Source organism: Kitasatospora sp. NPDC088346 (genome assembly GCF_044740765.1).
GTDB lineage: Bacteria > Actinomycetota > Actinomycetes > Streptomycetales > Streptomycetaceae > Kitasatospora.
In genome coordinates, this window is the sequence record NZ_JBIURH010000011.1 from 170,989 (window position 1) to 226,767 (window position 55,779).

A 55,779-nucleotide genomic window follows, 5' to 3' on the forward strand; every position below is an offset into this window, starting at 1 on the left:
CACCGCCCTCCCCCTGAGGACGCCCGGCACCGGCCGGAGCCTTCGCTGCGGTACGGTAACGTCTCCGATCAGGCGTGTCCCTAGCACGCCGGTTCGAGACGTCTGCGGCCCGCCGCAGGCCCAGGGACGCTCTTAAGGGGACCGATGACTGATCTGGGCGGGGGCTACGGCCCCCAGGGCGACCAGCGGTGGTACCCGGGAACCCCGGGCACCGGCGGCCAGCAGCCCCAGTCCGGCGGCCAGCCGGGCACCTGGCAGCAGCAGAACCCGCAGGGCGGTCCGTACGGGCAGCAGGGACAGGCCCAGCAGCAGGGATGGCCGCAGCAGCAGGGCGGCGGCCAGGGCTACGGCCAGCAGCAGGCGCCGCAGCAGGGGTGGCCCCAGCAGGGACAGCCCCAGCAGCAGGGGTGGCCGCAGCAGGACGGCTCGTACGGGCAGCAGCAGGGCTACGCCCAGCCGCAGTACGGGCAGCAGCCCGGCTACCAGCAGCCGCAGCCCGGATACCAGCAGCAGCCGCAGCAGCACCAGCAGGCGTACCAGCAGCAGCCGCAGCCGCAGCAGGTCGCGCAGCAGCAGCGGCCGATGCCGCAGCAGGCCCAGCAGGCCCAACAGCAGCGGCCCGCGCAGCCGCAGCCCGCCGGCCCCGGTCCCGACGGCATCGACTGGGAGGCCGAGGCGGCCGCCCTGGAATCCCCGCAGGCCGAGCCGGCGCTCGACGAGTGGGACGAGGACGACGCCGTCGAGCCGGGCTACCAGGAGGAGACGGCGGACGAGCCGGACTCCTTCTTCGGCGACGCCGAGCAGGACAACTCCCGGGACGCCGAGCGCAAGCGCAAGGAGAAGGGCAAGAAGGCCGGCCGCCGCAACCGCGGCGCCTGCCTGGTGGTCGCCCTGGTCCTGCTGGGCGGTGTCGCCGGTGCCGGGTGGTGGGGCTACGGCTTCTACCAGAACCACTTCGGCCCGCCGCCGGACTACACCGGCGACGGCGGCGGCTCGGTCACCATCGAGATCAAGCCGGGCACCGGCACCGCGATGGGCCAGACGCTCAAGGAAGCCGACGTGGTGAAGAGCACCGAGGCCTTCGTCGTCGCGTTCAACAAGAACCCCAAGGCCGGCACCATCCAGCCCGGCTTCTTCACCCTGCACCACCAGATGTCCGGTGAGGCGGCCGTGAAGTACCTGGTGGACTCGGCCGGCGGCAACGTGCTGGTCGTCCCCGAGGGCAAGAAGGCCGTCGACATCTACACGCAGATCGACACCAAGCTCAAGCTGGAGAAGGGCACCACGGCCAACGTCGCCAGGACCCAGGTGGCCTCGCTCGGCCTGCCGCCGTACGCGCAGGGCAACCCGGAGGGCTTCCTCTACCCGGCCCGGTACTCGATCGCCGACGGGATGAAGCCCGAGGACCTGCTCAAGCAGATGGTCTCCACGGCCGTCCAGCACTTCCAGGACCTCAAGCTGGACGAGGGCGCGCAGAAGATCGGCCTCAAGAGCGGTTACGACGTCCTCGTCGAGGCGAGCATCCTCCAGGCCGAGGGCAACAACGACGCGGACTTCGGCAAGATCGCCCGGGTGCTGTCCAACCGCCTGAACACCAACGCGACGCAGGGCAAGCTGCAGCTGGACACCACGCTCCAGTACAAGCTCGGCCGCACCAACTTCACCATCGCGGAGAAGGACGGGGACAAGAGCCCGTACAACACGTACGTGACCAAGGGTCTGCCGCCCACCCCGATCTCCAACCCGGGCGACGAGGCCATCAAGGCCGTGCTCAACCCGACGCCGGGCGACTGGGTGTACTTCGTGGCGCTGTCCGCCAAGGAGACCCGCTTCGCGGTGACCTTCGACGACTTCAAGAAGGACGTCAAGGACTACTGCACCGCGCACAACCAGGGCTTCGACGAGGCCGCCGGTATGTGCAAGTAGCCCGTCGCGGCCGCCCGCCCGCCTGGTGAACGGGCGGGCGGGAGGCCGCCCGGGGCTGTTACCGTGCCGCCCGGAGGTGGTGCGGATGGTGCACGCAGGAGACGGCCCCGGCCCGGCCGGGCCGGACGGTCCGCTGCTGGACGCCGAGCACGTGGACGTCGTCCGGGACGGCCGGTACCTGCTGCGCGACGTGTCGCTGGCGGTGCTGCCCGGCGAGCACTGGGCCGTCCTCGGGGCCAACGGCGCGGGGAAGACCACCCTGCTCGCCCTGCTCGGCGCGGTCAGCCATCCCACCCACGGCCAGGTGCGCGTGCTGGGCCGGCAGCTGGGCCGGGTGGACGTCCGCGAGCTGCGCTCCTACCTCGGGCACGTCAACCCCCGGCACCCGCTGCGCTCTCCGCTGACGGTCCGTCAGGTGGTGCTCACCGGGGTCACCAACAGCATCGAGCCCGACCGGTACCGGCGGCCGACCGCCGGTCAACTCGCCCACGCCGAGGCCCTGATCGACACCCTCGGCATCGCGCACCGGGCCGACACCCCCTGGCCGGTGCTGTCCCAGGGCGAGCGCGGACGGACCCTGATCGCCCGCGCGCTGATGCCCGAACCGCGGCTGCTGCTGCTGGACGAACCCGCCACCGGGCTGGATCTGACCGCCCGCGAGCAACTCCTCGACAGCCTGGACGACCTGCGGCAGCGCCACCCCGAGCTGGCGAGCGTGCTGGTCACCCACCACCTGGAGGAGCTGCCCGCCAGCACCACGCACGCGCTGCTGCTGCGCGACGGAGAGTGCGTGGCCCGCGGGCCGGTCGACGAGGTGCTGACCACCGGGCCGGTCAGCGAGTGCTTCCGGCACCCGATCCGGATCACCAGGACCGACGGGCGCTGGACGGCCCGGGCGGCCGCCAAGGACCCGGCCCGCTGACGGCCGCTATCGTGGCATGATCCACACGAGAGGTGACGAGGTTCGTGACGACGCACCACAGGGCCGCCGTACTCGGCTCGCCGATCGCGCACTCGCTGTCCCCGGTGCTGCACCGGGCCGGGTACGCCGCGCTGGGCCTGGCCGACTGGCGGTACGACCGCTTCGAGGTGGACGAGGCGGGGCTGCCCGCCTTCGTCGAGGGCCTCGGCCCGGAGTGGGGCGGCCTGTCGCTGACCATGCCGCTGAAGCGGGCGATCATGCCGCTGCTGGACGAGGTGAGCGCCACCGCCCGGTCCGTCGACGCGGTGAACACCGTGGTGTTCGGCCCGGACGGCCGGCTGAGCGGCGACAACACCGACATCCCCGGCCTGGTCAACGCGCTGGCCGAGCGCGGGATCGGACGGATCGGGTCGGCCGCCGTGCTGGGCGCCGGGGCGACCGCCTCCTCCGCGCTGGCGGCGCTCGCCCAGATCTGCGACGGCGAGGTGACGGCGTACGTCCGCAGTCCCGAGCGGGCGGCGGAGATGCGCGCGCTCGGCGAGCGGCTCGGCCTCGACCTGCGCACCGCCGGCTGGGACCGGGCCGCCGAGGCGCTGGCCACCCCGCTGACCATCTCCACCACGCCGGCCGGCGCCACCGACGCGTTCGCGACCGCGGTGCCGGAGCGGCCCGGCGCGCTGTTCGACGTGCTCTACCACCCGTGGCCGACCGCGCTGGCGGCCGCGTGCGCCGCGCGCGGGGCGACCGTCCTGGGCGGGCTCGACCTGCTGGTGCACCAGGCGGTCCTGCAGTTCGAACGGTTCACCGGGGTGGCCGCCGGTCCGCTGGCGGCGATGCGGACGGCCGGAGAGGCCGCGCTCGGGTAGGGGCGGCTCCGGCGACCTGACTGACATCCGGCCCCGTCCCGGGCCGGCGCCGGCGGGCGATCCCGCAGGTCAGCCGCGGTCCGGAGCGACGAGGGGCGGACGCTCGATGTCCGCAACGCGGACCGTGCGCCCGGTCGGCCGCCGGACGTGAAAAGATCGGAGACGGACAGCGGCCCGGGCACTCGGGACCGCCGATGAGACGCCCGGCCCGGCCCGCAGCTGCGGTCCGGGCCGCTGACGAAGGAGCTCCGTTGGGTAGGTTGCGCTGGCTGACGGCGGGGGAGTCGCACGGTCCCGCTCTGGTCGCGACGCTGGAGGGCCTGCCGGCCGGTGTGCCGGTCACCACCGCGCTGGTGGCCGACGCGCTGGCCCGCCGCCGGCTGGGTTACGGCCGCGGTGCGCGGATGAAGTTCGAGCAGGACGAGGTCACCTTCCTCGGCGGGGTCCGGCACGGCCTCACCATGGGCAGCCCGGTCGCCGTCATGGTCGGCAACACCGAGTGGCCCAAGTGGGACCAGGTGATGTCCGCCGACCCGATCGACCCCGAGGTGCTCGCGGGCCTGGCCCGCAACGAGGCACTGACCCGGCCGCGTCCGGGCCACGCCGACCTCGCCGGCATGCAGAAGTACTCGATCGAGGAGGCCCGCCCGATCCTGGAGCGCGCCTCCGCCCGTGAGACCGCCGCCCGGGTCGCACTCGGCGCCGTCGCCCGCTCCTACCTCAAGGAGACCTGCGGCATCGAGATCGTCTCGCACGTGGTCGAGCTGGCCGCCGCCAAGGCCCCGGCCGGCGTCTACCCGCTGCCCTCCGACGAGGCCCGCCTCGACGAGGACCCGGTGCGCTGCCTGGACGCGGACGCCTCCAAGCGGATGGTCGCCGAGATCGACCAGGCTCACAAGGACGGCGACACCCTGGGCGGCGTCGTCGAGGTCCTGGCGTACGGCGTGCCGGTGGGCCTCGGCTCGCACGTGCACTGGGACCGCCGCCTGGACGCCCGCCTGGCCGCCGCGCTGATGGGCATCCAGGCCATCAAGGGCGTCGAGGTCGGCGACGGCTTCGACCTGGCCCGGGTGCCGGGCTCGCAGGCGCACGACGAGATCGTCCCCACCCCCGAGGGCGTACGGCGCACCTCCGGCCGCTCCGGCGGCACCGAGGGCGGCCTGACCACCGGCGAGCTGCTGCGGGTGCGGGCCGCGATGAAGCCCATCGCGACCGTGCCGCGCGCGCTGCAGACCATCGACGTGCGCACCGGTGAGCCCGCCAAGGCCCACCACCAGCGCTCGGACGTCTGTGCCGTGCCGGCGGCCGGGATCGTCGCGGAGGCGATGGTCGCGCTGGTGCTCGCCGACGCGGTGGCGGAGAAGTTCGGCGGCGACAACGTCTCCGAGACCCGCCGCAACGTGCAGGGCTACCTCGACAACCTGATCGTCCGATGACCGCTCCGGTGGTCGTGCTGGTCGGCCCCCCGGGCGCCGGCAAGAGCACGGTCGGGCGGCTGCTCGCCGCCCGGCTCGGCGTCGCCTTCCGCGACACCGATGCCGACATCGAGGAGCTGGCGGGCAAGCCGATCCCCGAGATCTTCGTGGACGAGGGCGAGCCGCACTTCCGCGAGCTGGAGGTGCGGGCCGTCCGGGACGCCGTGCAGGGCCACCCCGGCGTACTGGCCCTGGGCGGCGGCGCGGTGATGGCCGAGGCCACCCGCGCCGTGCTGGCCGGGCTGCCGGTGGTCTTCCTGGAGGTGGCCCTCGGCGACGCCGTCAAGCGGGTCGGCCTGGACGCGCCGCGCCCGCTGCTCGCGATCAACCCGCGGGCCCGCTGGCGCGAGCTGATGGACGTCCGCCGCCCGGTCTACCGCGCGGTGGCCACCGCCGTGGTCGACACCGAGGGCCGGACGGCCGAACAGGTCGCCGACGCCGTACTGGAAGCACTGGAGCTGAAGATCCATGAGTGACACCGTCACGATCCGCGTCGGCGGCAGCGCCGGCCACGACCCGTACGAGGTGCTGATCGGGCACCAGCTGCTGGGCGAGCTGGCCCCGCTGATCGGCAACCGGGCCAAGCGGGTCGCGATCATCCACCCGGAGGCGCTGGAGGCCACCGCCGAGGCGATCCGCGAGGACCTGGCCGCCGAGGGCTACGAGGCCATCGCGCTCCAGGTGCCGAACGCCGAGGAGGCCAAGAGCGCCGAGGTCGCCGCGTACTGCTGGTCGGTGCTCGGCCAGACCGGCTTCACCCGCAGCGACGTCATCGTGGGCCTGGGCGGCGGTGCCACCACCGACCTGGCCGGCTTCGTCGCGGCGACCTGGCTGCGCGGGGTGCGCTGGATCGCCATGCCCACCACGCTGCTGGGCATGGTCGACGCGGCGGTCGGCGGCAAGACCGGGATCAACATCGCCGAGGGCAAGAACATGGTCGGGGCCTTCCACCCGCCCGCGGGCGTGCTGGCCGACCTCGGCACCCTGGAGACCGTGCCCCGGCACGACTACGTCTCCGGCCTGGCCGAGGTGATCAAGTGCGGCTTCATCGCCGACCCGGAGATCCTCGACCTGATCGAGGCCGACCCGCAGGGCGCCACCAGCCCGGCCGGCCCGCACACCGTGGAGCTGATCCGCCGGGCCATCCAGGTCAAGGCCGACGTGGTCACCGGCGACCTCAAGGAGGCCGGCCGCCGCGAGATCCTCAACTACGGCCACACCCTCGGCCACGCCATCGAGCGCAACGAGCGCTACAAGTGGCGGCACGGCGCCGCGATCTCGATCGGCATGGTCTTCGCCGCCGAACTCGGTCGCCTCGCCGGCCGGCTGGACGACGAGACCGCCGACCGGCACCGCGCGGTGCTCGGCTCGGTCGGCCTGCCGCTCAGCTACCGCGGCGACGCCTGGCCGAAGCTGCTGGACGCCATGAAGATCGACAAGAAGTCCCGCGGCGACCTGCTGCGCTTCGTCGTGCTGGACGGCCTCGGCAAGACCTCCATCCTGGAGGGCCCCGACCCGTCCCTGCTGGTCGGCGCGTACGCGGAGGTGTCCGGGTGAGCCGGGTCCTGGTGCTCAACGGGCCCAACCTCGGCCGCCTCGGCAGCCGGGAGCCGGACGTCTACGGCGCCACCTCCTACGCCGGCCTGGTCGAGCGCTGCACCGCGCTCGGCAGGGAGCTCGGCTTCGAGGTCGAGGTCAAGGAGACCAATTCCGAGCAGCAGATGATCGAGTGGCTGCACTGGGCCGCCGACCGCAGAACCCCCGTGGTGATCAACCCCGGGGCGTTCACCCACTACTCGTACGCCATGCGGGACGCCGCCGCCCAGCGGACCGCCCCGCTGATCGAGGTGCACATCTCCAACCCGTACGCCCGCGAGGAGTTCCGCCACAACTCGGTCATCGCCGCGGTCGCCTCCGGCACCATCGCCGGCTTCGGCCTCGGCTCGTACGAGCTGGCGCTGCGCGCCCTCGCGGAGCAGCTCACCCCGCGCTGACGTGCGATCATCGGCCCGGTGGCGGACTGTGCCCGCCACCGGGCCGACGTGTAGTGTCCCCGTCGGGAGGTGACCGTGACGCAGTACGCAGGGGGAGGACAAGTGCCTCCGCGACCACTGGCGCCGCCGTACCCCGGCCGACCGGTGGGCCCGCAGGCGGGCCCGCCACCGCCGTACACCCCGGCCCGGCCGCCGCAGCTCGGCGCGCCGCACGCCGCCGCACCGCCCGGCGCGACCGGGCACTTCGTGCTGCCGACCGGAGCCCCCGTGCAGCTACCCGCGCAGCCGCCGCAGCAGCAACTGCCCACCGGCCCGCTCGCGGTGCTGCTGATCGGCCCGGCCGGCGCGGGCAAGACCACCGTCGCCCGGCACTGGGCCGAGCGCCGGCCGACCGCGACCGCGCACATCAGCCTGGACGACGTCCGCGAGTGGGTGCAGGCCGGTTTCGCCAACCCGCAGTCGGGCTGGAACACCGCCTCCGAGGCGCAGTACCGCCTCGCCCGCCGGACCTGTGGCTTCGCCTGCCGCAACTACCTGGCCAACGGGATCTCCTGCATCATCGACGACGCGGTCTTCCCGGACCGGCCGGCGATCGGCCTGGGCGGCTGGAAGCGCCACATCGGCCCGGGCATGATCCCGGTCGTGCTGCTGCCGGGCCTGGACTCGGTGCTCGCCCGCAACGCCCGGCGCAGCGGCAACCGGCGGCTCAGCGACGAGGAGGTCGCCCGCATCCACGGCCGGATGGCCGGGTGGCGCACCTCGGGGCTGCCGATCATCGACAACTCCCAGCTGGACGTCGGGGCGACCGCGGCCGCGCTGGACCGTGCGATCTTCTCCCGGCTGGCCGGCCGGCCGCTCTGACCGGGGCCGGTCGGTCGGGCCTCGTCGAGCGGGCCTCGTCGAGCGGGGCCGGTCGGTCGGGCCCCGTGGGCCGGGGTCGGGTTGACCCGGGTCTTCGCAGGCCGCCAGGGTCCGTGGGCTCCCCGCGGCTGAAACGGTTTCATCCGATCGGGTGAAGTGACGTGTGCTTCCCGGGCATTCGGGCACCGGTCGGCGATGGTGGGCGGAAACCGTGTTCGGGTACCGAAGGAGAATGCGATGACGGCGACCGCCGACCAGGCCGAGGGGCGGACCAACCCGGCCGCCAGACTGGGCTTCCAGCCCGGCCAGGTGGTCCAGGAGATCGGCTACGACGACGACTGCGACCTGGAGCTGCGCGAGGCGATCGAGGAGATCACCGGCCAGGACCTGGTCGACGAGGACTACGACGACGTCGCGGACGCCGTCCTGCTGTGGTTCCGCGAGGGGGACGGCGACTGCACCGACGCCCTGGTCGACGCGATCGGGCTGATCGAGGACGGCGGGGCGATCTGGCTGTTCACCCCCAAGTCCGGGCGCGACGGCTACGTCGAGCCGAGCGAGATCAGCGAGGCCGCGCAGACGGCCGGGCTGACGCAGACCAAGTCGGTCAGCGCCGCCGCCAACTGGAGCGCCGCCCGGATGGTCACCCCCAGGGCCGCCCGGAGGTAGTCCGGGCCGGGCTCCGGCTGTCGTACCCCGCTGCGATGATGGAGGCGTCGCACAAGGACCTGCCGAGGAGCTGACGCCCGTGCCCGAGGGCCACATCATCCACCGCCTGGCCGCCGAGAACCTCCGGACCTTCGGTGACCGCCCGGTCCGCGTCTCCAGCCCGCAGGGCCGGTTCGCCGACGGCGCGGCGCTGCTCGACGGCCGTCGCCTGGACGAGGCAGAGGCCCACGGCAAGCACCTGTTCCTCGGCTTCGGCCCGGACTGGCTGCACATCCACCTCGGCCTCTACGGCGGCTTCACCTTCGGTGCCGGCCCGGCGCCGGAGCCGGTCGGCCTGATCCGGCTGCGGATGGAGTCCGACGAGGCGTACGCCGACCTGCGCGGGCCCAACACCTGTGAGCTGCTGACGGCCGCCGGGAAAGCCGCCGTGCACCGCCGCCTCGGCCCCGACCCGCTGCGCGCGGGGACGGACCCGGCGGCGGCCTGGCAGCGGATCTCCCGCAGCGCCACCACGGTGGCGGCGCTGCTGATGGACCAGAAGGTGCTGGCCGGCGTGGGCAACGTGTACCGCGCGGAGGTGCTGTTCCGGCTGGGCATCAGCCCGCACCGGGCCGGCCGCGACCTGGCCGAGGCCGAGTGGGACGCGATCTGGGCCGACCTGGTGGCGCTGATGCAGGAGGGCGCGGGCATCGGCCGGATCGACACCGTCCGCCCCGAGCACACCCCCGAGGCGATGGGCCGCCCGCCGCGGGTGGACGACCACGGCGGCGAGGTCTACGTCTACCGCCGCACCGACCAGCCCTGCCTGATCTGCGGCACCCCGGTACGGACGGAGGAGCACGCCGCCCGGAACCTCTTCTGGTGCCCGGCCTGCCAGCAGCGCTGACGGGCCGGGTGGGGGCGGGTGTGACCGGGGGTCAGAGCCGGCCGGCGACCAGCCGTTCCAGCAGCTCCCCGAGCAGACGCCGTTCCTCGGGCCCGAGCGGGGCGAGCAGTTCGGCGTTGGCCGCCAGGGCGAGCCGCTCGCCCCGGCGGACCAGCTCCCGTCCGGCGGGGGAGAGGGCGAGGGTGTTCTTCCGGGCGTCCTTCGGGTCCCGCTCGCGGGTGATCAGTTCCCGCCCCTGGAGGTCGTTGAGGACGCCGACCATGTCCTTCGGGTCGAGCCGGACGATCCGGGCCAGTTCGGCCTGGGCGAGGGGCCCGTGCTCGGCGATCCCGCAGAGGACGGCGTGGTGCGTCATCCGCAGGCCGGCCTCGGCGAGGTGCTCGCCGACCAGGCGGTGGCCGACGGCGGCGGCGCGGCCGAGGAGCCAGCTCGGAAGGGTCTGGAGGCGGCTGAGGGCGGGGTCTGCCATGGCCGGAGTCTAGGCCAGGCCCCGGCCCTGAACCGTTGGACACCCCATGGATCTGCGGATACCGTTGGAACTCCCAACGAGTTCGTTGGGAGTTCCAATGGATGGGGGAGCCATGCGCAAGGTCAGCCTGCACACCTACCAGGGCCCGGCCGGGCTGCGCCTCGGTGAGGCCCCGGAGCCGGTGGCCGGCCCGGGCGAGCTCGTCGTACGGACCGAGGCGGCCGGGGTGACGCTCCCGGTGCTCAAGGTGCTGCGCGGCCACGGTGAGGTGCCGCTGCCGCACACGCCGGGCGGTGACCTGGTCGGCCGGGTGACGGCCGTCGGCGCGGGCGTCGAGGGGTACCGGGTCGGTGACCGGGTCGGGGGCGTGGCGTTCGAGGGCCTGTACGCCGACCTGGTCGCCGTGCCGGCCGCGCTGGTCGCGCCCGTTCCCGAGCAGGTGCCGGCGCCCGAGGCGCTCGCGACGGTCCGCGGCGGGGTGGTGGCCCTCGCCGCCCTGCGGGCCGGGCACCTGGCGCCCGGGGAGTCGGTGCTTGTCACCGCCGCCGCGGGCGGCGTCGGGCACCTCGCCGTCCAGGTGGCGAAGGCCCTGGGGGCGGGCCGGGTGGTCGCTGCCGCGGGATCGCCCGACAAGGCGGACTTCCTGCGCGAGCTGGGTGCGGACGAGGTGGTCGGCTACGACGCCCTGGACCGGGCCGGACCGGTCGACCTGGCGGTGGACGGGGTGGGCGGCGAGGTCGCGCAGCGGGCGGTCGGCGCGCTCGTACCGTTCGGGCGGCTGGTGGTCAACAGCGGTGCGGGCGGCACGCTCGACGCGGGTGCACTGCTGCGCGGGATGCACACCGCCGTCGGGCTCTCGATGGCGCAACTGGCCCGGCTGCGGCCGGAGCTGATCGAGCGGTACCGCGCCGAGCTCTGGGAGATGCTCGACGCGGGCCGGCTCCGGCCGCGGTGCGTGGTGTTGCCGCTGGCGCGGACCGACCGTGCGGTCGCGCTGCTGGAGGACCGTGCCAACCGGGGCAAGGTGGTGCTGGTGCCGTGAGGGGCGGGACCTTGCCGACGCGTCCTAGCGGAAGGTCTCCGGCCGGGCCGCGGTGCCGGCCGGACCGGTGGTCAGGACGGGCAGCTCGGCGCCGGTCGGGGGAGCGGCCTGCTGCGGCAGCGGGCCCGGGCCGCCCACCAGGGGGAGGCGGAGCGAGGAGCGGGCCAGGTCCAGGCGGACGGCCGGCCGGGTGGAGGGCGGGTCGATCAGCCCGTGATCGGTGCCGGCGACGATCAGGGCGAGCCGGTGTCCGGCCGGCACCACGTGGTCCGTCCCGGCCAGGTCGAAGGTGATCGGGTAGGCCGTGCCCGGGGTGAGCGCGAGGGACCTGTCCAGGCCCGCGTAGTGCCCGAGGTCCGCCCAGCCGCGGCTGAACACGGTGGCGCCGACCTGGGCGGTGTCGGCGGCGGTGTCCAGGTAGCAGGCGCTGTCGCCGGCGGTGCTGTCGCCCCAGCAGGAGCGGCCGGCGAGGGTGGTGATGCCTTCGCCGGCGGCCTGGTAGTCGCGGACGGTCGCCGGTCCGAGGTCGACCAGGACGGCGCTCAGGCGGGCGCTGCGGGTGGACGGGGTGGCGGTCAGGGTGATGGAGCCGCCGCCCGAGACGCGCAGCGGTGCGGTGAGCGGGCCGGTGCCGAAGACGGTCTTGTCCGGGGTGCTGCGGTCGGCGTCGGCCGCCCAGGCGTTCTCGTCCCGGGCCGGGTCGTCGGTGAAACCGGCGGTGCCGCTGCCGGCGGCCGTGGTGAGGGCGCCGGGCCGCAGGCCGAGCGTGCTGGTCACGGTGCCGGGCGCGGGCCAGGTCCGGTCCTGGGTCCACTGGTCGGGCGTCCGTTCGACGTCGGCGACCGGGCCGTTCTGGACCCCGTTGTCGACCCCGAGCAGGTAGTGGTCGAACCAGGCGTGCAGGGTGTCCACCCATGCGCCGCGCCGGAAGTCGAACGGGTCGACGTGGCCGGTCTGGGAGAGCCAGATCCGGCGCTCCACCCCGGCCTGCGCGAGCGCGGACCACCACTGGGAGAACTGGACGTCCCGGACGTTGAGGTCCTGCATCCCGTGCACCAGGAACACGCTGGCGCGGACCGAGGCCGCCGAGGCGACGTAGTCCCGCTGCTGCCACATCGCCGTCCAGTTGCCGTTGGCCGGCGATCCGGCGGCGAGCCGCTTCTGCACGGCGGTGCAGCGCGCGCGGGTGGCGGAGCTCTCCACGGCGCCGGCCAGGTTGGCGGGGGTGCCGCTGTAGAGCGGGGCGCCGTCCGAGCGGTAGTAGTCGTACCAGGAGCTGATCGCGGAGATCGGCACCACGGTCTTCAGGCCGGGTACGCCGGTGGCGGCGACGCCGTTGGCGATGGTGCCGTCCCAGGACTTGCCGATCATGCCGACCGAGCCGTCGGCCCACCCGGGTGCGACGGCGCTGCCGCCGGTGCGGGCGCTGTAGCCGGTGGCGCGGCCGTTCAGCCAGTCGACGACGGCCCTCGCGGAGGTGATGTCGGCGGGGCCGCCGACGTCCACGCAGCCGTCGGAGCGGTTGGTGCCCGAGAGGTCCACCAGCACGACGGCGTAGCCGCGCGGGACGAAGTAGTTGTCGTAGAAGAGCGGGAACCCGGCCGGCCGGCCCTGGGCGTCGTAGGTCTTGAGCTGGCTCTCGTTCCCGCGGCCGCAGCAGGAGTAGTAGGGACTGGCGTCCATGATGACCGGGATCCGCCGGCCGGTGGTGGCGGGCTCGCGCGGGCGGACGATGTCGGCGGCGACCCGGTCGGTGCGGCCGTTGCCGTCGCCGTCCAGGCCGGTGTCGACCCAGACCGTCTCCCGGACGGCGTCGGCGTAGGAGTAGACGGGTTGGCTGGCGCCGTCGCGGACGGTGCCGGTGGCGCCGACGGCGCCCGCGTGAGCGGCGGCGGGGCCGAGCAGGGTCGCGGCGAGGGCGGCGAGAAGGGCCGTGACGATGGCGAGCAGGCGGGTTCGGCTGGCTATCACAGGGTCTGACGGTAGTTCTGACGGCCGTGCACCAGAAGGGTTCTGACGTGTAGCGGTCAAGATTTTGCCGAGCGGGCGCGGCGCGGCCGGGAGGCCTACTTGACCCATGCATGTCATCGTCGGGAGGATGCCTCGACCGTGCCCGGCAGTGCAGAGAGGCTCCCGCGATGGCCGACCGACCCCTGTTCCGCCGCGCGGCACGGCTGCTCGCCGCCGTCCTGACCCTGGCCGCCACCCTGCTGTGGGCCGGCCCCGCGCACGCGGACTTCGGTACCGACTACCACGACCCGTTCAGCGTCGCCCAGCCCCTGGCCCGGCCGGACACCCCGTCCTGCACCGTCGAGCTGATGCACGACCAGCCGTTCAGCAACGGGTACGGCAATCCGCCGGACACCCCGTACGCCACCACCCTCACCCCGCCGGCCGGCTGCCGGGGGCCCTGGGCGGCCGTGGTGCTCGACCTGCACGGGCAGGTGAAGGGGCGCCAGTTCGACCGGCTGTTCACCGTCCGGATCGGCGGGGTCGAGGTGCTGCTCTCCTCCACCCCCGAGCCCTCCGCCGACGGCATCGAGTGGACCCTCGAACGGGACGTCACCCGCTACGCCCCGATCCTCGACCGCCCGCAGCCGTTCGCCTTCGACCTGGCCAACGTCACCGACGCCACCTACACCGGCGTGTTCCGGATCACCGCGACGCTCACCTACTACACCGCCTCGGCCCGCCGGCCCGCGCCGGACAGCGCCGACCGGCTGCTCACCACCGGGCCGTTCGGCCTGACCGCCGCCGCGCCGTCCGCCGCCGTGCCGCTGACCTTCCCGCGGAACCTGGAACGGCTGACCGCCGAGGTCTACACCCGCGGCGGCGGCGCCTGCGAGGAGTTCGCCTACGCCTCCGCCCCGGACGACTTCGTCCGCGCCAACCCGGGCCTCGGGCTGTGCGGGAAGGGGCCGTTCCGCGAGCTGCGGCTGACCGTGGACGGCCGGCCGGCGGGCGCGGTCTGGCCGTACCCGGTGATCTACACCGGCGGCTGGGACCCCCTGCTGTGGCGGCCGACCCCGGGCATCGCGGCCTTCGACCTGCCCGCCTACCGGCTCGACCTGACGCCGTACGTCGGGCTGCTGCTGGACGGGCGCCCGCACAGCGTCGGGATCGCCGTGAACGCCGCCGAGAGCCAGGGCAACGACCTCTGGACCGGCCAGGTCAACCTGTTCGCCTTCACCGACCGCGGACGGGCCCGCACCGAGGGCGCCCTCACCGACCACCGGGTGGCCGCGGAGGCCGCCGTCACGACCGCCCTGACCGACCAGGGCGGCGGCAGCGGCCACTGGACGGTCACCGCCACCCGCCACGACACCGCGCGGGGCTGGGTGCAGACCTCCCACGGCCGGATCACCACCGAGGTCCGGGACGACCTCGCCTTCACCTCCGGGCAGCAGGTCGCGTCCGGCGGGAACGAGTTGACCCTGCACAACACGACCGAGCTGACGCGGTCCACCGACACCCGCGGCGGCGGCCTCCCGCGCACCCGGACCACGTACGAGAGCGACCCGCTGGACGTGGACTACCGCTCCACCCGCGACGCGGCCGGTACCACCGACCAGCGGACGGCCATGGCGCTCGGCCGGCACCAGCGGGAGACCCTGAGCCTCGGCCCGCTGGTGCTGGCCCGCAGCACCGTCGACCACAGCTACCGCCCCACCGCCCACCGCCACGACGGCGACACCACCGTCCGGACGGCCGAGGCGGTCGAGGACTACCGCTCCAGCGGCCCGGCCGGCCGCTACCACCGGACGGTCTCCACCCGGGACGGCTGGCCGGTCGATCCGTCCTAGGGTCGGACGGGGACCGGCCCCGGCCGCCGCTGTCCGGGGCGGCGGGTCCGGGCGTCGACGGGGCGGGGAATCCGAGGGCGGCTCGGATTCCCCGCATGCGGAGTGGTTACCCCCGACGCCTCCGCCGGGCTGCGGTGCGCGGGGGCCTGTGTTTCGCTGGGAGCGACCCACCAGGCTGAATCGACCATTCGTGTGCGATCGTCAAGGAGTTCCGAGTATGACGGACAGTTCGGTGACCCAGCGCTGCAACTTCACCATCGCCCGGCCGACACTGGAGCAGGGCTCGTCGGGGGACGCGGTCAAGCAGGCCCAGTGCCTCCTCAATTTCTCGCTGACCGGGGACGGGCTCGCCCTGGACGGCGTATTCGGTCCCGTGACGGATGCCGCGACGAGACGGTTCCAGAAATGCGCCGACATCACGGTCGACGGTGTCATCGGATCCCAGACCTGGTCGTTCCTGACCTTCTGGGCCAACTCGGAGGGCTTCGCCTGCTGAGTGCCGGCCCTTCCGTCAGGCGGCCATCGGCACCGACTTGGCGACGACGAGCCGCTGGCCGACCCTGATGAGGTCGGGATCGGGTATGCCGTTCCACTCGACCAGCTGCTCGACCGTCGTGCCGAACACGGCCGCGATCGAGGTGAGCGTGTCACCGGACCTGACAATGTAATAGGACTCGTGGGAGGAGCTCGCCCGTGAGACGATCAGTCGCTGACCGACTTTGATGAAGTCGGGATTCGGAATGCCGTTCCATTCGACGAGCTGCTCGACCGTCGTGCCGAAGATGGCCGCGATGGCGGTCAGGGTGTCGCCCGACCGGACGGTGTAGTACGTGATGTTCGCAGTGTTTGTCGTCATGCATCCGAGCCTAGGCCTGCTGTATCCCGCCCGCTCGGGGAAATATCGCCCGGATCTCCGAGAATGCCACGGACCGTCACCGCCGGCGGAATCCCCGGGAATTCCGGGAAGGGTGTCCCGCGACACGCTGTCATGGCGGTGCGGGCCGATTCCGCGGGAATGCGGGGAGGCCGTGGCCTCCCCGCCGCGCGCCGGTGACCGCCGGCGACCGCCCGCCGCTTCCCGGCGGGCCGTCCTTCACCCAGCGTCGCCGCCGGCGGTCCGGAAACCGGCGGCGACGAATCGGTGCCGGCCGTCCTATCCGCGCGGCACGGCCAGGGACTGGATCTCCGGCAGGTGGCGCCAGTCGCTGGAGACGATCGAGGCGTGGGCGGCCGCCAGCTGGGCGACCCGGGCGCGGGCCTGGTCGGCGGTCGGGTCGGTGCCGCTGATCGCCGGGGCCACGTTGTGGGCGTCCGTCATCACCAGCAGGTAGTGCTGGCTGTCGTACCACGCGGTGTCGATGCCGTTGACGTACGCGGCGGCATCGCCGTCGAAGAGGACGAACCACGGCCGGACCGCCGTCTCGTACCGGCTGCGCGGGTCGGCCGCGGCGGCGCCGTGCACGGCGGGGAAGATCTGGGCCTGGCCGATCCTGCCGGCGGCCGAGAGGTCGCGCAGGTACCGGCCGTACTCGACGTCGGTGTGCAGGGTGTCGAAGGGGTTGCTCTCCTCGACCGTGCCGGGGATCACCTCGACCATCGCCCGGCCCGCCAGGGCGGCCCTGGTCGGCCAGTTGTCGGCCCGGGCGGCGTCGTCCAGGGTGGCGTACGAGCCGCCGCCGGGCTTGGCGAGCAGGTCGGCGGGGCGGAAGGCGGCGGCGCCCAGGTGGGCGGCGATCAGCGCGTCCAGCTCCTTGGGACCCATGCCGCGGTTGGCGGCGAACCCGCCCTTGAGCTCCAGCTTGACCACCAGGGGCCCGGCGGAGGGGTGGGCGCCGAGCCAGACCCGCAGGTCGTCGAAGCAGGCCTCCAGGTTCTTGTTGGCGCCGCCGGTGTAGAGCTGGGCGGCGGTGGAGGCGTTGACGCAGTTGTTGCTGTTGCCCAGCGGGTTGGAGTGGCTGACCTTCCACTCCTTGGTGATGGTGTCCGTCCAGGCGTCCAGCTCGATCATGCCGGTGCCGGTGTCGAGCGCCTGGGCCAGGTAGGAGAAGGCGGCGGGGTCGTAGGTGTTGTGGAGTCCGACGGTGGTGGCGGAACCGAACGGCAGCTCACCGGCGCCGGTGGCGGCCGCCTGCTGGCCGGGTATCAGGGCGGCGGCGGCGAGCGCGAGGGCGCCGGCGGTGAGAAGGCGACGGACGGTCAAGGTTCCTCCTGCGCGGGGGGATCGGGGTGCTGGGACAGAGCGTCGACCATTCGAGCGCACGGAAGGTGACATGACAAGGAAGGGCGGGATTCCGGGGGGCGAGTTTCCGGCGGTCCGGGTTGTGCGGGCTTCCGGGAGAATCCGCCGATTGGTCTGGACCACAACCTGACGGACGGTTAGGGTGCCTGCTGGGACGCGGCGTTGAACGGCGCACCTGTGCGTCCGATCCAGCTGCCGACCAATCCGACGGGACCCGTCTGTGATCGACATCGTGGTGGTGCTCCGGGCCGAGGACGCGGTCCTCGACTTCCTCTCCGTGCTCGCCGACCCGCGCAGAGCCGAGACCGGGGTGGTGATCGCCGGATCGGGCACCCTGCTCACCCTGCCCGCCGGCACCGAAGTCGCCGAACGGCTCGACCTCCTCGGCCCCCTGATCGGCCCGCCGCCCGCCCCGCCGGACCGCCGCCCGACCCCGACGCCCTGGCCGGCCTGATCTCCCGTGCCCGCGCCGCCCGGCCCGCCCGACTGTGGACCCACTCGCCGGCCGACAACCGCCGCAGCCGCGGCGCCCTCGGCCGGGAGGTCGCCCGGGCCGCCGCCCGCCTCGACGCCCCGCCGCCGGTGCGGCACGCCGTCGGCTACTCGCCGTTCCTCCAGTTCGTCAGCGACCTCGACCGCCCGCTCGGCCGCGAACTCGTCGCCGCCAAGCTGGCGTTCGTCAACGGCCGATGCGCCCACCTGCTCGCCTCCGACCACCCCCAGCACGGGGTGTACACCGCGCGGGTGCCCGCCGCCGAACGCTACTTCGAGGCCACCGAGGAGGAACGCGACCGCCTCTTCGCGCTGCTGGCCAGCCTCGACGAGGAGGCCGCCTCGGTCGCCGACCCCTGGGAGTTCGGCACCTCCGGCTACGAGGCGGACCGGCTGGACGCCACCGCCGCCTGGATCTCCCGCCACTGCCCACCCGGCACCGGCCGCCTGGTCGAGGTCGGCGCCTGCGAGGGCGCGCTCACCCGCCGGCTGGCCTTCGCCGGTCACCGGGTGCTGGCCACCGAACCGAACCCGCAGTTCCGCGAGCGCCTCGCCGCCGCCCTCGCCACCACCCCGGAGGCCGAGGTCGACGACGCCGAACTCGCCGCCCTGGCCAAGGCGGACGGCCCGGCCGCACCCGCCTACCTGCTGATCGAGATGCTCTACTACGGCCAGGACCTCCAGCTGATCGACCGGCTCCCCACCGACCTGGTCCTCGTCGCCCTGGAACCCGAGGCCCTGCGCACCCGCCTGCACCCCTGGCTCGCCGCCTCGCCGCACTGGCGGGCCGTCGAGGAGGCCGAACTGGTCGGCCCGCGCCTGGAGATGGTCGGCGGCGGCCGCGCGTACCTCAGCAAGCGCGGCAGCGTCGGCGTCGTGCTGCGCCGCACCGCCTGAGCGGCGGCCCGCCGGCCCGCAGCGCCCCACAGACCCCCACGGTCACCCCGGCGACCCCGCAGCCGTCCCCGACCGGCCCCAGGAAGGCACCAGCCCGCCATGCTCCGCAGCACCACCGCCACCCTCGTCAACTCCTGCCTGCTGCCCGCGTACGCGGGCCGGACCCCCGCCGACTGGATCCTGCGCGCCGCGGACGAGGGACTCGCCGGCGTCGCCCTGTTCGGCACCAACCTGCTCGACGCCCGCGGTCCGCTGCGCGCCGACATCACCGACCGGCTGAGAGCCGTCCGCCCCGACCTGCTGATCGCCCTGGACGAGGAGGGCGGGGACGTCACCCGCCTGGACTACCTCACCGGGAGCGCCTACCCCGGCAACCACGCGCTGGGCGCGGTCGACGACCCGGAGCTGACCCGCCGGGTCGCCGCCGCCATCGCCGCCGACCTGGCCGAGGCCGGCGTCAACCTCTGCCTCGCGCCCTGCGCGGACGTCAACTCCCGCCCGGACAACCCGATCATCGGGGTCCGCTCCTTCGGCGCCGACCCCGAGCTGGTCGCCCGGCACACCGCCGCCTTCGTCACCGGGCTCCAGCGGGACGGCGTCGCCGCCACCCTCAAGCACTTCCCCGGCCACGGCGACACCCGCACCGACTCGCACTCCGCGCTGCCCGACGTCGACCGCGACCCCGACGCGCTGGCCGCCCTCGACCTGCCCCCGTTCGCCGCGGGCATCGCCGCCGGCGCCCGGCTGGTGATGACCGGCCACATCCGGCTGCCCGCCCTCGACGCGCTGCCCGCCACCCTCAGCCCGGCCATCCTCACCGGCCTGCTGCGCGAACGGCTCGGCTTCCGCGGCGTGATCGTCACCGATGCCCTGGACATGGCCCCGATCGCGGGCCGCTGGGGCTTCGGCGGCGCCGCCGTGGCCGCCCTGGCCGCCGGCTGCGACCTCGTGCTGCTCGGCTCGCCGGACGCGGAGAAACTCCTCCCGGAGATCCACGCCGCCGTCGACCGGGCGCTGCGCGACGGCAGTCTGACGGAACAGCGGCTCACCGAGGCCGCCGCGGCCGTCGCGGACCTGCGGGCCTGGGCCCACCCCCGGCCCGGCACGCCCGCACGGGACCGGGCCGTCGGCCTGGAGGCCGCCCGCCGCGCCCTCGGCGCGTACGGGCTGACACCGCCGGACCGGCCGCGGGCGGTCCACACCGTCCGGCTCGGCGCCACCGCCAACCTCGCCGTCGGCGAGGCGCCCTGGGGCCTCGCCGGGCCGCTGGCCGCACTCGCCGGCGGCACCGAGGCCGACCCGGGCAGCGACCCGGCACTGATCCCGCTCCCCGCCGGGGGCACCCTGGCGGTCGCCGTCCGCGACGCCCACCGCGACCCGTGGCAGCAGGACGCCCTGCGCGCCCTGCGGGCCCGCCGCCCCGACCTGGTCACCGTGGAGTTCGGCCTCCCGCCGCACACCGTGACCGGCCCGACCCTGCTCGCCGGGGGCGCGGGCCTGGCCAACGCCGCGGCCGCGGCCGAGTACCTCAGCGGCCGCACCTGGAGCGGTCCGCTGCGCCCGGGCCGGGTGTGAGCGGTGTACGACCACTGCGTCGGACTCGGCTACCACTGCGAGTCCACCCACCAGCTGCGCCGGATCACCGGCAGCGACCGCGCCCACTTCTTCGACTGGCTCGACCTCGACATCGAGTCGGTGACCGAGACCGTCGCCGGGGGCTTCCGGAACGTGCTGCGCCCCGGCCTGGTCGAGCCCTTCGACGAGGGCCGCTGCGCGCTCGACCGGGGCAGCGACATCCGGTTCTTCCACGCGTTCCACCCGGCCGCCCCCGGCCCGCTCACCCAGGCCGACATCGACGGTCAACTCGGCTCGGTACGGGCGAAGTTCGAAGCCCTCGCCGACCGCTGGCACGCCCTCGCCGGGTCCACCGCCCGGGTCCTGTACGTCCGCCACGACCCTTCCGACGAGGAGTCCGCCGACGACCTGCGCCGGCTGCGCGCGACCATCGCCGCCGAACACCCCGGCCACCGCTTCGACCTGCTGTGGCTGCGCCGCACCCCGCCCGGTGACGGCGACCGGCTCCCGCCCGGCATCGCCTGGGGCACGGTCGCCGCCGCCCCCGGCCGCTGGCAGGGCGACGACGCCCAGTGGGACGCGGCCCTCGCCGCCGCGCGCCGAGGCCGACCGTCCGAGCCGCGGCCACCGCACCGACCGACCCCCGGGGAGCACCACCGATGAACCACCCGACCTGGCGTACCGTCATCCTCTCCCCGCACTTCGACGACGCCGCGCTCTCGCTGGCCGGCCTGATCCCCGAACTCCCGGACCCGATCGCGGTGGTCACCGTCTTCGGCGGCGCCCCCGCCGCCCACCACCCGGTCTCCTGGTGGGACAGCATCTGCGGCTTCTCCACCCCGCAGGAGGCCCACCGGGCGCGCCTCGCGGAGGACGCCCGCGCCTGCCGGCTCCTCGGCGTCCACCCGCTGGTCCTCGACCACCCGGACGGCCCGTACGGCGACGGCGGCGAACTCCTCGGCATCGACCGGCTGCTGGCGTCCATGCCGGCGGACGCGCTGGTGCTCGTCCCGGTCGGCTCCAACCAGCCCGACCACCAGCGCGTCCGCGACCGGGCCCTGGCCGTCCGGGCGGCCCTCGGCGCGCCCCCGCCACTGCTCTACGCGGACCTGCCGTACACCGGCCACCTCCCCGAGTGGGCCACCGACGAGGCCGACCGGGCACTCGCCCGCAGCCCCCGGTGCGGTCTCGCCTACCAGGACCTGCTGCGTACCCACCGCACCACCGTCCGCCACGACCTGCGGCTGGACGACGAGCAGTGGGCCGCCAAACGCGAGGCCGTGCTGTGCCACGCCTCCCAGCTCGCCCCGCTCGCGGCCGACCACGGCAGCCTGCTGGCCCGCGGCGGCCCGCTGCGCGCCGAACTGGTCTGGTCGCTGGAGGTGCGCCGATGAGCCGGGCCGAGCCGGTCCTCACCGCCCGCGGCCTGGTGAAGGAGTACCGCCGCGGCCGGGCCGTCGACGGCGTCGACCTGACCGTGCACGCGGGGGAGCGGGTCGGCCTGCTCGGGCCGAACGGCGCCGGCAGGACCACCACCCCACCCGGTGGCCACCCTCCCGGCGCTGCTGCGCCCGGTCGCCGAGGCCCTGCCCACCACCCACGTCTTCGCGGTCGGCCGCGCCCTCGCCGCGGGCCACGGCATGCCGTGCCGGGAGCTCGCCCTCGCCACCGGCGGCACCGCCCTCCTGCTCGCCGCCGGCATGCTCGGCCTCGCCCGGATGCTCCGGACCTTCCGTCGCCGCGGCCTGATCACCCGCTACTCCTGGCGGGGATCTCGGCCCACACCGTCTTCCCGGACGGCGGCCGTGGCACCGTGCCCCACTGGCTGGTGAGCGCCCGGACCAGGACCAGGCCGCGGCCGGACTCCGCACCCTCCGGCCCGACCGCGGGCCGGGGCAGCCGTTCGCCCCGGGAGTCCGACACCTCGACACGGAGCGTGGCGGCCCCGGCCCCGTCGGACCGCAGGGCCAGCCGCAGCAGGAAGTCCCGCCCGGGGACGTGCCCATGGGTGACGGCGTTGGCCGCGAGCTCGATGACGACCAGCGAGGCCGCCTGGAAGGCATCGGTCGTCCGAGGCCAGCCCCACTCGGTGAGGCACTGTTCGGCGGCCCGCCGGGCCAGACTCGCGCCGCGCCGGGACGAGGCGAACAGACCGGCCAGCTGAGGGGTGATTTCTGAGTTCACGTCACCGAGCGTGCCCGGCCGGTCGTACGCTTGCCAGGAGTCGGACCGGTACGCACAGCAGCTGTACCGGAGCGCACTGTTGCATGTCCGGCTCGGCGGTCGTATCGGCGAAGTGCGGGGTGGAACGATGTCCGACCGGACGGTTGACCGGGAGCCGGCCGTGGGTGAGCCCCGCCGCCCCGAGCCCCAGCAGGACGAGGACGGCGCGGCGGACCTCTTCCGCGCGGTCGGGCGGCAGGTCAGGCTGCTGCGAGAACGGGCCGGCCTGACCCAGAAGGAGCTGGGCGACCGTCTGGGCTACGGCGAGGACCAGATCTCCTCGCTGGAACGCGGACGCCGCACCCCACAGCCCGAGTTCCTGGACGCGGCCGACGAGATGCTCGGAGCGGGGGCCTCCTGAAGGCCACGGCGGAGGACGTCGCGCGGGCCAAGGCGCGGGCCCGGGTGCGGCATCCGGCGTGGTTCCGGGACTACGCCCGGCTGGAGGCGGAGGCGGTCGAGCTGTCCTACTTCAGCGCGTTGGCCATTCCGGGTCTGTTCCGGACCGAGGGATACGCGAGGGCGATCTTCGCCGGTCGACGCCCGCTGCTTGACGAGGAGACGGTGGAGCAGCGGGTGACCGCGCGGCTGGCTCGGCAGGACATCCTGTCGGGGTGGCCTGTCCCCATGGTCAGTTCGATCATCCAGGAGTCCGTGCTCCAGCAGCCGTTCGGCGGCCGGGAGATCTGGCAGACGCAACTGGTGCGACTGGTGAGTCTGGGGCGGCTGCGGAACATCGAGCTCCAGGTGATGCCGACCGACCGGGTCGAGCACGCCGGTATGGGCGGTCCGTTCACCCTTCTCACGCCGCGCGGGAGATCCCAGCTCGGCTACGTGGAGGTGCAGCACATCAGTCGGCTGATCACGAGTCCGGACGAGGTACGTGTGCTGGCGGCCAAATACGGCAGCATGCGGGGACAGGCGCTCACCCCGTGGGAGTCGCTCAATCTGATCGAGAAGCTGCTGGGGGCACTATGACCGTCCAGGCGGACAACAGCGTTTGGTTCAAGTCGAGTTACAGCGGCGACGAGGGCGGCGAGTGCGTCGAGGTGGCCGCCGCCCCCGGCGTCGTCCGGGTCCGTGACTCGAAGGACCGTCAGGGTCCGGAGCTCGCCGTGACGCCGCAGGCGTGGGCCGCCTTCGTCCGGTTCGCCGCCGCCCGTTGAGCGGGCGCGCGGGCTGCGCCGGGCCGATGGCCCGTGGCGCAGCCCGGCGTCGGGGTCAGCCCTGGCCGTAGCGGCGGTGGTACTGCTCGATGCGGCCGGCGGTGTCGAGGATGCGGGCCTTGCCGGTGTAGACCGGGTGGCTGGCCGAGGAGGTCTCGACGTCGATCACCGGGTAGCTGTGACCGTCGGTCCACTCCACCGTCCGGCTGCTGGAGAGCGTCGAGCGGGTGAGGAAGGCGAACTCGGCGGAGCGGTCGCGGAAGACCACCGGACGGTACGCGGGGTGGATGCCGTGGTTCATGTCGTTGCTCCTTCGGCTGGGTCGTGCGGGGTGGGGAGCCGGGTCAGCGTTGCTCGCGGAAGAGCACGTGTGCTCCGGCGACCGGATCGAACTTGCGGATCTCCAGGCGGTCGGGGTCGTTGCGGCGGCTCTTGCGGGTGACGTAGGTGTAGCCGGTGCCGGCCGTCGAGCGCAGGGTGACGATCGGGCGCAGGTCGCTGCGGGCCATCATGTCTCCTTCTGTTAGCAATGGAAGTCATTGTCATAGGGTCACAACCGGCCGGGCCGGCGAATCATTCCCGGGTCGACGCGCCATCGCCGCAGGGGTGTATGCACCCGGTGTATACCTCGGGGGTATAGTCGCTGGCATGTCACTCGGACACACCATCCTCGGGCTCCTGGAGTCCCACCCGCGCCACGGCTACGACCTGAAACGCGCCTACGACGAGCAGTTCGGCCGGACCCGTTCCCTCGCCTACGGTCAGGTCTACTCGACCCTCTCCCGGCTGCTGAAGAACGGCCTGGTCGAGGTCGAGGGCGTCGAGCCGGGCGACGGGCCCGAGCGCAAGCGCTACGCGATCACCGAGGCGGGCGTCACGGACGTCGCCGACTGGCTGGCCCGTCCGGAGAGCCCGGAGCCCTACCTGCAGAACACCCTCTACACCAAGGTCGTGCTGGCCGTGCTGACCGGCCGCCGGCCGTACGAGGTGCTCGACGTCCAGCGCACCGAGCACCTGCGGCAGATGCGCGAACTGACCCGCCGCAAGGACGACGGCGACCTGGCCGACCAGCTGATCTGCGACCACGCGCTGTTCCACCTGGAGGCTGACCTGCGCTGGCTGGAACTGACCAGCGCCCGCCTGGACGAGCTCGCCCGGGAGGTGCGGCCGGCATGAGGATCTCCCCCGTCGAGTCGGCCGACGAGCTCGCCGACCACCGCGCCCGGCCCGCGGAGCAGCCCCCGGCCCGGCCCGGCGCGCTGCTCACCGCCACCGGCCTGGTCAAGAACTACGGTCCGACCGGCGCGCTGGACGGCGCCTCGCTCGCCGTCATGCCGGGCGAGCTGCTCGCGGTGATGGGCGCCTCGGGATCCGGCAAGTCCACCCTGCTGCACTGTCTGGCCGGGATCGTCCGCCCGGACGCCGGGACGGTGACCTACCGCGGCCAGGACCTGGCCGACCTCTCGGACTCCCGGCTGAGCGCGCTGCGCCGTACCGACTTCGGCTTCCTGTTCCAGTTCGGACAGCTCGTCCCCGAGCTGTCGTGCCTGGAGAACGTCGCGCTGCCGCTGCGGCTGAACGGCGTGCGCCGCCGGGCGGCGGAGGCCCATGCCCGCACCTGGCTCGACCAGTTGGAGGTCGGCGACAGCGCCGCCCAGCGACCCGGCGAGATATCCGGTGGCCAGGGCCAGCGGGTGGCGGTCGCCCGGGCGCTGGTCACCGGCCCGCGGGTGGTCTTCGCCGACGAGCCCACCGGCGCGCTCGACTCGCTCAACGGTGAGCGGGTGCTGCGACTGCTGCGGGCCGCCGTCAGGGAGTCCGGCGCCGCCGTGGTGCTGGTGACCCACGAGCCGAGGGTCGCCGCCTACACCGACCGCGAGGTCGTCCTGCGCGACGGCCGCACCGACGACCGGGGGTCCGCCCGGTGACCCGCCGAGCCGCCGCCGGGGCCCGGCCCGCCTCGGCCGCGCCCGTCCTCGGTCCCGCCGCCGTCATGGTGCTGCTCGCCACCGCCTGCTGGGCCGGCGGCCCGGCCCCCGACGACGCCGGTGCCGGGCCGACGGACGACAGCCGGCGGCTGGTCCGCGTCCTGTGGACCGTCTCCACCGCACCCGACCACGCCGCCCGCCTCTTCGGCGGCACCCGATCCCCGGAGAGGGCCCCGTGAACCAGCCCACCCCGCCCACCACCGCCGACCGGCCGGCCCCGACCGTACGGCTGCGCCGCCTGGGCCAGGTCGGCATCGGGCTGCGGCTCGCCTTCACCGGCGGCCGCGACAGCCTGGTCCGGACCCTGCTGACCGCCGTCGCCGTCGGCCTGGGTGTCGCCACCCTGCTCTTCGCGTCCTCGTTCCAGACCATGAAGCACCACCGCGACGACCGGATCCACGCCCTGGTCGACACCATGCACGCCGACGACGGCCTCGCCCCGGGCCCCGGCACCCTGCTGCTGATGGACGTCTCCACCACCTACCACGGCGCCGAGGTACGCGGCCGGGTCATGCAGGCCGAGGGCCCGGAGGCACCGGTGCCGCCCGGCCTGACCGGCTATCCGAAGCCCGGTGAGATGGCCGTCTCACCGGCGCTGGCGAAGCTGCTCGACGCCCCGGAGGGGCGGCTGCTCAAGCAGCGCCTGGACCATCCGGTCGGCGGCCGGATCGCCGAGGGCGGCCTGGTCGGCCCCGGGGACCTCAGCTTCGTGAGCGGCGCCGACGACCTGAGCACCGACCGCGGCGCGATGCGGATCGAGTCCTTCGGCGACACCTACCCGCCCCGGGAGCTGGAGCCCGAGCTGGTCCTGCTCAGCGTCACCGGCATCGTGGTGCTGCTGACCCCGGTCGCGGTGTTCGTCGCCGCGGCGACCCGGTTCGGCGGGGAGGCCCGCGACCGCAGGCTGGCCGCACTGCGGCTGGTCGGCGCGGACCGGGCGATGACCGCCCGGATCGCGGCGGGGGAGGCGCTGGCCGGCGCACTGACCGGGCTGGCGGTCGGCTGGCTGCTGTTCGGGGTGGCCGGTCGGCTCGCCGAGTCGGTGACCATCGAGGGCCTCAGCGTCTTCGCCGCGGACATCGACCCGGATCCACTGCTGACCGCCGTCGTGATGGTGGCCGTGCCGGTGCTCGCGGTGGTGGCCGCGCTGTTCGCGATGCGCGCGATCGTCGCGGAGCCGCTCGGCGTGGTCCGCGGCGGTGACCGGACCCGCCGCAGACTGTGGTGGCGCCTGGCGCTGCCCGCCGCCGGGGTCCTCCTGCTCTCCCAGACCCCCCACGGGGTCGATCTCGCCGTCGAACCGATCGACCTGGCGATCGTGGTGACCGGGCTGGTCCTGCTTCTCAGCGGGATCGCGGCCCTGCTGCCGGCCCTGCTCGACCTGACCGTCCGGGACCTCTCCTTCGGGCCGCCCTCCCTGCAGTTGGCCCTCGGCCGTCTGCGGCTCAGCGGCGGCGGCGCCGCCCGTGCCACGGCCGGGACGCTGGTCGCGGTCGCCGGCGCGATCGTCCTGCAGACGCTCTTCGGCGCGATCGCCGACCAGCACACCTTCCGCAGCCCGTACGCGTCCGGGCGCACCGCCGCCGGGGCGGCGGACCGGGCCCGGGCCACCTTCGCCGGGGCCGGCGGCTCCGCCGCGGAGCTCGCCGCCCGGCTGCGGGCCGGGGAGGCGACGCGGTCGGCGGTCGGCTACGTCCCGGTCTACCTGCACGGCGCCTACCGCGACCCGAACCGGACGGCGCTCGCGCTGGTCGGAGCCTGCGGCGATCTCAAGGCGCTCGCCGACCTGCCCTCCTGCACCGACGGCGACGGCTTCCTGGTCACGGGGAACGGCTCGGCCGGCACCGCCGGGGCGACCCCGCAACCCGGCGCCCGGGTGACGTTGGACGCGGCCGTCCCCGCGTCCCCCGCCGAGGCGGCCGGGACGGCCTGGCGGCTCCCGGCGACGCTGCCGACCGTGCCGGCGCGCTCCCGCGAGCTCGCCGCCGACCCGGTCGGGGTGCTGCTGGTCACGCCCGCCGCCGTCCCGGCCGGCCTGCTGACCGGTCAGGACGCCCGGATCGACCTGGAGCTCGACAGTGGGGTGCCGGACGCCCGGGAGGTCCTGCGCACCGCCGTCCACCGGATCGACCCCCGGGCCCGGCTGCTCCTCGCCGACGAGGAGGTCTTCGCGCCGGACCGGGCCTTCAACGGCGTCCGCCGGGCGCTGACCGCCGCGGTCGTGGCCACCCTGCTGCTGATCTCGCTGAGCATGCTGGTGGGCCTGCTGGAGCAACTGCGCGAGCGCCGCCGGGCGCTGGCCTGCCTGCTGGCCTTCGGCACGCCGCGGCGGACGCTCGGCCTGTCGCTGCTGTGGCAGAGCGCGCTGCCGATGGGGCTCGGCCTGGCCCTGGCGGTCGGCATCGGCACCGGGGTCGGCCGCATGCTGCTCCAGCTGGCCGGTCTGCCGCAGCGGATCGCCTGGGAAGGGGTGCTCGCCATGGCGGGCGCCGCCGCGGCCGGGATCCTGGGTGTCACCGCGCTCACCCTGCCGGTGCTGTGGCGGGCGGGTGGGAGGGGCGCCCTGCGGCACGAGTAGCGCCACCCGCGGGCCCGGCCCGGGCCCCGTGCGAGCCCCGTCCGAGCGGCTCGACGGGCGCCCGGCCGCCCTGGTTCGTACGCTCGACCCATGTCCGATGCGCACGCGGCCCGACGAGAACGTCTCCGGGAGTACTGCAGTGCCTCCGGGGCCGACGCGGTACTGGTCACCAGGGCCGCCAACGTCCGCTACCTGACCGGTTGCCCGCCGTGCGGGGCGAGCGTGCTGCTCACCCGCGAGCGGGTGCTGCTGGCCGTCCCGGAGGACCTCCCCCCGGACGACACCGGCGAGCACCTGATGCCCGAGGACGTCGCCCGGCTGCCCGTCCCGCCGCTGGCCGACACGGCCCCGGCGCTGGCCGAGGCCGCCGTCCGGCTCCGGATCGCCGACCTGGCGGTGGAGGAGCACGACCTCACGGTCAGCCGCCACCGCGCGGTGGCCGGGGCGGCGGCCGGGGTCCGGCTACTGGACGTCGACCGGGCGGTGGAGCGGCTGCGCGTGGTGAAGGACGAGCACGAGATCGCCGACCTGCGCATCGCGGCCGAGATCGCCGACCAGGCGCTCGGCGAGCTGCTGGAGTCGATCCTGGTCGGCCGGACCGAGCGGCACCTGGCGATGGAGCTGGAACGCCGGATGATCGACCACGGCGCCGACCGGGCGGCCTTCCCGGTCTCGGTCGGCACCGGCGCCCACTCCGGCCTGGAGCAGCACCAGCCGACCGACCGCCGGGTCGAGGAGGGCGACTTCCTCACCGTGGTGCTCGGCGCGCAGTACCGCGGCTACGGGGTCTGCACCGCGCGGACCTTCGTGATCGGCGCGGCCCCGGCGCCCTGGCAGGTGGAACTGCACCGGCTGGTCTTCCACGCCCAGCGGGCCGGTCGCGAGGCGCTCGGCCCGGGCGTCCCGCAGCACGTGCCGGACGACGCGGCCCGTTCGATCCTCCAGGCGGCCGGTCACGCCGAGCGCTCCGTGCATCCGGTCGGACACGGAATCGGGCTGGAGATCCGGGAGGCGCCGCGCCTGGGCCCCGCCGACATGGGTAAACTGGACAATCGCGTGCCGGTCACCGTCGGTCCGGGGGTCCACCTCCCGGGCAAGGGCGGGGTCCGGATCGAGGACACGCTCGTGGTGCGCCCCCCTGAGGAGGGCGGGCCCGAGCTGCTCACCATAACGACCAAGGAGCTCCTCGCCCTGTAGTCCGCGGCCCCGGCCCGGCGTCAGGTTGCGCATCCTTCTTGGTTCCTTGACAGCTATATCCAGGAGTTAGTGCGCCCGTGGCTTCCACGAACGATCTCAAGAACGGCATGGTCCTCAAGCTTGACGGCGGCAAGCTCTGGTCCGTCGTCGAGTTCCAGCACGTCAAGCCCGGCAAGGGCCCGGCCTTCGTGCGCACCAAGCTGAAGGAGGTCCTGACCGGCAAGGTCGTCGACAAGACCTTCAACGCGGGCACCAAGGTCGAGACCGCCAACGTCGACAAGCGCGGCATGCAGTTCTCCTACAAGGACGGCGAGCAGTTCGTGTTCATGGACACGGACACCTACGACCAGCTGTTCATCGGCCCCGAGGTCGTCGGCGACGCGTCCAAGTACCTGCTGGAGGGCTTCGAGGCCCTGGTCGCCGTCTACGAGGGCGCCCCGCTGTACATCGAGCTGCCGGCCTCCGTCGAGCTGCTGATCGACCACACCGAGCCGGGCGTCCAGGGCGACCGCTCCACCGGTGGCTCCAAGCCGGCCACCCTGGAGACCGGTGCCGAGATCCAGGTCCCGCTGTTCATCGTCACCGGTGAGAAGATCAAGGTCGACACCCGCGACGGCAGCTACCTCGGCCGGGTGAACAAGTAACCGTGGCGGCTGCACGCAGCAAGGCCCGTACCAGGGCCTTCCAGATCCTGTTCGAGGCGGATCACCGAGGTGTCTCCCCGGAGCAGGTGCTCGCCGACTGGGTGGCCCGCGCGCGCGAGCCCAAGCCGGACGAGGGCATCCCGCAGGTCGCCGAGTACACCATGCAGCTGGTCGAGGGCTACACGCAGTACGCCCGCCGCATCGACGAGCTGATCGCGACCTACGCCGTCGGCTGGACGATCGACCGGATGCCGGTCGCGGACCGCAACGTCCTGCGGCTCGGCGCCTACGAGCTGATCTGGGAGGACGGCGTCCCGGACGCGGTCGTGGTCGACGAGGCCGTCGAGATCGCCAAGGAGTACTCCACGGACGAGTCGCCCGCCTTCGTGAACGGCCTGCTGGCCCGCTTCATGGAGCTCAAGCCGACCATCCGCCGGGACTGACGTCTCGCGCGTGAAGGCCGCCGGACCCCGGTCCGGCGGCCTTCACGCGTTGCTGGCCCGGGTGCGGGGCCGCGGCGTAGGCTACTCATCGGTAATGAGGAGTCGGGCAGGGCCGTCGCAGCGAAGGACAGCACCATGACCACCGCCGTACGCAGCGAGTTCGACCGGGGCATCGCCCTGACCCCGGAGGCCGACCGGCCGGGCCGGTACACGGCCGGGCTGGACGCCGGCTGGCAGATCGGCGGCGGGATCAACGGCGGGATGCTGCTCGCGGTCGCGGGCCACGCGCTGTCGCTGCGGCACGGGGAGCACCCCGACCCGGTGTCGATCAGCGGCCACTACCTGTCCGCCGCCCGCCCCGGCCCGGCGGCCGTGACCACCGAGCTGGTCCGCCGGGGCCGCTCGCTGTCCACCGGCACCGCCTCGCTCGCCCAGGACGGCGAGGAGCGGCTGCGGGTGCTGGCCACCTACGGCGACCTGGCCGCGCACACCGGCGAGGTGCGCACCAGCGCGCGGCCGCCGGTGATGCCGCCGCCGGAGGAGTGCGTCGGCGTCGAGCACGCGCCGAAGGAGCTGATCGAGCAGGCCGCGCTGCTGTCCCGGTTCGACCTGCGGCTCGACCCGGCGACGATCGGCTGGGCGCTCGGCCGGCCCTCGCAGGAGGGCCGGATCCAGGGCTGGTTCAAGCTCGCCGACGGGCGCGAGCCGGATCCGCTGCTGCTGCTCCTGGTGGCCGACGCGCTGCCGCCGGTCACCTTCGACCTCGGCATCCCGGGCTGGGCGCCCACCGTCGAGCTCACCGTCCACCTGCGGGCGAAGCCGGCGCCGGGCTGGCTGCGGGTCAGCCACGCCACCCGCAACCTGGCCGGCGGCTACTTCGAGGAGGACGCCGAGGTCTGGGACTCCACCGGCCGCCTGGTCGCGCAGTCCCGCCAGCTGGCCCGCGCCCCGCGGCAGTAGCACGGCTGTTCGTCGCACTCGGTTACAGGGCTGTGACACCCCGTACGTGTGCGGCGCGTGGGGATGGGGAGGAAGAGGGGCAGCGGCGTACCCGGCCGCGCCCGTCGACCCCCGCCGCAGGAGCCCCGATGCCCCGTAACAGCCGCACCCCCCGGTCCTCCCGTTGCACCTCCGCCGGGGCGGGCGGCCGCAGGCCCGAGGAGGCCTTCGTGACCGGCATCCTGGCCAGCGCGGAGGACTTCGAGCTGGCCCGGCCCTGGGGCCTGACCGAGGCCACCGACCATGCGGGGTACCTGGTGGACACCGAGGCCCTGTTGACCGAGGCGCGGCGGGTCTTCGGCACCGTCCAGGCCCGGATGTTCCACCCCGGGGACTTCGCCGACTTCTGCCTGCTGCACGGGCTCGACCCGGCCGAGCAGACCGCCCGGGACCGCTACCTCGTCAACCCGCCGCTGCAGACCCAGCTGCTGCCCTACCAGGGCGAGGACCTGGTAGGCGACTTCCTCCCGCGCCTGGTGCGCGCCCGCGAGGGCGGCCTGACGCTGCGCCACGCGGACCTGCTGCTGGACGGCGCCCTGTGCGCCGCGCAGGAGCAGCTGCCGCCGCAGGTCCGGCAGGCGTACGAGCAGGGCTCGGAGATCTTCCGGCGGATGCTGGTGGGGGCGGGCGCCGGCACGTACCAGTTCCACTGCGTGGTGGACGCGCCCGGCGGGCGGCTGCAGGCGGACGCCCGGATCCTGCGCTGGGAGGACGGCGTGGTGCGGATCAACGACGAGGACCTGGACCTGGTCTGCGCCGTGCTGTGCGCGGGTATCGTCCGGGAGCTGCCGGGGGCGGCGCTGCTGCACGGTTCGCAGGGCTCCGCGGGCTCCTGCGGCGAGTACCGGCAGGTCGCCTGGGCCTGGCAGAGCACCGGGTTCGGCTACGAGCCGGCCGCCGTCGAGCTGGACGGGGTGGAGGCGCGGCCGGGGTTCAGCCTCGGCTCGGTGTGCTGACGGCGCCGCCGGGCCCGGACAGCGCGACGGCGGGGTGTGCGGCTGGTGCCGCACGCCCCGCCGTGACGTTTCTGCTGGTCGCCGGGGCTCAGCCCGCGTCCTCCTCGCGGACGGCGCGACGGGCGTCGGGGTTGAGGACGCCCCAGCTGATCAGCTGCTCGGTGAGGATCGACGGCGACTGGTCGTAGATCACGGCGAGGGTGCGCAGGTCGTCCTGGCGGATCGAGAGCACCTTCCCGTTGTAGTCGCCGCGCTGGCTCTGGATGGTGGCCGCATAGCGCTGGAGCGGGCCGGCCTTCTCGGACGGCACCTGGGTCAGTCTCTCCAGGTCGAGGACCAGGCGCGGCGGCGGCTCGGCCGCACCGCCCGGAGTCCCGCCGGGCAGCAGCTCCTGGACCGGGACGCCGTAGAACTCGGCCAGCTCGGCCAGGCGCTGCACCGTCACCGCGCGGTCGCCGCGCTCGTACGAGCCGACGACGACTGCCTTCCAGCGACCCTGGGACTTCTCCTCGACGCCGTGCAGGGAGAGACCCTGCTGAGTGCGGATCGCCCGGAGCTTGGCCCCGAGTTGCTTCGCGTAGTCGCTGGACATAGATCTCCCCGGACGAGATTGCTTCGCGTTCAGTGGTGAGCCACGAGCGAGCGGGTGATGACCGCGGATCCGGCCGACCGTACCGGTGGGTACAGAGCCTGTCTCGTAACTCACTGTGAGGTTACGTAGAGTGAGGTAGTCGCGTCAAGCCGAATGGGGCAGTCGTGCGAATAGCTCCCGGCCGCTCCGTGAACCGCCGAGGTACGGCCGAACGGGGAAAGCGGAACCGTCCGGTCCTGAACGCCGGTGAGCGCACTGCTACCATGGGCGAGGCTTCCGCCACGGTCGGGAGCGCAATCCCAGGCATCCTTTAAGGCCCGTCCAGTGAGGCGGGGAAGGAGGTCCGCTTCGGCATGACCACACACAACCAATCCGCGCCGCGTCCGCCGCACCAGGTGCTCGACGCCGGGGACATCACCCGGATCGTCACCCGGATCGCCCACGAGATCGTCGAGCGCGCCAAGGGCGCCGACGACGTGGTGCTGCTCGGCATCCACACCCGCGGTGTCCACCTCGCCCGCCGGCTGCAGTCCCGGCTGAACCAGGTCGCCGGCCGCGAGATCCCGCTCGGCACCCTGGACATCACCATGTACCGGGACGACCTGCGGCTGAAGCCGGCCCGCGCGCTGGAGCACACCGAGATCCCCGCCGAGGGCGTCGACGGCAAGCTGGTCATCCTGGTCGACGACGTGCTGTTCTCCGGCCGCACCATCCGGGCCGCGCTGGACGCCCTGAGCGACATCGGCCGCCCGCGCGCCGTCCAGCTGGCCGTCCTGGTCGACCGCGGCCACCGCGAGCTGCCGATCCGGGCCGACTACGTGGGCAAGAACCTGCCCACCTCGCTGCGCGAGGCCGTCCAGGTCCAGCTCGCCGACACCGACGGCCGGGACGCCGTCCTGGTCGGCGACCGCGACTACACGGCCCGCTCCTCCCAGGCGCTCGCCGCCCAGCCGTCCGACCAGCACCTCCCGGAGTGACCGCCGTGAAGCGCCACCTCGTCTCCACCGCCGACCTCAGCCGCGACGACGCCCTGCTCATCCTGGACACCGCCGAGGAGCTGGCCCACCTCTCCGGACGGTCCGTCAAGAAGCTGCCCACCCTGCGCGGCCGCACCGTCGTCAACCTCTTCTTCGAGGACTCCACCCGCACCAAGACCTCCTTCGAGGTCGCCGAGAAGCGGCTGTCCGCGGACGTCATCAACTTCTCCGCCAAGGGCTCCTCGGTCTCCAAGGGCGAGAGCCTCAAGGACACCGCGCTGACCCTCCAGGCGATGGGCGCCGACGCCGTCGTCATCCGGCACCACGCCTCCGGCGCGCCGGCCCGGCTCGCCCAGTCCGACTGGCTGCACGGCAGCGTCATCAACGCCGGTGACGGCACCCACGAGCACCCCACCCAGGCCCTGCTCGACGCCTTCACCATCCGCCGCCACCTCAACCCCGGCGCCGGGCACGACCTGGCGGGCCGCCGGGTCACCATCGTCGGCGACGTCCTGCACAGCCGGGTGGCCCGCTCCAACGTCCACCTGCTGACCACCCTCGGCGCCGAGGTCACCTTCGTCGCCCCGCCCACCCTGCTCCCGATCGGCATCGAGAACTGGCCCTGCCAGATCTCGTACGACCTGGACGCGGTGCTGCCCAAGACCGACGCGCTGATGATGCTGCGGGTCCAGCGCGAGCGGATGAACGCCGCGTTCTTCCCGACCGAGCGCGAGTACTCGCGGCGCTACGGCATGGACGGCATCCGGATGGCCCAGCTGCCCGAGCACGCCATCGTGATGCACCCCGGCCCGATGGTCCGCGGCATGGAGATCACCGCCGAGGTCGCCGACTCCCCGCGCTGCACCGCGGTCGAGCAGGTCGCCAACGGCGTCTCCACCCGGATGGCCGTGCTCTACCTCCTGCTCGGCGGGGCGGTCTTCGCCGACGCCCCCGCCGAGACCACCCGCACCGACAACCCGGAGGCCGCCAAGTGACGAGCTACCTGATCCGCAACGTCCAGATCCTCGGCGGCGCGCCCCAGGACATCCTCATCGCCGACGGCGTGTTCCGGGAGATCGGCACCGGCCTGACCGCCGAGGCCGACATCGACATCGACGGCCACGGGCTTATCGCCCTGCCCGGCCTGGTCGACCTGCACACCCACCTGCGCGAGCCCGGCCGCGAGGACGCCGAGACCGTGCTGACCGGCACCCAGGCCGCCGCCAAGGGCGGCTACACCGCCGTGCACGCGATGGCCAACACCTTCCCGGTCGCCGACACCGCCGGCGTGGTCGAGCAGGTCTGGCGGCTCGGCCAGGAGTCCGGCTACTGCGACGTGCAGCCGGTCGGCGCCGTCACCGTCGGCCTGGAGGGCAAGAAGCTCGCCGAGCTCGGCGCCATGCACGACTCCGCCGCCGGGGTCCGCGTCTTCTCCGACGACGGCAAGTGCGTCGACGACGCGGTGATCATGCGCCGCGCGCTGGAGTACGTGAAGGCCTTCGACGGCGTCGTCGCCCAGCACGCCCAGGAGCCCCGGCTCACCGAGGGCGCTCAGATGAACGAGGGCCAGGTCTCCGGCGAGCTCGGCCTCGGCGGCTGGCCCGCCGTCGCCGAGGAGGCGATCATCGCCCGCGACGTGCTGCTCGCCGCGCACGTCGGCTCCCGGCTGCACGTCTGCCACCTCTCCACGGCCGGCTCGGTCGAGATCGTCCGCTGGGCCAAGGCCAAGGGCTGGGACGTCACCGCCGAGGTGACCCCGCACCACCTGCTGCTCACCGACGAGCTGGTCCGCAGCTACGACCCGGTCTACAAGGTCAACCCGCCGCTGCGCACCGCCGCGGACGTGGAGGCGCTGCGCGCCGCCCTGGCCGACGGCACCATCGACGCCGTCGCCACCGACCACGCCCCGCACCCGGCGGAGGACAAGGACTGCGAGTGGGCGGTCGCCGCGATGGGCATGGTCGGCCTGGAGACCGCGCTGTCGGTCGTCCAGCAGACCATGGTCGACACCGGCCTGCTGAACTGGGAGGGCGTGGCCGACCGGATGTCCCACCGCCCGGCCCGGATCGGCCGCCTGACCGGCCACGGCCGGCCCGTCTCGGTCGGTGAGCCGGCCAACCTGGTGCTCTTCGATCCCGCGTACCGTGGGGCCGTGGACCCCGAAACCTTCGCGACGCGCAGCCGGAACACCCCCTACCGCGGCCTCGACCTGCCCGGGCGGGTGCACGCCACCTTCCTGCGCGGCACCGCCACCGTGCTGGCCGGCGAGCTGGCCGAGCAGGGCGACCTCGCGTGAGCGGCCCGCTCGCCGCGGGGCAGGCCCAGGTCACCAACTGGCCGGGCTACATCGGCTGGACGGTCGGCCTGGCGATCGTGGTCGGACTGGTCTACTGGCTGATGCGGCAGGGCTGGAACTGGCGCCGGACGCTCCAGTCCGACCTGCCGCCGCTGCCCGAGGTGCCGGCCGACCCCGGCCCGGCCACCCTCACCGCCGCCGGCCGCTTCCACGGCACCACCACCCCGGGGAACTGGCTGGACCGGGTGGTCGCCCACGACCTGGGCACCCGCAGCCTCGCCGACCTCACCCTCACCGAGCGCGGCCTGCTGGTCCGCCGCCCGGGCGCCACCGACCTGTGGATCCCGGTCGAGCAGCTGGCCGGTGCCCGCCTCGACTCCGGCATCGCGGGCAAGGTCGTCCCCTCCGGCCTCCTGGTGATCGGCTGGCGCCTGGGCGCCACCGGCCTGGAGTCCGGCGTCCGGCTGGACTCGCCGGACCGGCACGCGGACTGGGTCTCCGCGATCCTCGAACTCTCCACCCGCACGCAGCAGACGGAAGGCACCGCATCATGACCGCACCTGCCCCCACCACTCAGCGCTTGAGGCGGGAGCGAGTGCCCGCCGTGCTCGTCCTGGAGGACGGCCGGACCTTCCACGGCCAGGCCTACGGCGCGATCGGCGAGACCTTCGGCGAGGCCGTCTTCAACACCGGCATGTCCGGCTACCAGGAGACCCTCACCGACCCCTCCTACCACCGCCAGGTCGTCGTCATGACGGCCCCGCACATCGGCAACACCGGCGTCAACGACGAGGACCCGGAGTCGAAGCGGATCTGGGTCGCCGGGTACGTCGTCCGCGACCCCTCCCGGGTCCCGTCCAACTGGCGCTCGCGGCGCTCGCTGGACGAGGAGCTCGCGGGCCAGGGCGTCGTCGGCATCTCCGGCATCGACACCCGGGCGCTCACCCGGCACCTGCGCGAGCGCGGTGCGATGCGGGTCGGCATCTTCTCCGGCCCCGCGCTGGCGGACGAGGCCGCGCTGCTGGCCCGGGTCAACGAGACGCCCGAGATGAAGGGCGCGGACCTCTGCGCCGAGGTCGCCACCACCGAGCCGTACGTCGTCCCGGCGATCGGCGCCAAGCGCTTCACCGTCGCCGCGATCGACCTCGGCATCAAGGCGATGACCCCGCAGCGGATGGCCGAGCGCGGCATCGAGGTGCACGTGCTGCCCGCCGACTCGACCGTCGAGGACGTCTACGCGGTCCAGCCGGACGGCGTGTTCTTCTCCAACGGCCCGGGCGACCCGGCCACCGCCGACCACCAGGTCGCGGTCATGCGGGGCGTGCTGGAGCGCCGGACCCCGCTGTTCGGCATCTGCTTCGGCAACCAGATCCTCGGCCGCGCGCTCGGCTTCGGCACCTACAAGCTGAAGTACGGCCACCGCGGCATCAACCAGCCGGTGCAGGACCGCACCACCGGCAAGGTCGAGGTCACCGCGCACAACCACGGCTTCGCCGTCGAGGCACCGCTGGACAAGGTCAGCGACACCCCGTACGGCCGCGCCGAGGTCTCCCACGTCTGTCTGAACGACAACGTGGTCGAGGGCCTCCAGTGCCTGGACACCCCGGCGTTCAGCGTGCAGTACCACCCGGAGGCCGCGGCCGGCCCGCACGACGCCGCGTACCTCTTCGATCGGTTCGTCGACTTGATGGCCGGTGCCCCGGCCCGCACCACCACAGGGAGCTGACCCGTGCCGAAGCGCACTGACATCAAGTCCGTCCTGGTCATCGGGTCCGGCCCGATCGTGATCGGCCAGGCGGCGGAGTTCGACTACTCCGGCACCCAGGCGTGCCGCGTCCTGCGGTCCGAGGGCCTGCGGGTCGTCCTGGTGAACTCCAACCCGGCCACCATCATGACCGACCCGGAGATCGCCGACGCGACCTACGTCGAGCCGATCACCCCGGACTTCGTCGAGAAGATCATCGCCAAGGAGCGCCCCGACGTCCTGCTGCCGACCCTCGGCGGGCAGACCGCGCTCAACACCGCGATCTCGCTGCACGAGAACGGCACCCTGGAGAAGTACGGCGTCGAGCTCATCGGCGCCAACGTCGAGGCCATCCACAAGGGCGAGGACCGCCAGCTGTTCAAGGGCGTGGTCGAGGCCGTCAACGCCCGGATCGGCCACGGCGAGTCCGCCCGCTCGGTGATCTGCCACTCGATGGACGACGTCCTCGCGGGCGTCGAGACCCTCGGCGGCTACCCGGTCGTGGTCCGCCCCTCCTTCACCATGGGCGGCGCCGGCTCCGGCTTCGCCCACGACGAGGAGGACCTGCGCCGCATCGCCGGCCAGGGCCTGGCCCTCTCGCCGACCACCGAGGTGCTCCTGGAGGAGTCCATCCTCGGCTGGAAGGAGTACGAGCTGGAGCTGATGCGCGACCGGAACGACAACGTCGTGGTCGTCTGCTCGATCGAGAACTTCGACCCGATGGGCGTGCACACCGGCGACTCCATCACCGTCGCCCCGGCGATGACCCTGACCGACCGCGAGTACCAGACGCTGCGCGACATCGGCATCGCGATCATCCGCGAGGTCGGCGTCGACACCGGCGGCTGCAACATCCAGTTCGCGATCAACCCGGACGACGGCCGGATCATCGTGATCGAGATGAACCCGCGGGTCTCCCGCTCCTCGGCGCTCGCCTCCAAGGCCACCGGCTTCCCGATCGCCAAGATCGCGGCCAAGCTGGCCGTCGGCTACACCCTGGACGAGATCCCCAACGACATCACCGAGCAGACCCCGGCCTCCTTCGAGCCGACCCTCGACTACATCGTGGTGAAGGTCCCGCGGTTCGCGTTCGAGAAGTTCCCGAGCGCCGACGCCACCCTGACCACCACCATGAAGTCGGTCGGCGAGGCCATGGCCATGGGCCGCAACTTCCCCGAGGCGCTCAACAAGGCGCTGCGCTCGCTGGAGAAGAAGGACTCGCAGTTCACCTGGACCGGCGAGCCCGGCGACAAGGCCGAGCTGCTCACCAAGGCCAAGGTGCCCACCGACGGCCGGATCAACACCGTCATGCAGGCCATCCGGGCCGGCGCCACCCAGGAGGAGGTGTTCGAGGCCACCCGGATCGACCCGTGGTTTGTCGACCAGCTCTTCCTGCTCGACGAGATCGCCGCCGAGCTGGCCGAGGCCGACAAGCTCCACCCCGAGCTGCTGCGCCACGCCAAGCGGCACGGCTTCTCCGACCAGCAGATCGGCGAGATCCGCGGCCTGCGGCCGGACGTCGTCCGCGAGGTCCGGCACGCCCTGGGCATCCGCCCGGTCTTCAAGACCGTGGACACCTGCGCCGCCGAGTTCGCCGCCAAGACCCCGTACTTCTACTCGTCCTACGACGAGGAGACCGAGGTCGCCCCCCGCACCAAGCCCGCCGTGATCATCCTGGGCTCCGGCCCGAACCGGATCGGCCAGGGCATCGAGTTCGACTACTCCTGCGTGCACGCCTCCTTCGCGCTGGCCGAGGCCGGGTACGAGACCGTCATGGTCAACTGCAACCCGGAGACCGTCTCCACCGACTACGACACCTCCGACCGGCTGTACTTCGAGCCGCTCACCCTGGAAGACGTCCTGGAGATCGTCCACGCCGAGCAGCAGGCCGGGCCGCTCGCGGGCGTCATCGTCCAGCTCGGCGGCCAGACCCCGCTGGGCCTCGCCCAGGCGCTCAAGGACAACGGCGTGCCGATCGTCGGCACCCAGCCCGAGGCGATCGACCTGGCCGAGGAGCGCGGCGCCTTCGGCCGCGTCCTGCGCGACGCCGGGCTGCCCGCCCCCAAGCACGGCACCGCCTTCTCCTTCGAGGAGGCCAAGGCGATCGCGGACGAGATCGGCTACCCGGTCCTGGCCCGCCCGTCGTACGTGCTGGGCGGCCGCGGCATGGAGATCGTCTACGACGAGGCCTCGCTCGCCTCGTACCTGGAGCGGCACGCCGGCCTGATCTCCGAGCACCCGGTGCTGATCGACCGGTTCCTGGACGACGCGGTGGAGATCGACGTCGACGCGCTCTTCGACGGCACCGAGCTCTACCTCGGCGGCGTGATGGAGCACATCGAGGAGGCCGGCATCCACTCCGGCGACTCCGCCTGCGCGCTGCCCCCGATCACCCTCGGCGGCTACGACATCAAGCGGCTGCGGACCTCGACCGAGGCGATCGCCCGCGGCGTCGGCGTCCGCGGTCTGATCAACATCCAGTTCGCGCTCTCCGGCGACATCCTCTACGTCCTGGAGGCCAACCCGCGCGCCTCGCGGACCGTGCCGTTCACCTCCAAGGCGACGGCCGTCCCGCTGGCCAAGGCCGCCGCCCGGATCTCGCTCGGCGCCACCATCGCCGAGCTGCGCGCCGAGGGGCTGCTGCCGGCCGAGGGCGACGGCGGCACCCTGCCCGCCGACTGCCCGATCTCGGTCAAGGAGGCCGTGATGCCGTGGAGCCGCTTCCGCGACATCCACGGGCGCGGCGTCGACACCGTCCTCGGCCCGGAGATGCGCTCGACCGGCGAGGTCATGGGCATCGACAAGGTCTTCGGCACCTCCTACGCCAAGGCCCAGGCCGGCGCGTACGGCGCGCTGCCCACCAAGGGCAAGGTCTTCGTCTCGGTCGCCAACCGCGACAAGCGCAACCTGGTCTTCCCGGCCCGCGCGCTGGTCGAGCTCGGCTTCGAGGTGCTCGCCACCGCCGGCACCGCCGAGGTGCTCCAGCGCGGCGGCATCCCCTCCACCATCGTGCGCAAGCACAGCGAGGGCGAGGGCCCGAACGGCGAGCGGACCATCGTCCAGCTGATCCACGACGGCGAGGTGGACCTCATCATCAACACGCCGTACGGCACCGGCGGCCGCCTCGACGGCTACGAGATCCGCACCGCGGCCGTCTCGCGCGGCGTGCCCTGCCTGACCACCGTCCAGGCGATGGGTGCGGCCGTTCAGGGCATCGACGCGCTCACCCGCGGCGAGGTCGGGGTGATGTCGCTGCAGGAGCACGCGGCGCTGATCAACTCCGGGCGCAAGTAGCACGACCCTAGTGGGGGGCACCGCGACCGGGTGCCCCCCACTTCCCATGTCCTTCGGCCGTCGTCCCAGGAAGGCGCACCCCCGCCCGTGTACAAGATCCTCTTCAACCTCGTCTTCCGGAAGATGGACCCGGAGAAGGCCCACCACCTGGCCTTCTTCTGGATCCGGCTGGCCGCCTCCGTCCCGGGCCTGCGACAGCTGGTCCGGCTGGTGCTCGCCCCGCGGGAGCGCTCGCTGCGCACCACCGCGCTCGGCCTCGACCTGCCCGGTCCGTTCGGCCTCGGTGCGGGCTTCGACAAGGACGGCATCGGCATCGACGGCCTGTCCATGCTCGGCTTCGACTTCGTCGAGATCGGCACCGTCACCGGCGAACCGCAGCCCGGCAACCCGGCGCCCCGGCTGTTCCGGCTGGTCGAGGACCGCGCCCTGATCAACCGGATGGGCTTCAACAACCAGGGCTCCGCCCGGGTCGCGGCCCGGCTCGCCCAGCGCCCGCACACCACCTCCACCCCGGTGATCGGCGTCAACATCGGCAAGACCAAGGCGGTCGAGGAGGCCGACGCCACCGCCGACTACCTGAAGAGCACCGAGCGGCTCGCCCCCTACGCCGACTACCTGGTGGTCAACGTCAGCTCGCCGAACACCCCGGGGCTGCGCAACCTCCAGGCCGTCCAGGTGCTCGGCCCGCTGCTCTGGGATGTCCGCAAGGCCGCCGACGCCGCCGTCGCGCACCACGTCCCGCTGCTCGTCAAGATCGCCCCCGACCTGGCCGACGAGGACATCGACGAGATCGCCGACATGGCCCTCCAGCTCGGCCTGGACGGGATCATCGCCACCAACACCACGATCGGCCGTGAGGGCCTGCGCGAGAGCTCCGCGCGGATCGAGGAGATCGGCGCCGGCGGACTGTCGGGCGCCCCGCTCAAGGACCGCTCGCTGGAGGTCCTGCAGCGGCTGCGGGCCCGCACCGAGGGCAGGCTGACGCTGGTCTCGGTCGGCGGCATCGAGACCGCCGAGGACGCCTGGCAGCGGATCCTGCACGGCGCCGACCTGGTCCAGGGTTACAGCGCCTTCGTCTACGAGGGCCCGTTCTGGATGCGCCGGATGCACAAGGGCCTGGCGGCCCGGCTGCGGGCCGGCGGCTTCCGCACCGTCGCGGAGGCCGTGGGCACGGCGAAGGCGCAGTAGCCCCCGGGTGAAGTGACAGTGTCCGTGCCGGTTTGCGAGAGTTCAGATCGTCGTACCGGCCGGCCGAAAGGTGAAGCACGATGGCCCACCCCGTCCAGACCGACGCCGAGGTCCTCGCCAACACCCCCGAGGGGGCGTACCGCAGGCTCCTGCTGCACGCCCCCGAGGCGGCACCCCGGGTGAGACCGGGCCACTTCGCGACCCTCGCGGTCGGCGGCCCGCACTCCTCGATGCTGCTGCGCCGGGCGTTCGCCGTCCACCGGACGGACCCGGCCGCCGGCACCGTCGAGCTGCTGGTCGCCGAACGCGGCGCGGGCAGCAGCGAGCTGGCCCGGGCCGCGGCCGGGGAGCGGCTCAGCCTGATCGCCCCGCTGGGGACGCCGTTCCCGCTGCCCGAGGGCCCGGTCAGCGCGCTGCTGGTGGCCGGCGGCTACGGCGCCGCGCCGCTGTTCGCGCTCGCCGAGGCGATCCGCCGCGGCGGAGGCCAGGTCGGCTTCATCCTGGCCGCCGCCGACGCCGGACGGCTGTTCGGCGTGGAACGGGCCCGGGCACTCACCCCGGACGTCCTGGTGGTCACCGAGGACGGCTCGGCCGGCCTCACCGGCCGGGCCACCGACCCGCTGGCCCAGGCGATCGGCGCGATCGACGCCGACGTGGTGTACGCCTGCGGCCCGATGCCGATGCTCGCCACCGTCAGCCGGATCTCGCTCGACCTCGGCGCCCGCTGCTGGACGGCGGTCGAGGAGGCGATGGCCTGCGGCACCGGGATCTGCATGACCTGCGTGCTGCCGGTGGTCGGCACGGACGGCGTGAAGCGCTTCACCCGCGCTTGCACCGACGGCCCGGTCTTCGACGGCGCCAGGGTGGACTGGGCCGGGATCGGCACCGTACCGCCCGATCTGGAAGGCGCGCCGGGGGCGGAGGCGGGTGCCCGATGACCCCCGAGGAGGTCGACCTCCGCGTGCCGTTCGGTGCGCTCACCCTGCCGAACCCGCTCACCACCGCATCCGGCTGCGCCGGGTACGGCCGGGAGCTGGCCAGGTTCGTCCCGCTGGACGGGCTCGGATCGGTCACCACCAGGACCGTCATGCGCGCCGCACGGGCCGGATCGGCCACGCCGCGGATGGCCGAGACCCCGTCCGGGATGCTCAACGCGATCGGCCTCCAGGGCTCCGGCGTCGAGGCCTTCGTCCGGGACGAGCTGCCCTGGCTGGCCGAGCGCGGCGCCCGGGTGGTGGTCTCGATCGCGGGGGAGCGGCTGGAGGAGTACACCGAGGTGGCCGCCCGCCTGAACGGGCAGCCCGGGGTGGTCGGCGTCGAGCTCAACATCTCCTGCCCGAACGCCGCCGACCGGGGCCTGGTCTTCGCCGCCAACCCGGCCGTCTCCTACGACGTCGTCCGGGCCGTGCGCAGGACGGTCGACGCGGCCCTGCCCGTCCTCGCCAAGCTCTCGCCCGACGCCACCTCGGTCACCGAGGTCGCCTCCGCCTGCGTCCAGGCCGGCGCCGACGGCCTCTCGATGATCAACACCGCCCTCGGCCTGGGCATCGACCTGGAAACCCTGCGCCCGGCCCTGGCCGGCGTCACCGGCGGGCTCTCCGGCCCCGCCGTCCGCCCGATCGCGCTGCGCTGCGTCTACCAGGTGCACGCCGCGATGCTGGCCGGCCGGATCCCGGCGGTGCCGATCACCGGCATGGGCGGCCTGCGCACCGGCCGGGACGCCCTGGAGTTCGCCCTCGCCGGTGCCTCGCACGTCGCCGTCGGCACCACCCTGTTCAACGACCCGACCGCCCCGCTGCGCATCCTGGACGAGCTGCGCGGCGAGCTGGCGGCCCGGGGCTTCGCCACCTTCGCCGAGGTGGTGGGCCTGGCCCACCGCCCCGGGACCCACCGCACCGCACCCCCTCCCGAAAGGACCCCATGACCCTCGCCCCCTTCGGTGCCCGCCTGCGCCACGCCCTCGACACCCGCGGCCGGCTCTGCGTCGGGATCGACCCGCACGCCGCCCTGCTCGGCGCCTGGGGCCTGACCGACGACGTGGCCGGCCTGGAGACCTTCTCCCGCACGGTGGTCGAGGCCCTGGCCGACCGGGTCGCCGTGCTCAAGCCCCAGGCGGCCTTCTTCGAGCGCTTCGGCAGCCGCGGCATCGCGGTGCTGGAGCGGACGGTCGCCGAGGCCCGCGAGGCCGGCGCCCTGGTCGTGATGGACGCCAAGCGCGGCGACATCGGCTCCACCATGGCCGCCTACGCCGAGACCTTCCTCTCCCCGGCCAGCCCGCTGTTCTCGGACGCGCTGACCGTCAGCCCGTACCTGGGCTTCGGTTCGCTGCAGCCCGCGGTCGACCTGGCCCGCGCCAACGGGGCGGGCCTGTTCGTGCTGGCCCTCACCTCCAACCCGGAGGGCTTCGAGGTGCAGCGGGCGGTCGCCGCCGACGGCACCAGCGTCGCCCAGGGCGTACTGAACCGGCTGGCGGCCGAGAACGCCGGCGCCGAGCCGCTCGGCTCGTTCGGCGCGGTGGTCGGCGCCACCCTCGCCGAGGCCGGGGTGGACCTCGCCGTCAACGGCCCGCTGCTGGCGCCCGGGGTGGGCGCGCAGGGCGCCACCGCGAAGGACCTGCCGCGGGTGTTCGGGGCCTCCGTGGACAACGTCGTGCCCAGCGTCAGCCGTGACGTGCTCAAGCACGGACCGTCCGTCGAGGCGCTGCGGGAGGCCGCCGCGCGCTTCGTCGAGGATGTGAGGGCAGTCACAAACACCTGAGAATCCCGGCCGGAAGCCGGTGGATTTGCCCGGAAAGTCCTGGGTCGGCCCTGGCTGACCAGGACTTTTCGTGTTCTTTTCCTGACGCGGAAGCCCAAGTTGGGTAGTGTCCGGCGGTAGGTCACCGAACGGCGGCACAATGCGTCGCCTTTGCAGGTCAGAGCCCTGTGCTCAGGTCTGCGCTCGGTGGCCGGGCACCACCAGTCATAGCTCCTCCCTTCCATTCACACCTGAGGTGAACGGCGTGGCTCTTCCGCCCCTTACTCCTGAACAGCGCGCCGCTGCGCTCGCCAAGGCCGCCGAGGCTCGTCGGAAGCGTGCCGACGTCAAGAACCGGCTCAAGCACTCCGGCGCCTCGCTGCACGACGTCATCAAGGCCGGCAAGGCCGACGACGAGGTCATCGGCAAGATGAAGGTCTCCGCCCTGCTGGAGAGCCTGCCGGGCGTCGGCAAGGTTCGTGCCAAGCAGATCATGGAGCGTCTCGGCATCAGCGAGAGCCGTCGCGTCCGCGGCCTCGGGACCAACCAGATCGCCTCCCTGGAGCGGGAGTTCGGCGGCGCGGCGTCCTGATCCGGCTCTGCTTCGTACCCCGTGGTCCCGGGATCGTCCGGGATCCGGGATAATCGGTGCATGAGTGAGCGTCCGCGGCTGACCGTGCTCTCCGGCCCTTCGGGGGTCGGCAAGAGCACGGTCGTCGCTCATATGAGGCAGCAGCACCCCGACGTCTGGCTCTCGGTATCGGCGACGACCCGCCATCCGAGGCCCGGCGAGAAGGACGGGGTCCAGTACCACTTCGTCGACAACGACGAGTTCGACAAGCTGGTCGCCAACGGCGAGCTGCTGGAGTGGGCCGTGTTCGCGGGCAACCGCTACGGCACGCCCCGCCAGGCCGTGCTGCAGAAGCTGGAGCGCGGCGAGCCGGTCCTGCTGGAGATCGACCTGCAGGGCGCGCGCCAGGTGCGCGAGTCGATGCCTGAGGCGCAGCTGGTCTTCCTGGCCCCGCCGAGCTGGGACGAGCTGGTCCGCCGGCTCACCGGCCGGGGCACCGAGCCGCAGCACGTGATCGACCAGCGGCTGGAGGCCGCCAAGGTCGAGCTCGCCGCGGAGCCGGAGTTCGACACGACGCTGGTCAACACCTCCGTCGAGCAGGTCGCCTCCGAGCTGCTAGCCTTGCTCGGTGTAGTCTGACCGGATCGGCTCGTGAGCCGGCCGTGTCGGAAATATCCACTTCGGAAGGTTTTAGCGTGTCCTCCTCGATGACCGCGCCTGAGGGCATCATCAACCCGCCGATCGATGAGCTGCTTGAGGCCACCGACTCCAAGTACAGCCTGGTGATCTACGCGGCCAAGCGTGCGCGTCAGATCAACGCCTACTACTCCCAGCTCGGCGAGGGCCTGCTGGAGTACGTCGGCCCGCTGGTCGACACCCACGTGCACGAGAAGCCGCTGTCGATCGCGCTCCGCGAGATCAACGCCGGCCTGCTGACCGCCGAGGCGATCGAGGCCGCCTGAGCTCCGGCACCCCTTCGGTGAGGGCCCGTCCCGCCCGGTCGAAAGACCTGGTGGGGCGGGCCCTTCCGTGTGCTCCGAGCCACGTCGCGCCCGGCGTCTGAAGGGTCGTAAGGTGAACGTCGACCCGACCCGGAGGAGATGCAGCACCCATGAACGCGAGCCCGGAGCAGCCCCACGCACCGCGCGTGGTCCTCGGCGTCAGCGGCGGGATCGCCGCGTACAAGGCCTGCGAGCTGCTGCGGCGGCTCACCGAGTCCGGGCACCGGGTCACCGTGGTGCCGACCGCCGCGGCGCTGCACTTCGTCGGCGAGGCGACCTGGGCGGCCCTCTCCGGCCGGCCGGCCGCCACCGCGACCTGGGAGGACGTGCACGAGGTCCCGCACGTGCGGATCGGCCAGCAGGCCGACCTGGTGGTGGTCGCCCCCGCCACCGCGGACCTGATGGCCAAGGCCGCCCACGGCCTCGCCGACGACCTGCTCACCAACACCCTGCTCACCGCGCGCTGTCCGGTGGTCTTCGCCCCCGCCATGCACACCGAGATGTGGGAGCACCCGGCGACCCGGGAGAACGTCGCCACGCTGCGCCGCCGGGGCGCGATCGTGCTGGAGCCCGCCGTCGGCCGGCTCACCGGCGTGGACACCGGCAAGGGCCGGCTGCCGGAGCCGTCCGCGATCTTCGAGGCCTGCCGCCGGGTGCTCGCCCGCGGCGGCCTGGAGCGGGACCTGGCCGGCCGGCACGTGGTGGTCTCGGCCGGCGGCACCCGTGAGCCGCTCGACCCGGTGCGCTTCCTGGGCAACCGCTCCTCCGGCAAGCAGGGGTACGCGCTGGCGGCCACCGCGGCGGCCCGCGGCGCCCGGGTGACCCTGCTGTCCGCCAACGCCGAGCTGCCCGACCCGGCCGGGGTGGACGTCGTCCGCGTCTCCACCGCCCTGCAGCTGCGGGAGGCCGCGCTCAAGGCGGTCGTGGACGCCGACGTGGTGGTGATGGCCGCGGCGGTGGCCGACTTCCGGCCGGCCGAGTACGTCACCGGGAAGATCAAGAAGGTGGACGGGGTCGACCCGGCGCCGGTCGCGCTGGTCCGAAACCCCGACATCCTGGCCGAGCTGTCCGCCCACCGCGCCCGTTCGGGCCAACTGGTCGTCGGTTTCGCCGCCGAGACCGACCGGGTGCTGGAGAACGGCCGGGCCAAGCTCGCCCGCAAGGGCTGCGACCTCCTCGTGGTGAACGAGGTCGGCGACGGGAAGGCCTTCGGCCAGGACACCAACACCGCCGTGCTACTGGGCTCCGACGGCACCGAGGTGCCGATCCCGGACGGTCCGAAGGAGGCCCTGGCGGACACCGTCTGGGACGAGGTCGTGGCCCGGTTGGGCAGGTCGGCCGGGCTGTGATCCCGGTTGCACGGGCATCCCATTGCGCGGGCGGGTAGCCCTTCTCAGGTGCCTGACCGTTACACTCCAGGAATCAAGTCTTTCCGGATGGCCACGGCCGGCCCGCCGAGCCGTGGCCCTTCAGTCAGCAGCCGCTGCAACCCCAGGGAGCGCTGTGTCTCGCCGCCTGTTCACCTCGGAGTCGGTCACCGAGGGACACCCCGACAAGATCGCTGACCAGATCAGCGACACCATCCTCGACGCCCTCCTCAAGGAGGACCCCACCTCGCGCGTGGCCGTGGAGACGCTGATCACCACCGGCCTGGTGCACATCGCCGGTGAGGTCACCACGAAGGCGTACGCGCCGATCGCGCAGCTCGTCCGGGAGAAGATCCTGGAGATCGGCTACGACAGCTCCAAGAAGGGCTTCGACGGCGCCTCCTGCGGCGTCTCGGTCTCGATCGGCTCGCAGTCGCCCGACATCGCGCAGGGTGTGGACACGGCGTACGAGGCCCGGGTCGAGGGCGACGACGATCACCTGGACAAGCAGGGCGCCGGCGACCAGGGCCTGATGTTCGGCTACGCGTGCGACGACACGCCCGAGCTGATGCCGCTGCCGATCACCCTGGCGCACCGGCTCTCGCGCCGGCTGTCCGAGGTCCGCAAGAACGGGACGATCCCGTACCTGCGCCCCGACGGCAAGACCCAGGTCACCATCGAGTACGACGGCGACAAGGCCCTCCGCCTCGACACCGTGGTGGTCTCCTCGCAGCACGCGAGCGACATCGACCTGGAGTCGCTGCTCACCCCGGACATCCGCGAGTTCGTCGTGGAGCCCGAGCTCAAGCGCCTCGCCGACGACGGCATCAAGCTCGTCACCGACGGCTACCGGCTGCTGGTCAACCCGACCGGCCGCTTCGAGATCGGCGGCCCGATGGGCGACGCCGGCCTCACCGGCCGCAAGATCATCATCGACACCTACGGCGGCATGGCCCGCCACGGCGGCGGCGCCTTCTCCGGCAAGGACCCGTCCAAGGTCGACCGCTCGGCGGCCTACGCCATGCGCTGGGTCGCCAAGCACATCGTCGCGGCGGGCCTCGCCACCCGCGCCGAGGTCCAGGTCGCGTACGCGATCGGCAAGGCCGAGCCGGTCGGTCTGTTCGTCGAGACCTTCGGCACCGAGACCGTCCCGGTCCTCAAGATCCAGGAAGCCGTGGTGAAGGTCTTCGACCTGCGCCCCGCCGCGATCATCCGCGACCTGGACCTGCTGCGCCCGATCTACGCGAAGACCGCCGCGTACGGCCACTTCGGCCGTGAGGACGCGGACTTCACCTGGGAGCGCACCGACCGCGTCGAGGAGCTGAAGAAGGCCGTCCAGGCCTGACCCCGCCTCCGCAGGACGGCGGCCGCCCGACCGGGCGGCCGCCGTCCGCTGCGTTTCCGGGGGTTGTCGGCGGGATCGGCTACGTTGAGGGTCGGGCCCGGGTGGCTGACCTGGGCGGGGAGTGCGGAGCACGGGAGCGATGGGCAGCGCAGAGGGCGCCGGCGAGCAGCTGGCCTTCATCCGGGAGACGGTCCGCCGCGCCCGGCCCAAGGCGGCCCGCGGCCTGGAGCTGGCCGACCCGCTGCCGGTGGCCCGGGTCCTGGTGGACAAGGGCGTGCTCAGCCTCGACCAGTACTTCGACTACGCGGTGCCGGCCGCCATGGACGAGGAGGCCCAGCCGGGCGTCCGGGTCCGGGTCCGGTTCGGCGCCCGGGTCGGCGCCTCCGGCCGGCGCGAGGGCGGGCAGCTGCACGACGGGTTCGTCGTGGAGCGGCTGGCCGCCTCCGACTACCCCGGGCCGCTCGCCCCGCTCTCCCGGGTGCTGTCGCCCGAGCGGGTGCTCACCCCCGCGCTGCTGCGGCTGTGCCGGGCGGTCGCCGACCGCTACGCCGGCACCCTGGCCGACGTCCTGCAGCTCGCCGTCCCGCCGCGGCACGCCGGCGCCGAGGCCGAGCCCTCGCCGCCGCCGCTGCCCCCGCCCGCGCTCCCCGACCCCGGCAGCTGGGCCCGCTACCCGCAGGGCCCGGCCTTCCTCGGCGCGCTGGCCGCCGGCCGCGCGCCGCGCGCGGTGTGGACGGCGCTGCCCGGCCCCGACTGGCCGGCGGAGATCGCCCGGGCCGTCGCCGCCACCCTGTCCGGCGGCCGCGGCGCCCTGGTGGTGCTGCCCGACGGCCGGGCGGCCGGCCGGGTCGACCAGGCGCTCACCGCGCTGCTCGGCCCCGGGAGGCACGCCGCGCTGGCCGCCGACGCCGGCCCGCAGGAGCGCTACCGGCGCTGGCTCGCGGTCAGCCGCGGCTCCGTCCGCGCCGTCATCGGCACCCGGGCGGCGATGTTCGCCCCCGTCCGCGACCTCGGCCTGGTCGTCGTCTGGTCCGACGGCGACAGCAGCCACAGCGACCTGCACGCCCCGTACTGGCACGTCCGGGAGGTGGCCCTGCTGCGGGCCGCCGAGGAGGGCGCCGGCGTGCTGCTCGGCGGGCTGTCCACCACCGTCGAGGCGGCCCAGCTGGTCCGGACGGGCTGGGCCCGGCCGCTGGCCGCCGACCGGGAGACCGTCCGGGCGCTGGCGCCGCGGGTGCGGACCGTCACCGACCTGGACGAGGCCAGGGACGAGGCGGCCCGCGCCGCCCGGCTGCCCTCCGTCGCCTGGACGGCGGCCCGGGAGGCGCTGGAACGTGGCCCGGTGCTGATCCAGGTGCCCCGGCGCGGCTACCAGCCCCGGCTGGCCTGCGGACGCTGCCGGGAGCCCGCCCGCTGCCGGCCCTGCGGCGGTCCGCTGGAGACCACCGGCGCCGACCGGCCCCCGTCCTGCACCTGGTGCGGGACGCCCGAACCGGACTGGCACTGCCCCGAGTGCGGCTCGTTCCGACTGCGCGCCCAGGTGGTCGGTGCCAGGCGGACGGCGGAGGAGCTCGGCAAGGCCTTCCCCCGGGTGCCGGTGCGCACCTCAGGGAAGGACGCCGTCCTGGCCGCCGTACCCGGCACACCCGCCCTGGTGATCGCCACCCCCGGCGCCGAACCGCTCGCCGAGGGCGGCTACGCCGCTGCCCTGCTGCTCGACGGCTGGGCCCTGCTCAACCGGCCGGACCTGCGGGCCGGCGAGGAGGCCCTGCGGCGGTGGCTGACCGCCGCAGCGCTGGTGCGGCCCGCGGCGGCGGGCGGCACGGTCGTGGTGGTCGCCGAGGCGACGGCCCGGCCGGTACAGGCGCTGGTCCGCTGGGACCCGGCCGGGCACGCCGCACTGGAGCTGGAGGAACGCGCCCAGCTGCGCTTCCCGCCGGTCTCCCGGATGGCCTCGGTCACCGGGCCGCCGCAGGCCGTGGCCGACCTGCTGGGCCTGGTCAGGCTGCCGGAGGGGGCCGACGTCCTCGGGCCGGTGCCGGCTCCCGGCGCGCGGGGCGAGGAGGTGGAGCGGGCGCTGCTGAGGGTCGAGCCCGGGCAGGGCGCGGCGCTCGCGGCGGCGCTGAAGGCGGCTCAGATCGCCCGGCTCGCGCTGCGGGGGTCCGAGCCGGTGCGGATCCGGATCGACCCGCCGGACATCGGCTGAGGCGTGGCACCCACCCGGCGCGCGGCGGGGGCGTGGGGCGTGGGCGCGGGGCTTGGGCGCGGGGCGGGTGTCCGTCGGCCGGGGTCCTCGCGCCCCTGGGGGTGGCCCGGTCGCAGGGGCGGGGCGCGAGGATGCGGTCGGTCGGGCTCAGTGGATGACGCGGGCTCCCTGCGGGGTGAGGCCGCCCTGACGGGCCTGCGGGACGGAGCGGGACAGCGCGGACGCGGGCAGCAGGGACTCCTCGCGCGGCGCGGCGGCCGGGACGGGCTCGGGCACCCGGTCGTCCCGCGGCGCCCCGGGGGCCGGGACGGACGCGGCCGCGGCCAGCAGGTCGCCGGCCGGCCGGCGCATGCCGTAACGCCGGTGCACCGCCTGCTTGGTCACCCCCAGCGCCGAGCCCACCGAGTCCCAGGAGAAGCCCAGCGCCCGGTCGAACTCGACCGCCGCCCCGACCAGGGTCTCGACGCTCTCCCGCAGTTCCTGCGCCAGCCGCACGGTGGGCGCGGGCGCCCGGCCGTACACGACGAACCCGGCGGAGGTGCTGGGCCGCCGGGGCCGGTAGACGTTGCCCAGTTGGGCGGTCAGCGTCCGCAGCGCATCGACCTGCCGCCGCACCCGCTCGATGTCCCGCACCAGCAGGTGCAGGCTCGCCCGCGCCCGGGCGTCGTGGTTGATCTGCTCGGCCATGGCCTGGATGCCACCTCTCTCACGGTCGCCTGGTGGGCCCCTCCCCGCCCGATGGCGGGCGAGGAGGGAGGGACGCAGGGCGCCCCGGTCAATTCCACTTGACCAACGCCCGACCGGGGGCCGGGGTCACGCGCCCGTCGGAGAAGGGTTATGCCAGATCGTGGGCCGACCGTGGGGCGGGCATTGCATAGACTTCCCGGTGGTCCTCCGTGGACCCCACCCCCCGACCCGGGACGAACAGGAGCAACGACGCCATGGCGATCCAGCCGATCCGGATCTTCGGCGACCCGGTGCTCCGGGCCACCGCCAAGCCGGTGACCGTCTTCGACAAGGAGCTCCGCCGCCTGGTCAAGGACCTCACCGACACCATGCTGGACGCCCCCGGCGCCGGCCTGGCCGCCCCCCAACTGGGCATCTCGCTCAGGGTGTTCACGTACTGTGTGGACGGCGTGGTCGGACACCTGATCAACCCGGACCTCAGCCTCACCGACGAGGAGCAGGACGGCCCCGAGGGCTGCCTCTCGCTGCCCGGCCTGCGCTTCGACACCAAGCGCGCCTACGGCGTCGTCGCCAAGGGCTTCGACATGCACGGCGAACCGGTCACCGTCGAGGGCACCCAGCTGCTCGCCCGCTGCATCCAGCACGAGACCGACCACCTGGACGGCATCATCTTCATCGACCGCCTCGACCGCGAGCAGCGCAAGGCCGCGCTCCGGGCGATACGCGAGGCCGAGTGGGGCGAGGGGCCCGCGCCGACCGTCCGGGTCTCCCCGCACAGCACCTTCGGCTCCGCCCGCTGACCCCCCGAGAGAAAGGCACCCATGCGCCTCGTCTTCGCCGGCACCCCCGAGGTCGCCGTCCCCGCCCTGGACGCCCTGCTGGCCTCCGACCGGCACGAGGTCGTCGCGGTGGTCACCCGCCCCGACGCCCCGTCCGGCCGCGGCCGCAAGCTGGTGGCCAGCCCCGTCGCGCAGCGCGCCGAGCAGGCCGGGATCGAGATCCTCAAGCCGGCCAGGCCGAGCGAGCCCGAGTTCCTGGCCCGGCTGGCCGAACTCGCGCCCGACTGCTGCCCGGTGGTCGCCTACGGCGCGCTGATCCGCCCCGGCGCACTGGAGATCCCCGCGCACGGCTGGGTCAACCTGCACTTCTCGCTGCTGCCGGCCTGGCGCGGCGCCGCCCCCGTGCAGCACTCGGTGCTGGCCGGCGACGAGGTCACCGGCGCGTCCACCTTCCTGATCGAGCAGGGGCTGGACTCCGGCCCGGTCTTCGGCGTCATCACCGAGGAGATCCGCCCCGCCGACACCAGCGGCGAGCTGCTCACCCGGCTCTCGCACTCCGGTGCCCGGCTGCTGGCCGCCACCATGGACGGCATCGCGGACGGCTCGCTGAAGCCGGTGCCGCAGCCCGCCGAGGGCGTCAGCCTGGCACCGAAGATCAACGTCGAGGACGCCCGGATCGACTGGGCCCACCCCGCCCTGCGGGTCGACCGCCTGGTCCGCGGCTGCGCCCCCGCCCCCGGCGCCTGGACGACCTTCCGCGGCGAGCGGCTCAAGCTCTCCGGCCCGGTCCGGCTGGTCACCGACAGCTCCGAACTGGCCCCCGGCGAGCTCGCCGTCGCCAAGAACAGCGTCCGGGTCGGCACCGGCAGTCACGAGATCGAGCTGGGCGAGGTCCAGCCGCAGGGCAAGAAGCCGATGCGCGCGGCAGACTGGGCCCGTGGGGTCCGGATCGACTCCGGTGAGCTGCTGGGACGGTAGACCCCGGCCCGGCCCGCCGGCGACCACCGCGCGCCGGCGACCCCGCCCGCCGGTGAGCCCGCCCGCCGGTGACCCCGGCGGCCCGCACGACGACCGTTCGTCCCCCCGTTGATTCCGTAGCACCTTAGAGGCACCAGTGACCACCCCCAGCGCCAAGCGCGCCCCCCGCCCGCACCGCCGCCCCAAGAAGGACCCGGCCCGGATCGTCGCCTTCCGCGCCCTGCGCGCCGTCGACGAGCGCGACGCCTACGCCAACCTCATCCTGCCCTCCCTGCTCCGCGAGGCCGAGCAGAAGGGCATGGACCGGCGCGACGCCGCCCTCGCCACCGAACTCGTCTACGGCACCCTGCGGATGCAGGGCAGCTACGACGCGATCATCGCCGCCTGCGTCGACCGCCCGCTGCGGGAGGTCGACCCGCCGGTGCTGGACGTGCTCGCGCTCGGCGCGCACCAGTTGCTCGCCACCCGCATCCCCAGCCACGCGGCGGTCTCCGCGACCGTCGAGCTGGCCCGGGTGGTGCTCGGCGACGGCCGGGCCAAGTTCGTCAACGCCGTTCTGCGCAAGATCAGCGCCCAGGACCTGGACACCTGGCTCCAGCAGGTCGCCCCGCCGTACGAGCAGGACGCCGAGGACCACCTCGCCGTGCTGCACTCCCACCCCCGCTGGGTGGTCTCCTCGCTCTGGGACTCGCTCGGCCGCTGGCAGCCCGACGCCAGCGGGCGCGGCGCGATGGAGGAACTGCTCGCCGCCGACAACGAACGGCCCGAGGTGACGCTGATCGCCCGCCCCGGCCGCTCCACCGTCGAGGAGATCGCCGCCGCCCTGCCCGAGGCCGAGCCCGGCCGCTGGTCCCCGTTCGCGCTGCGGCTCGCCGAGGGCGGCGACCCGGCCGGCGTCGACGCCGTCCGGGAGAACCGGGCCGGCGTCCAGGACGAGGGCAGCCAGCTGGTCGCCCTCGCGCTCGCCACCGCCCCGCTGGACGGCCCGGACCGGCTCTGGCTGGACGGCTGCGCCGGCCCCGGCGGCAAGGCCGCCCTCCTGGGCGCGCTCGCCGCCGGACGCGGCGCCGCACTGGTCGCCTCGGAGAAGCAGCCGCACCGCGCCCGGCTGGTGGCCAGGGCGCTCGACGGCAACCCCGGCCCGTACACCGTGATCGCCGCCGACGGCACCAAGCCCGCCTGGCGCGAGGGCTCCTTCGACCGGGTCCTGGTCGACGTCCCCTGCTCCGGCCTCGGCGCGCTGCGCCGCCGCCCGGAGGCCCGCTGGCGCCGCCGCCCCGAGGACATCGCCGGCTTCGGACCCCTCCAGCGCGACCTGCTGCGCACCGCCATTCGGGCTGCCCGCCCCGGCGGCGTGGTCGGCTACGCGACCTGCTCCCCGCACCTGGCCGAGACCCGGGCCGTGGTCGACGACGTGCTGCGCGAGGAGCTCGGCGTCGAGTGGATCGACGCCCGCCCGCTGCTGCCCGGCGTACCCGCCCTCGGCGCCGGCCCCGACGTGCAGCTCTGGCCGCACCTGCACGGCACCGACGCGATGTACCTGGCCCTGTTGCGCCGGACCGCCTGACGCCCGGGCCCGGGCTTCGGCCCGGGCCCGGGCGTCAGGCGGTCCGGCGCACCCGGACCGGTGCGGCGGGCGAAGGGAGTTGACGCACCGGCGGAACCGACGCGCCGGTGGGAGGCTGCGCACCACGGGAGTTGATGCGCC

Annotated in this window: 58 protein-coding genes and 1 pseudogene (1 of these 59 only partly in view); 50 read left to right on the forward strand and 9 right to left on the reverse strand. The window is 74.0% G+C overall.

The window, feature by feature from the left end:
- From mltG (ACIOFR_RS17570) to ACIOFR_RS17620, 11 genes are all read left to right on the forward strand, one after another.
- Positions 1-17: the end of an endolytic transglycosylase MltG gene (mltG, locus tag ACIOFR_RS17570; RefSeq protein ID WP_400997825.1), read on the forward strand. 1,159 nt of this gene lie to the left of the window's left edge; 17 of the gene's 1,176 nt are visible here — the last part of the coding sequence; the start codon falls outside the window, past its left edge; the stop codon is at positions 15-17.
- A gap of 127 nt (positions 18-144) precedes the next feature.
- Positions 145-1,926, forward strand: a complete 1,782-nt coding sequence (mltG, locus tag ACIOFR_RS17575) for an endolytic transglycosylase MltG (RefSeq protein ID WP_400997828.1) — start codon at positions 145-147, stop codon at positions 1,924-1,926.
- Positions 1,927-2,011: 85 nt separating this feature from the next.
- Positions 2,012-2,848 carry an ABC transporter ATP-binding protein gene (locus ACIOFR_RS17580; RefSeq protein ID WP_400997831.1) on the forward strand — a complete coding sequence of 279 codons (837 nt, stop codon included), beginning with the start codon at positions 2,012-2,014 and terminating at the stop codon, positions 2,846-2,848.
- A 44-nt stretch (positions 2,849-2,892) separates the two neighbouring features.
- Positions 2,893-3,714: a shikimate dehydrogenase gene (locus ACIOFR_RS17585; RefSeq protein ID WP_400997834.1), complete on the forward strand. Its 822-nt coding sequence runs from the start codon at positions 2,893-2,895 to the stop codon at positions 3,712-3,714.
- Between the two features lie 251 nt (positions 3,715-3,965).
- A complete protein-coding gene (gene aroC / locus ACIOFR_RS17590; protein ID WP_400997837.1) occupies positions 3,966-5,150 on the forward strand; it encodes a chorismate synthase in 1,185 nt (394 codons plus the stop codon).
- Positions 5,147-5,665 carry a shikimate kinase gene (locus ACIOFR_RS17595; RefSeq protein WP_400997840.1) on the forward strand — a complete coding sequence of 173 codons (519 nt, stop codon included), beginning with the start codon at positions 5,147-5,149 and terminating at the stop codon, positions 5,663-5,665. The genes aroC and ACIOFR_RS17595 overlap by 4 nt, the downstream gene beginning before the upstream one ends.
- A complete protein-coding gene (aroB, locus tag ACIOFR_RS17600; protein ID WP_400997843.1) occupies positions 5,658-6,746 on the forward strand; it encodes a 3-dehydroquinate synthase in 1,089 nt (362 codons plus the stop codon). The genes ACIOFR_RS17595 and aroB overlap by 8 nt, the downstream gene beginning before the upstream one ends.
- Positions 6,743-7,183, forward strand: a complete 441-nt coding sequence (gene aroQ, locus ACIOFR_RS17605; protein WP_400997846.1) for a type II 3-dehydroquinate dehydratase — start codon at positions 6,743-6,745, stop codon at positions 7,181-7,183. Before aroB ends, aroQ begins: the two co-directional genes overlap by 4 nt.
- A 102-nt stretch (positions 7,184-7,285) precedes the next feature.
- Entirely contained in the window at positions 7,286-8,044 is a 759-nt protein-coding gene (locus ACIOFR_RS17610) for an AAA family ATPase (RefSeq protein ID WP_400997849.1), read from the forward strand.
- Between the two features lie 237 nt (positions 8,045-8,281).
- Entirely contained in the window at positions 8,282-8,713 is a 432-nt protein-coding gene (locus tag ACIOFR_RS17615) for a DUF3052 domain-containing protein (RefSeq protein ID WP_400997852.1), read from the forward strand.
- 79 nt (positions 8,714-8,792) lie between these two features.
- Complete coding sequence (locus ACIOFR_RS17620) at positions 8,793-9,599, forward strand: Fpg/Nei family DNA glycosylase (RefSeq protein ID WP_400997855.1); 807 nt, start codon at positions 8,793-8,795, stop codon at positions 9,597-9,599.
- Between the two features lie 31 nt (positions 9,600-9,630).
- Here ACIOFR_RS17620 and ACIOFR_RS17625 read toward each other — a convergent pair whose 3' ends face one another.
- Complete coding sequence (locus tag ACIOFR_RS17625) at positions 9,631-10,068, reverse strand: MarR family winged helix-turn-helix transcriptional regulator (RefSeq protein ID WP_400997858.1); 438 nt, start codon at positions 10,066-10,068, stop codon at positions 9,631-9,633.
- A gap of 112 nt (positions 10,069-10,180) precedes the next feature.
- Between ACIOFR_RS17625 and ACIOFR_RS17630 the strand changes: the two genes are divergently transcribed.
- The gene (locus tag ACIOFR_RS17630; RefSeq protein WP_400997861.1) at positions 10,181-11,110 is read left to right on the forward strand and encodes a zinc-binding alcohol dehydrogenase family protein; all 930 of its coding nucleotides are present in this window, start codon (positions 10,181-10,183) and stop codon (positions 11,108-11,110) included.
- A 24-nt stretch (positions 11,111-11,134) separates the two neighbouring features.
- Here the strand turns inward: ACIOFR_RS17630 and ACIOFR_RS17635 are convergent, their stop codons facing one another.
- Positions 11,135-13,078: a Xaa-Pro dipeptidyl-peptidase gene (locus tag ACIOFR_RS17635; RefSeq protein ID WP_400997995.1), complete on the reverse strand. Its 1,944-nt coding sequence runs from the start codon at positions 13,076-13,078 to the stop codon at positions 11,135-11,137.
- A 170-nt stretch (positions 13,079-13,248) separates the two neighbouring features.
- Here ACIOFR_RS17635 and ACIOFR_RS17640 point away from each other — a divergent pair, with 170 nt between their 5' ends.
- Positions 13,249-14,913 carry a peptide-N4-asparagine amidase gene (locus ACIOFR_RS17640; RefSeq protein ID WP_400997864.1) on the forward strand — a complete coding sequence of 555 codons (1,665 nt, stop codon included), beginning with the start codon at positions 13,249-13,251 and terminating at the stop codon, positions 14,911-14,913.
- Positions 14,914-15,130: 217 nt separating this feature from the next.
- Positions 15,131-15,409, forward strand: coding sequence for a peptidoglycan-binding protein (locus tag ACIOFR_RS17645; RefSeq protein WP_400997867.1), 279 nt, complete (start codon positions 15,131-15,133; stop codon positions 15,407-15,409).
- A 15-nt stretch (positions 15,410-15,424) separates the two neighbouring features.
- Here ACIOFR_RS17645 and ACIOFR_RS17650 read toward each other — a convergent pair whose 3' ends face one another.
- Positions 15,425-15,769 (reverse strand): LysM peptidoglycan-binding domain-containing protein, encoded by a 345-nt coding sequence (locus ACIOFR_RS17650; protein WP_400997870.1) that lies wholly within the window; start codon positions 15,767-15,769, stop codon positions 15,425-15,427.
- 297 nt (positions 15,770-16,066) lie between these two features.
- A complete protein-coding gene (locus ACIOFR_RS17655; protein ID WP_400997873.1) occupies positions 16,067-17,113 on the reverse strand; it encodes a phosphatidylinositol-specific phospholipase C domain-containing protein in 1,047 nt (348 codons plus the stop codon).
- Positions 17,114-17,372: 259 nt separating this feature from the next.
- Here ACIOFR_RS17655 and ACIOFR_RS17660 point away from each other — a divergent pair, with 259 nt between their 5' ends.
- The 6 genes from ACIOFR_RS17660 to ACIOFR_RS17685 all read left to right on the forward strand — a co-directional run bounded on the left by ACIOFR_RS17660 (position 17,373) and on the right by ACIOFR_RS17685 (position 21,948).
- Positions 17,373-17,606 carry a hypothetical protein gene (locus ACIOFR_RS17660; protein ID WP_400997876.1) on the forward strand — a complete coding sequence of 78 codons (234 nt, stop codon included), beginning with the start codon at positions 17,373-17,375 and terminating at the stop codon, positions 17,604-17,606.
- A 128-nt stretch (positions 17,607-17,734) separates the two neighbouring features.
- Complete coding sequence (locus ACIOFR_RS17665) at positions 17,735-18,541, forward strand: hypothetical protein (protein ID WP_400997878.1); 807 nt, start codon at positions 17,735-17,737, stop codon at positions 18,539-18,541.
- Positions 18,542-18,640: 99 nt separating this feature from the next.
- Positions 18,641-20,116, forward strand: a complete 1,476-nt coding sequence (locus ACIOFR_RS17670) for a glycoside hydrolase family 3 protein (protein ID WP_400997881.1) — start codon at positions 18,641-18,643, stop codon at positions 20,114-20,116.
- A 3-nt stretch (positions 20,117-20,119) separates the two neighbouring features.
- A complete protein-coding gene (locus tag ACIOFR_RS17675; protein ID WP_400997884.1) occupies positions 20,120-20,779 on the forward strand; it encodes a papain-like cysteine peptidase in 660 nt (219 codons plus the stop codon).
- The gene (locus ACIOFR_RS17680; protein WP_400997887.1) at positions 20,776-21,510 is read left to right on the forward strand and encodes a PIG-L deacetylase family protein; all 735 of its coding nucleotides are present in this window, start codon (positions 20,776-20,778) and stop codon (positions 21,508-21,510) included. The genes ACIOFR_RS17675 and ACIOFR_RS17680 overlap by 4 nt, the downstream gene beginning before the upstream one ends.
- A 150-nt stretch (positions 21,511-21,660) precedes the next feature.
- Entirely contained in the window at positions 21,661-21,948 is a 288-nt protein-coding gene (locus ACIOFR_RS17685) for a hypothetical protein (protein WP_400997889.1), read from the forward strand.
- Here ACIOFR_RS17685 and ACIOFR_RS17690 read toward each other — a convergent pair.
- Positions 21,866-22,300 carry an ATP-binding protein gene (locus ACIOFR_RS17690; RefSeq protein WP_400997891.1) on the reverse strand — a complete coding sequence of 145 codons (435 nt, stop codon included), beginning with the start codon at positions 22,298-22,300 and terminating at the stop codon, positions 21,866-21,868. The two genes, ACIOFR_RS17685 and ACIOFR_RS17690, sit on opposite strands and share 83 nt — an antisense overlap.
- Positions 22,301-22,427: 127 nt before the next feature.
- On the opposite strand from ACIOFR_RS17690, the pseudogene ACIOFR_RS17695 reads away from it, so the two are divergent.
- Positions 22,428-23,317, forward strand: a pseudogene (locus ACIOFR_RS17695) (helix-turn-helix domain-containing protein).
- Positions 23,314-23,505, forward strand: coding sequence for a DUF397 domain-containing protein (locus tag ACIOFR_RS17700; RefSeq protein ID WP_400997894.1), 192 nt, complete (start codon positions 23,314-23,316; stop codon positions 23,503-23,505). Before ACIOFR_RS17695 ends, ACIOFR_RS17700 begins: the two are co-directional and overlap by 4 nt.
- 55 nt (positions 23,506-23,560) lie before the next feature.
- On the opposite strand, the gene ACIOFR_RS17705 is transcribed toward ACIOFR_RS17700, so the two are convergent.
- A complete protein-coding gene (locus ACIOFR_RS17705) occupies positions 23,561-23,806 on the reverse strand; it encodes a type B 50S ribosomal protein L31 (RefSeq protein ID WP_400997896.1) in 246 nt (81 codons plus the stop codon).
- 43 nt (positions 23,807-23,849) lie between these two features.
- A complete protein-coding gene (gene rpmG, locus ACIOFR_RS17710) occupies positions 23,850-24,014 on the reverse strand; it encodes a 50S ribosomal protein L33 (protein WP_350638600.1) in 165 nt (54 codons plus the stop codon).
- Between the two features lie 139 nt (positions 24,015-24,153).
- On the opposite strand from rpmG, the gene ACIOFR_RS17715 reads away from it, so the two are divergent.
- The 9 genes from ACIOFR_RS17715 (at position 24,154) to ACIOFR_RS17755 (ending at position 32,310) form a co-directional block, all read left to right on the forward strand.
- Entirely contained in the window at positions 24,154-24,681 is a 528-nt protein-coding gene (locus ACIOFR_RS17715) for a PadR family transcriptional regulator (protein WP_400997898.1), read from the forward strand.
- Complete coding sequence (locus ACIOFR_RS17720; RefSeq protein WP_400997901.1) at positions 24,678-25,433, forward strand: ABC transporter ATP-binding protein; 756 nt, start codon at positions 24,678-24,680, stop codon at positions 25,431-25,433. Before ACIOFR_RS17715 ends, ACIOFR_RS17720 begins: the two co-directional genes overlap by 4 nt.
- On the forward strand, positions 25,430-25,672 hold the full coding sequence (locus ACIOFR_RS17725; RefSeq protein WP_400997904.1) for a hypothetical protein: 243 nt from the start codon (positions 25,430-25,432) through the stop codon (positions 25,670-25,672). The genes ACIOFR_RS17720 and ACIOFR_RS17725 overlap by 4 nt, the downstream gene beginning before the upstream one ends.
- Complete coding sequence (locus tag ACIOFR_RS17730) at positions 25,669-28,071, forward strand: ABC transporter permease (protein ID WP_400997906.1); 2,403 nt, start codon at positions 25,669-25,671, stop codon at positions 28,069-28,071. Before ACIOFR_RS17725 ends, ACIOFR_RS17730 begins: the two co-directional genes overlap by 4 nt.
- 90 nt (positions 28,072-28,161) lie before the next feature.
- Positions 28,162-29,268 carry an aminopeptidase P family protein gene (locus ACIOFR_RS17735; protein WP_400997908.1) on the forward strand — a complete coding sequence of 369 codons (1,107 nt, stop codon included), beginning with the start codon at positions 28,162-28,164 and terminating at the stop codon, positions 29,266-29,268.
- Positions 29,269-29,345: 77 nt separating this feature from the next.
- Positions 29,346-29,912, forward strand: coding sequence for an elongation factor P (efp, locus tag ACIOFR_RS17740; RefSeq protein WP_400997910.1), 567 nt, complete (start codon positions 29,346-29,348; stop codon positions 29,910-29,912).
- 2 nt (positions 29,913-29,914) lie between these two features.
- Complete coding sequence (nusB, locus tag ACIOFR_RS17745) at positions 29,915-30,355, forward strand: transcription antitermination factor NusB (RefSeq protein ID WP_400997913.1); 441 nt, start codon at positions 29,915-29,917, stop codon at positions 30,353-30,355.
- A 135-nt stretch (positions 30,356-30,490) separates the two neighbouring features.
- The gene (locus ACIOFR_RS17750; protein WP_400997915.1) at positions 30,491-31,315 is read left to right on the forward strand and encodes a thioesterase family protein; all 825 of its coding nucleotides are present in this window, start codon (positions 30,491-30,493) and stop codon (positions 31,313-31,315) included.
- A 128-nt stretch (positions 31,316-31,443) separates the two neighbouring features.
- Positions 31,444-32,310, forward strand: coding sequence for a hypothetical protein (locus ACIOFR_RS17755; RefSeq protein WP_400997918.1), 867 nt, complete (start codon positions 31,444-31,446; stop codon positions 32,308-32,310).
- Positions 32,311-32,398: 88 nt separating this feature from the next.
- Here the strand turns inward: ACIOFR_RS17755 and ACIOFR_RS17760 are convergent, their stop codons facing one another.
- Positions 32,399-32,902 (reverse strand): transcriptional regulator, encoded by a 504-nt coding sequence (locus ACIOFR_RS17760; protein ID WP_014134541.1) that lies wholly within the window; start codon positions 32,900-32,902, stop codon positions 32,399-32,401.
- Positions 32,903-33,255: 353 nt separating this feature from the next.
- On the opposite strand from ACIOFR_RS17760, the gene pyrR reads away from it, so the two are divergent.
- From pyrR to ACIOFR_RS17840, 16 genes are all read left to right on the forward strand, one after another.
- On the forward strand, positions 33,256-33,879 hold the full coding sequence (gene pyrR, locus ACIOFR_RS17765; protein ID WP_400997919.1) for a bifunctional pyr operon transcriptional regulator/uracil phosphoribosyltransferase PyrR: 624 nt from the start codon (positions 33,256-33,258) through the stop codon (positions 33,877-33,879).
- 5 nt (positions 33,880-33,884) lie between these two features.
- Entirely contained in the window at positions 33,885-34,874 is a 990-nt protein-coding gene (locus ACIOFR_RS17770) for an aspartate carbamoyltransferase catalytic subunit (RefSeq protein WP_400997921.1), read from the forward strand.
- Positions 34,871-36,175 (forward strand): dihydroorotase, encoded by a 1,305-nt coding sequence (locus ACIOFR_RS17775; RefSeq protein WP_400997922.1) that lies wholly within the window; start codon positions 34,871-34,873, stop codon positions 36,173-36,175. The genes ACIOFR_RS17770 and ACIOFR_RS17775 overlap by 4 nt, the downstream gene beginning before the upstream one ends.
- Complete coding sequence (locus tag ACIOFR_RS17780) at positions 36,172-36,729, forward strand: hypothetical protein (RefSeq protein ID WP_400997923.1); 558 nt, start codon at positions 36,172-36,174, stop codon at positions 36,727-36,729. The genes ACIOFR_RS17775 and ACIOFR_RS17780 overlap by 4 nt, the downstream gene beginning before the upstream one ends.
- On the forward strand, positions 36,726-37,901 hold the full coding sequence (carA, locus tag ACIOFR_RS17785) for a glutamine-hydrolyzing carbamoyl-phosphate synthase small subunit (RefSeq protein WP_400997925.1): 1,176 nt from the start codon (positions 36,726-36,728) through the stop codon (positions 37,899-37,901). The genes ACIOFR_RS17780 and carA overlap by 4 nt, the downstream gene beginning before the upstream one ends.
- A 3-nt stretch (positions 37,902-37,904) precedes the next feature.
- Positions 37,905-41,213, forward strand: a complete 3,309-nt coding sequence (gene carB / locus ACIOFR_RS17790) for a carbamoyl-phosphate synthase large subunit (protein ID WP_400997926.1) — start codon at positions 37,905-37,907, stop codon at positions 41,211-41,213.
- Positions 41,214-41,300: 87 nt separating this feature from the next.
- Positions 41,301-42,401 (forward strand): quinone-dependent dihydroorotate dehydrogenase, encoded by a 1,101-nt coding sequence (locus tag ACIOFR_RS17795; protein ID WP_400997927.1) that lies wholly within the window; start codon positions 41,301-41,303, stop codon positions 42,399-42,401.
- An 80-nt stretch (positions 42,402-42,481) separates the two neighbouring features.
- Positions 42,482-43,339: a dihydroorotate dehydrogenase electron transfer subunit gene (locus ACIOFR_RS17800; RefSeq protein ID WP_400997928.1), complete on the forward strand. Its 858-nt coding sequence runs from the start codon at positions 42,482-42,484 to the stop codon at positions 43,337-43,339.
- The gene (locus tag ACIOFR_RS17805; RefSeq protein WP_400997929.1) at positions 43,336-44,325 is read left to right on the forward strand and encodes a dihydroorotate dehydrogenase; all 990 of its coding nucleotides are present in this window, start codon (positions 43,336-43,338) and stop codon (positions 44,323-44,325) included. Before ACIOFR_RS17800 ends, ACIOFR_RS17805 begins: the two co-directional genes overlap by 4 nt.
- A complete protein-coding gene (pyrF, locus tag ACIOFR_RS17810; RefSeq protein WP_400997931.1) occupies positions 44,322-45,158 on the forward strand; it encodes an orotidine-5'-phosphate decarboxylase in 837 nt (278 codons plus the stop codon). The genes ACIOFR_RS17805 and pyrF overlap by 4 nt, the downstream gene beginning before the upstream one ends.
- Positions 45,159-45,402: 244 nt before the next feature.
- Positions 45,403-45,729: an integration host factor, actinobacterial type gene (mihF, locus tag ACIOFR_RS17815; RefSeq protein WP_033819202.1), complete on the forward strand. Its 327-nt coding sequence runs from the start codon at positions 45,403-45,405 to the stop codon at positions 45,727-45,729.
- 60 nt (positions 45,730-45,789) lie between these two features.
- Positions 45,790-46,347 carry a guanylate kinase gene (gmk, locus tag ACIOFR_RS17820; protein WP_400997934.1) on the forward strand — a complete coding sequence of 186 codons (558 nt, stop codon included), beginning with the start codon at positions 45,790-45,792 and terminating at the stop codon, positions 46,345-46,347.
- 56 nt (positions 46,348-46,403) lie between these two features.
- Positions 46,404-46,670, forward strand: coding sequence for a DNA-directed RNA polymerase subunit omega (gene rpoZ, locus ACIOFR_RS17825; RefSeq protein WP_033819200.1), 267 nt, complete (start codon positions 46,404-46,406; stop codon positions 46,668-46,670).
- A gap of 149 nt (positions 46,671-46,819) precedes the next feature.
- Positions 46,820-48,058 (forward strand): bifunctional phosphopantothenoylcysteine decarboxylase/phosphopantothenate--cysteine ligase CoaBC, encoded by a 1,239-nt coding sequence (gene coaBC, locus ACIOFR_RS17830; protein WP_400997937.1) that lies wholly within the window; start codon positions 46,820-46,822, stop codon positions 48,056-48,058.
- Between the two features lie 154 nt (positions 48,059-48,212).
- Positions 48,213-49,421 (forward strand): methionine adenosyltransferase, encoded by a 1,209-nt coding sequence (metK, locus tag ACIOFR_RS17835; RefSeq protein WP_400997940.1) that lies wholly within the window; start codon positions 48,213-48,215, stop codon positions 49,419-49,421.
- A 139-nt stretch (positions 49,422-49,560) separates the two neighbouring features.
- Complete coding sequence (locus ACIOFR_RS17840; protein ID WP_400997943.1) at positions 49,561-51,627, forward strand: primosomal protein N'; 2,067 nt, start codon at positions 49,561-49,563, stop codon at positions 51,625-51,627.
- Positions 51,628-51,774: 147 nt separating this feature from the next.
- On the opposite strand, the gene ACIOFR_RS17845 is transcribed toward ACIOFR_RS17840, so the two are convergent.
- A complete protein-coding gene (locus ACIOFR_RS17845) occupies positions 51,775-52,314 on the reverse strand; it encodes a hypothetical protein (protein WP_400997946.1) in 540 nt (179 codons plus the stop codon).
- A gap of 254 nt (positions 52,315-52,568) precedes the next feature.
- Between ACIOFR_RS17845 and def the strand changes: the two genes are divergently transcribed.
- From def to ACIOFR_RS17860, 3 genes are all read left to right on the forward strand, one after another.
- Positions 52,569-53,114: a peptide deformylase gene (gene def / locus ACIOFR_RS17850; RefSeq protein ID WP_400997948.1), complete on the forward strand. Its 546-nt coding sequence runs from the start codon at positions 52,569-52,571 to the stop codon at positions 53,112-53,114.
- 21 nt (positions 53,115-53,135) lie between these two features.
- Positions 53,136-54,071, forward strand: coding sequence for a methionyl-tRNA formyltransferase (gene fmt, locus ACIOFR_RS17855; protein WP_400997951.1), 936 nt, complete (start codon positions 53,136-53,138; stop codon positions 54,069-54,071).
- 136 nt (positions 54,072-54,207) lie between these two features.
- Positions 54,208-55,638 (forward strand): RsmB/NOP family class I SAM-dependent RNA methyltransferase, encoded by a 1,431-nt coding sequence (locus ACIOFR_RS17860; RefSeq protein WP_400997953.1) that lies wholly within the window; start codon positions 54,208-54,210, stop codon positions 55,636-55,638.
- Positions 55,639-55,779 lie beyond the last annotated feature (141 nt).

What these genes read in the sequence shown, in the direction of transcription:
- mltG (WP_400997828.1), top strand. Translation starts at nt 145, where the DNA reads ATGACTGATCTGGGCGGGGGCTACGGCCCCCAGGGCGACCAGCGGTGG.
- ACIOFR_RS17580 (WP_400997831.1), top strand. Translation starts at nt 2,012, where the DNA reads ATGGTGCACGCAGGAGACGGCCCCGGCCCGGCCGGGCCGGACGGTCCG.
- ACIOFR_RS17595 (WP_400997840.1), top strand. Translation starts at nt 5,147, where the DNA reads ATGACCGCTCCGGTGGTCGTGCTGGTCGGCCCCCCGGGCGCCGGCAAG.
- aroB (WP_400997843.1), top strand. Translation starts at nt 5,658, where the DNA reads ATGAGTGACACCGTCACGATCCGCGTCGGCGGCAGCGCCGGCCACGAC.
- ACIOFR_RS17615 (WP_400997852.1), top strand. Translation starts at nt 8,282, where the DNA reads ATGACGGCGACCGCCGACCAGGCCGAGGGGCGGACCAACCCGGCCGCC.
- ACIOFR_RS17625 (WP_400997858.1), bottom strand. Translation starts at nt 10,068, where the DNA reads ATGGCAGACCCCGCCCTCAGCCGCCTCCAGACCCTTCCGAGCTGGCTC.
- ACIOFR_RS17630 (WP_400997861.1), top strand. Translation starts at nt 10,181, where the DNA reads ATGCGCAAGGTCAGCCTGCACACCTACCAGGGCCCGGCCGGGCTGCGC.
- ACIOFR_RS17640 (WP_400997864.1), top strand. Translation starts at nt 13,249, where the DNA reads ATGGCCGACCGACCCCTGTTCCGCCGCGCGGCACGGCTGCTCGCCGCC.
- ACIOFR_RS17645 (WP_400997867.1), top strand. Translation starts at nt 15,131, where the DNA reads ATGACGGACAGTTCGGTGACCCAGCGCTGCAACTTCACCATCGCCCGG.
- ACIOFR_RS17650 (WP_400997870.1), bottom strand. Translation starts at nt 15,769, where the DNA reads ATGACGACAAACACTGCGAACATCACGTACTACACCGTCCGGTCGGGC.
- ACIOFR_RS17670 (WP_400997881.1), top strand. Translation starts at nt 18,641, where the DNA reads ATGCTCCGCAGCACCACCGCCACCCTCGTCAACTCCTGCCTGCTGCCC.
- ACIOFR_RS17680 (WP_400997887.1), top strand. Translation starts at nt 20,776, where the DNA reads ATGAACCACCCGACCTGGCGTACCGTCATCCTCTCCCCGCACTTCGAC.
- ACIOFR_RS17700 (WP_400997894.1), top strand. Translation starts at nt 23,314, where the DNA reads ATGACCGTCCAGGCGGACAACAGCGTTTGGTTCAAGTCGAGTTACAGC.
- ACIOFR_RS17705 (WP_400997896.1), bottom strand. Translation starts at nt 23,806, where the DNA reads ATGAACCACGGCATCCACCCCGCGTACCGTCCGGTGGTCTTCCGCGAC.
- rpmG (WP_350638600.1), bottom strand. Translation starts at nt 24,014, where the DNA reads ATGGCCCGCAGCGACCTGCGCCCGATCGTCACCCTGCGCTCGACGGCC.
- ACIOFR_RS17715 (WP_400997898.1), top strand. Translation starts at nt 24,154, where the DNA reads ATGTCACTCGGACACACCATCCTCGGGCTCCTGGAGTCCCACCCGCGC.
- ACIOFR_RS17720 (WP_400997901.1), top strand. Translation starts at nt 24,678, where the DNA reads ATGAGGATCTCCCCCGTCGAGTCGGCCGACGAGCTCGCCGACCACCGC.
- ACIOFR_RS17735 (WP_400997908.1), top strand. Translation starts at nt 28,162, where the DNA reads ATGTCCGATGCGCACGCGGCCCGACGAGAACGTCTCCGGGAGTACTGC.
- ACIOFR_RS17750 (WP_400997915.1), top strand. Translation starts at nt 30,491, where the DNA reads ATGACCACCGCCGTACGCAGCGAGTTCGACCGGGGCATCGCCCTGACC.
- ACIOFR_RS17755 (WP_400997918.1), top strand. Translation starts at nt 31,444, where the DNA reads ATGCCCCGTAACAGCCGCACCCCCCGGTCCTCCCGTTGCACCTCCGCC.
- ACIOFR_RS17760 (WP_014134541.1), bottom strand. Translation starts at nt 32,902, where the DNA reads ATGTCCAGCGACTACGCGAAGCAACTCGGGGCCAAGCTCCGGGCGATC.
- pyrR (WP_400997919.1), top strand. Translation starts at nt 33,256, where the DNA reads ATGACCACACACAACCAATCCGCGCCGCGTCCGCCGCACCAGGTGCTC.
- carA (WP_400997925.1), top strand. Translation starts at nt 36,726, where the DNA reads ATGACCGCACCTGCCCCCACCACTCAGCGCTTGAGGCGGGAGCGAGTG.
- ACIOFR_RS17800 (WP_400997928.1), top strand. Translation starts at nt 42,482, where the DNA reads ATGGCCCACCCCGTCCAGACCGACGCCGAGGTCCTCGCCAACACCCCC.
- ACIOFR_RS17805 (WP_400997929.1), top strand. Translation starts at nt 43,336, where the DNA reads ATGACCCCCGAGGAGGTCGACCTCCGCGTGCCGTTCGGTGCGCTCACC.
- pyrF (WP_400997931.1), top strand. Translation starts at nt 44,322, where the DNA reads ATGACCCTCGCCCCCTTCGGTGCCCGCCTGCGCCACGCCCTCGACACC.
- gmk (WP_400997934.1), top strand. Translation starts at nt 45,790, where the DNA reads ATGAGTGAGCGTCCGCGGCTGACCGTGCTCTCCGGCCCTTCGGGGGTC.
- coaBC (WP_400997937.1), top strand. Translation starts at nt 46,820, where the DNA reads ATGAACGCGAGCCCGGAGCAGCCCCACGCACCGCGCGTGGTCCTCGGC.
- ACIOFR_RS17840 (WP_400997943.1), top strand. Translation starts at nt 49,561, where the DNA reads ATGGGCAGCGCAGAGGGCGCCGGCGAGCAGCTGGCCTTCATCCGGGAG.
- ACIOFR_RS17845 (WP_400997946.1), bottom strand. Translation starts at nt 52,314, where the DNA reads ATGGCCGAGCAGATCAACCACGACGCCCGGGCGCGGGCGAGCCTGCAC.
- def (WP_400997948.1), top strand. Translation starts at nt 52,569, where the DNA reads ATGGCGATCCAGCCGATCCGGATCTTCGGCGACCCGGTGCTCCGGGCC.
- fmt (WP_400997951.1), top strand. Translation starts at nt 53,136, where the DNA reads ATGCGCCTCGTCTTCGCCGGCACCCCCGAGGTCGCCGTCCCCGCCCTG.